Genomic DNA, 44,384 nt, shown 5'->3' on the forward strand with positions numbered 1-44,384 from the left:
GATGCCGTCATGCTGTCGGCCGAGAGCGCCTCGGGGCAGTATCCGGTGGAAACGGTGCAAGCCATGGCGCGCGTCTGCCTGGGAGCGGAAAAGCATCCCACCTCGACCAAGTCGCACCATCGCCTGGGCGAGACGTTCTCGCGCTGCGATGAAACCATCGCGCTGGCCGCCATGTACGCCGCCAACCATTTCCCCGGCGTGAAGGCCATCATCTCGCTGACGGAAAGCGGGCACACGCCGCTCATCATGTCGCGCATCCGCTCCGGCGTGCCGATCTATTGCTATAGCCCGCACAGCATCACGCAGAACCGCGTGGCGATGTTCCGGGGCGTGTACACCATCCCGTTCGCGCCCTCGGACTACGAGCCGGCCGACCTGAGCAATGCCGCCATCGACGAACTGCGCCGCCGCAACCTGGTGCAGGCCGGCGACTGGGTGATCCTCACCAAGGGCGATTTCTACCGCGACAGCGGCGGCACCAACGGCATGAAGATCCTGCTGGTGGATTGACGCGCGCCGGCCGGGAGGAGGCTCCCGGCCGCGCCGGCCTCAACCGAAGAACCAGTAGCACACGCCGATGGCCGCCAGCACGCCGGCCAGGTCGGCGATCAGCGCGCAGCCCACGGCGTGGCGGGCCCGCAGTATCCCCACCGATCCGAAGTACACCGCCAGCACGTAGAACGTGGTCTCGGTGCTGCCCTGGACGACCGCCGAGAGCAGCGCCGGGAAACTGTCCACGCCGAAGTGCGTCATCGTCTCCAGCATCATGGCGCGGGCCGCGCTGCCCGAAAACGGCTTGACCAGCGCGGTGGGCAGGGCGTCCACGAAACGCGTGTCCCAGCCCGCGTGCTCGGCCATCCAGCGGATGCCGTCGAGCAGGAAGTCCAGCGCGCCCGAGGCGCGCAGCACGCCGACCGCGCACAGCATGGCCACCAGATAGGGCAACAGGCTCTTGGCGATGTCGAAGCCTTCCTTGGCGCCTTCGATGAAGGCCTCGTAGACCGGCACCTTCTTCCAGGCGCCGGCGATCAGGAATGCGATCAGGATGCCGAAGAGGGTCAGGTTGCCCAGCAGCGACGACAGCGAGGCGATGGCGGCGGCAGACATGCTTGCCAGGAGCGCCATGAATCCGCCCATGATGAGCGCCGCGCCGCCCAGCCACAGCATGACGACGGGGTCCGCCAGGCGCAGGCGCTGGCAGGCCGCCACCGCCAGGAAACCCGCCAGGGTGGACGCGCTGGTGGCCAGCAGGATGGGCAGGAACACCAGGGTCGGATCCGGCGCGCCCTGCTGCGCCCGGAACATGAACAGCGTGACCGGCAGCAAGGTCAGCGATGAGGCGTTCAGCACCAGGAAGAGGATCTGCGCGTTGGTGGCGGTCTCGGGCGTGGGATTCAGGGATTGCAGCTCGCGCATGGCGCGCAGCCCGATCGGCGTGGCGGCGTTGTCCAGCCCGAGGCCGTTGGCCGCGAAGTTCAGCGTGATCAGGCCGATGGCGGGATGGTTGCGCGGCACCTCGGGCATCAGGCGCGCGAACAGGGGGCCCAGCACCCGCGCCAGCTTTTCCACCAGCCCGGCGCCTTCGGCGATGCGCAGGAAGCCCAGCCACAGGGTCAGCGTGCCGAACAGCAGCACCATCACTTCCACGGAGACGCGCGCCATGTCGAACAGGCTGGCCACCATCAGGCGGAAGACCTCGGGATCGCCGATGGCCAGCCAGCGGTACAGCGCGGCCGCCGCCGCGGTAAGGAAGAAGGCCAGCCAGAGTTTGTTCAGCATGCGGAAAGTGCCCGGATAGCGATTCGTCGCGCCGCCCATTGTCGCATCCCGGCAAGCCGCAGCTTGGCCCGCCGTCGCCAATTCTGGTACTTTGGCCCCAGGGGCGACAACACATAACAGTGAGAGACACTCATGGATTTCAATGCCTGGCGCCGGCGCCGCATCTCGGAACCCGCGTACCGCTGGGCGCGCAATGCGTTGCCGGCCATGTCGGCGACCGAGCGCGAAGCCATCGAGGCGGGCGACACCTGGTGGGACGCGGACCTCTTCACCGGCAACCCCGACTGGCGCAAGCTCCTGGACGTGCCCGCCGCCGCGCTGACCCCTGAAGAGCAGCGCTTCATCGACGGCCCGGTGGCCCGGCTGTGCGCCATGCTGGACGAATGGGACATCACCTGGAACCGGCGCGACCTGCCGCCGGAAGTCTGGGCCTTCCTGAAGGCGGAGCGCTTCTTCGGCATGATCATCCCGCGGCGCTACGGCGGCCTGGGGTTCTCGCCGTACGCGCACTCCGAAGTCGTGCGGCGCATCTCCGCCTATTCGATCACCGCGGGCGTCACGGTCATGGTGCCCAACTCGCTGGGCCCGGGCGAACTGCTGATGCAGTTCGGCACCCCCGCCCAGCGCGATTACTGGCTGCCGCGCCTGGCCGACGGCAGCGAAGTGCCGTGCTTCGGCCTCACCAGCCCCGAGGCGGGCTCCGACGCGGCCTCCATGGTGGATACGGGCGTCGTGTGCCGGCAAGTGGTGGACGGCCGCGAGCTGATCGGCATCCGGCTGAACTGGCACAAGCGCTACATCACGCTGGGCCCCGTGGCGACGGTGCTGGGGCTGGCGTTCAAGATGTCGGACCCCGACGGCATCCTGGGCGGCCCCAAGGACATCGGCATTTCCGTCGCGCTGGTGCCCACCGAGGCCCCGGGCGTCGAGATCGGCCGCCGCCACCTCCCGGCCATGCAGGTCTTCCAGAACGGCCCCAACCGCGGGCGCGACGTGTTCGTGCCGCTGGATGCGCTGATCGGCGGCGCCGAGCGCGCCGGGCATGGCTGGCAGATGCTGATGAGCGCGCTGGCGGCGGGCCGGGGCATTTCCCTGCCCTCGCTGTCGGCCGCCGCCGCCGTGATGTGCGCGCACACCACGGGCATGTACGCGCGCGTGCGCGAGCAGTTCGGCATTCCGGTGGGCAAGTTCGAAGGCGTCCAGGAACGGCTGGCCAGCCTGGCGGGCAATGCCTACCTGGTGGAAGCCGCCAGGCGCCTGACCTGCGCCGCGCTGAACCAGGGCGTGAAGCCGGCGGTGGTCTCGGGCATCATGAAGTACCACGCCACCGAACGCATGCGCGGCTCGGTCAACGACGCGATGGACATCCACGCGGGCCGCGCCGTCATCGACGGCCCCAGCAATTACCTGGGCGCGCTGTACCGCGCCGTGCCCATCGCCATCACGGTCGAAGGCGCCAATATCCTGACGCGCAACCTCATCATCTTCGGCCAGGGCGCGATCCGCGCCCACCCGTACCTGATGCCGGAAATGCTGGCGCTGGGCAACCCCGACGAAGAGCGCGGCATCGCCGTGTTCCACGACGTGTTCTGGCGCCACCTGCGGCACGCGGGGATCAACGCCCTGCGCGCCATCGGCCGGGCCTGGACCGGCGGGGTGCTGGCGCCCGCGCCGGCCTCCGGCCCCACCGCCGGGCACTACCGGCGGCTGAGCCGCTACGCCTCGGGCTTCGCCCTGCTGGCCGACGCGACGCTGGCCCAGCTGGGCGGCGGCCTGAAGCGCCGCGAAATGATTTCCGCGCGGCTCGGCGACATTCTGTCGGAGCTGTACCTGCAGTCCGCGGTGCTCAAGCGCTGGGAGGACGAGGGCCGCAAGCACGATGACCTGCCGCTGGTGCATTGGTGCCTGGAGCAGGGCTACGCCAGCATCGAGAAAAGCATGGACCAGGTGCTGCGCAACCTTCCCGGGCGCGTGCTGTCGTGGGGATTGCGCGCGGCCATCCTGCCCTTGCGCCTGGCCAAGGGCCCGAGCGACGCGCTGACGCGCGAATGCGCGGAATTGCTGCTGAAGCCGTCGCCCACCCATGTTCGGCTGGCCGCCGATCTGCACCGGGAACCGGCCGATCCCCAGGCCGGCGGCGACCCGGTGGGCCTGCTGACCCGCGCTTTCGCCCTGGCGGACGCGGTGCAGCCGCTGCGCGACCGGCTGCGCCAATCGGGCGTGCGCGATTGGCGCGAGGCGCACCGGCGCGGCGCCATCACGGATACGCAGGCCGCGCAGTTCGAGGAGGCCGAGGCGACGGTGTCGCGGGTCTTGCAGGTGGACGATTTCGCGCCCGAAGAGCTGTCGCCGTCCGCCGCGCAAGCGGGCGCGGCGCGTGCCGGAGAGAGGCCGGCCGAGGGCGCCTGAGGCGGCGCCCGGCCGGCCGCCGACGCTCAGTCGTCCTGGTTGGGATCCATGCCCGGAAACAGGATTTCGGTGAAGCCGAACTTCGAGAAATCCTGGATGCGGGACGGATAGAGGCGGCCGATCAGGTGGTCGCACTCATGCTGGACCACGCGCGCGTGGAATCCCTCGGCTTCCCGTTCGATGGGCTGGCCAAAGGGGTCGAATCCGCTATAGCGGATATGGCGGTAGCGCGGCACCAGGCCGCGCAGGCCCGGCACCGACAGACAGCCTTCCCAGCCGTCCTCCATCTCGTCGGACAGCGGCGTGATGACCGGATTGCACAGGACGGTCTGCGGCACGGCGGGCGCGTCGGGATAGCGCTCGTTGCGGTCGAAGCCGAAGATCACCAGCTGCAGGTCCATGCCGATCTGCGGCGCGGCCAGGCCCACCCCCTGGGCGGCGGCCATCGTTTCGAACATGTCCTCGATCAGCGCGTGCAGCTCGCGCGTGTCGTAGCGGTCCACGGGCGTGGCCACGCGCAGCAGCCGGGGGTCGCCCATTTTGAGGATGGGATGGATCATGGAGTCCCTTTTTCGGTTTCCGGGAGCCGGACGCCGGAAGCTCAGTCTTCCCGGCCCTTTTTCTCGATGAACTCGATCTTGTAGCCATCGGGGTCTTCGACGAAGGCGATGACGGTTTTGCCATGCTTCATCGGGCCGGCTTCGCGCGTGACCTTGCCGCCCTTGGCCTTGACCTTGTCACAGGCTTCGTAGGCGTTGTCTACTTCCAGGGCGATGTGGCCGTAGCCGGTGCCCAGGTCGTACTTGTCCGTATCCCAGTTGTGGGTGAGTTCGATGACGGCGCCCTCGGACTCGTCCTGGTAACCCACGAAGGCCAGCGTGAACTTGCCGTCGGGGTAGTCCTTGCGGCGCAGGACGCGCATGCCGAGCACGTTGGTGTAGAAGTCGATGGACTTGTCGAGGTTGCCGACTCGCAGCATGGTGTGGAGCATACGCATGGAGGTCTTCCTTAAGCGGTTAGGGGAAGCGGGAAGAACCCGCCGCTGGCGGCGGGTTCCCGGCGGGTGATTCCGATGTCGCCCAGCGCGGCGCCCATGGCGTCGACCGCCTGGCGCATCTGGTCCGGGCCGAAGGCGCCGATGCAGCCGACCCGGAATGTGGGTTGTTCGGTGTTGTAGAAGTTGCTGAGCACGTAGCCGCGGCGCTTGAGCGCATCGACGAACAGCTGCAGGTTCCAGGTCGGCGCGTCCGGGGCCCGGACGTTGACGACGATGGGGCCTTGCAGGGCGGGCGGCAGGTACGGCGTCAGCCCCAGCGCGCCGATGCCGTCGTACAGGGCGCGCATGTTGGCCGTGTAGCGCGCCAGGCGGGCGACGCGGCCTTCCTCATGATACAGGTCCAGCGCCACGGCCAGCGCGGCCAGCGTGGGCGCGGGCGGGGTGAAGCGCGGGCCGGCATTGGGCTGCAGCGTGTGCTGGTAGATGTCGGCCAGGTCCAGCGACCAGCTGCCCGCGTTGCCGCGGGCGGCCTCCAGGCGGTCGCGCCGGGCCACGACGAAGGCGGCGCCGGGCAGGCCTTCCAGGCACTTGTTGGCCGTCAGCACCACGGCGTCCACGGCGGGCAGGCTGCCCAGGTCCAGGGGCAGAGCGCCGAAGGCGGATACCGCGTCGACGATGACGCGGCGGCCCAGCGCGTGCGCGATGCGCGCCAGCTCCGGCACGTCGTGGCAGATGCCGCTGCCGGTTTCGCTGTAGACGAGCGCCAGGTGCGTCAGCGAGGGATCGCGTTCCAGCGCGGCGGCGACCGCTTGCGGATCCACGCGTTCGGTCGCGCCCACGGGCAGGGGCACGGCGATCCGGCCGGCATCGCCGGCCAGCCTTTGCAAGCGGGCGGCGTAGGCGCCGGTGGAAGGGGCCAGCAGCCTGCCGCCCGGGGGCACGAAGGTGCGGATCGCGGCTTCCACGGCGAAGTGGCCGCAGCCCGGCAAGGCCAGCGCGGCGTGCTCGTCGGGCGCGCCCTGCGCCGCGCGCAGCACGCCGTCGCAGACCTGCCGGTAGGTATGGCGGAAATCGTTGTCCCAGGGCGCGTAGTCCTGCGCCATGGCGGCCTTCACCCGCGCGTCGGTCGTGACCGGGCCCGGAATCAGCAGCAGCATTTCAAGGCTCCTTTAGTGGGAACAGGCACTCATCTTCAAGCCGCCTCAGAACTGGGGCAGGGAAGCGGGGTCGTGACGCCGCAGGATGTTCTTCGCGTCTTCGAAGTCGGGCAGTATCTGCCCCACCTCGCGCCAGAAGTCCTGACTGTGGTTCATTTCGCGCAGATGGGCAAGCTCGTGCGCGATCACGTAGTCGATGATGGCGGGCGCGAAATGGATCAGGCGCCAGTTCAGCATGATGTTGCCGTCGCTGGTGCAGGAGCCCCAGCGCGTGGCGGCCGACGACAGGCGCCAGCGGCGGATCTTCAGCCCGCTGATCTGCAGGAAATGGGCAAGGCGGGCGCCGAACCAGGCGCCGGCGCGCTGCTGCAGCCAGGCCTGGGCCGAATCGCGGATGCGGCCCTGGTCCGCCGAGGAAGGCAGCGCCAGCCACAGCGTGTCGCCGTCCTGGGGGGCTTCGGCGTCGCCGGACAGATAGGCCTGGCGGCTGTCTCCGCCCACGCCGATCACGATGCGCTTGCCGAGGTAGGGCAGCTCGCCGCCCGGCTGCCAGCGCGTGTGCGCCATGGCCAGCTGCTGCTTGCGGGCATGCCATTCGCGCAGCTTGGTGAGGATCCAGCGGGATTTTTCCCGCACGGCGTCGTCGATCTGCGTCAGGGTGACCCAGTTGGGGGCGGTGACGCGCAGGCCGTCGTCGGTGACCACGAAGCCGATGCTGCGGCGGCGCGAGCGCAGCAGGACGAAGCCGATGGGCTGGTGCTCGGTGGGCACCTCGCGCCAGCGCGCGCCGGGCGGCAGTGGGTCGGGGCAAGGCGTGGGAACGCGCGACGAGGCGTTGGGAGAGAGCGTCAGCAGCGGCTCGCCCGCGGCAGCGGGCGCCGGCGGCGCGTCGGGAAAGAGAGGCTTGGGAGGCGTGGGCTGAAGCGCGGCCGGCCCGGGCGCGGCAGTTCGCGGCGGCGCGCCCTCGGGCGCGCCGTGTGGCTGCATGTCGAACAGGAGTTCGAGCTGATCAGGGCTGGACATACCTTTCAGGATTGAGACGCCGCATTTCCCCTTCGATCCAGTCCTGAACCTTCTGGTTCAGTTCGTCGGGGGAGAGTCCCTTGGATTCTATCGCGGGACCGATGGACAGGGTGATCAGGCCCGGGTATTTCACGAAAGCGTTGCGCCGCCAGCATTCGCCGGCGTTATGCGCCACGGGAATGACGAGGGCGCCGGTGCGCGACGCCAGCAGCGCGCCGCCCATTTTGTAGCGCGCGACCTTGCCCGGCGCGACGCGGGTGCCTTCCGGAAACAGCAGGGGCCAGCGGCCTTCGTCCAGGCGGGTCTGGCCTTGCTTGACGACCTGCTCGAAGGCGTCGCGCCCCTTGGCGCGGTCGATCGCGATCATGCGCAGCAGCGCCAGGCCCCAGCCGAAGAACGGCACCATGTGCAGTTCCTTCTTGTAGACGAAGCAGACTTCGCGCGGCATGTGGGCCGGGAAGAACAGCGTTTCCCAGGCCGATTGGTGCTTGGACAGGATCACGGCGGGGCCGTCGGGCAGGTTTTCCCAGCCCTTGACCTGCCAGCGGATGCCGCAGAAGACCTTGGCGCCCCAGATGGCCAGGCGCGGCCAGCCCACAGTCAGCTTGTAGCGCCAGTGCAGCGGCAGCGGCGCCCACAGGATGCAGGCGAAGGCGTAGGGAATGACCGTGACGGCCAGGAACAGGAAATACAGCAGCGAGCGTAGCCGGGCCATCGGGTCAACTGTCCTGGAGCAGGGCGTCGGCGACGGCCGACAGGTCATCGCACACGCGCGTGTTCTCCGGCAGGCCGCCCTTGGCCAGCGTCTTGCCGCCGTTGCCGGTCAGCACCAGCCAGGGCGAGCAGCCGACCGACGACGAGGCCTGCAGGTCGCGCAGCGAATCGCCGACCGCCGGCACGCCGGCGAGGTCCACGTCGTAGCGGTGGCCGATCTGCTCGAACATGCCGGGCCGGGGCTTGCGGCAGGTGCAGTTGTCGTCCGGGCCGTGCGGGCACATGAAGACGGCGTCGATGCTGCCGCCGGCCGCGGCCAGCTCGCGCCGCATCTTGGCGTGGATGGCGGTCAGCGTATCCATGTCGAACAGGCCGCGCGCCAGGCCCGATTGGTTGGTGGCGACCACCACCCTCCAGCCGGCCTGGGTCAGCCGGGCGATGGCTTGCAGGCTGCCCGGCAGCGCGATCCATTCGTCGGGATTCTTGACGAAGGCATCGCTGTCCTGATTGATGACGCCGTCGCGGTCGAGGATGATCAGTTTCACTGTGCGAGCCTGGAAATGTCTGCCACCTGGTTCATCAGGCCGTGGAGCTGGCCGAGCAGGGCCAGCCGGTTGGCGCGCACGGCGGGGTCTTCGGCCATGACCATGACGTCGGCGAAGAAGGCGTCCACGGGTTCGCGGGCCTGGGCCAGCGTGGTGAGGCTGCCGGCGAAGTCGCCGGCGGCCAGCTGCGCCTCGGCCTTCGGGCGCAGGGCGGACACGGCGGCGGCCAGCGCCTTTTCGGCGGGCTCCACCAGCGCGGCGTCGTTCACCGCCCCGATTTCGCCTTCGGCCTTCTTGAGCAGGTTGCCGATGCGCTTGTTGGCGGCGGCCAGGCTGGCGGCTTCCGGCAGCTGCGCGAAGGCGGCGGCCGCGCGCACGCGCTCGGCCACCTGGTGCAGGGGCGGGGTCAGCGCAATGACGGCCTCGACCGCATTGCGGTCGGACTCGTTGATGAGCTGGTTGCGGTAGCGCTCGTAGATAAAGGCGCGGACCTCGGGCAATGTATCGGCCGGGATCTTGCCGGCGGGGAACGTGCTCGCCGCCAGGTCGAGCAGACCGTCCAGCGACAGCGGGCCGTCCTGGCTGATCTTCAGCCAGCCGCCCGCGGCGAGCTGCTCGAACGCGCTGATCAGGCCCAGCGCGGCGCGGCGCAGCCCGAAGGGGTCGCGTTCGCCGGTGGGCGCCAGGCCGATGGCCCAGATGCCGACCAGGGTTTCCGCGCGCTCGGCGATGAACAGCACGGCGGCGGTCAGCGATTCCCGGGTGACGGGCTCGTCGTAGCGGTTGCGGTACTGGTTGCGCAGCGCCTGCACGACGCTCTCGGGCTCGCCGTCGCCGGCCGCGTAGTAGGCGCCCATGACGCCTTGCAGCTCGGGGAATTCGCCGACCATGTTGGAACCCAGGTCGGCCTTGGCCAGCAGGGCGGCGCGGTCGGCGGCGGAGACGTCGCCGCCCAGCTGTCCGGCCACGCCGCGGGCGATAGCGCGCACGCGCTCCACGCGTTCCAGCTGCGTGCCCAGTTTGTTGTGATAGACGATGGCGCCGAGCTGCTCGACGCGCGCGGCCAGCGGCGTCTTGCGGTCGGTTTCAAAGAAGAACTGCGCGTCCGCCAGGCGCGGGCGCACCACGCGCTGGTTGCCTTCGACGATGTTCACCGGATTGTCCGTGCGCATATTGCTCACGATCAGGAAGCGGTGCGTCAGGCGGCCCGTGGCCGGATCGAACAGCGGGAAATATTTCTGGTTCAGCCGCATGGTCAGGATCAGGCATTCCTGCGGCACTTGCAGGAACTGCTCTTCGAACTGGCCTTCGTAGACGGTGGGCAGCTCGACCAGCGCGGTGACTTCGTCCAGCAGCGCGGCCACTTCCGGATCGTCGCCCAGGGTGGCTGACAGGCGGCCGGCATGATCGAGCAACTGGCGCTTGATCTCGTCGCGACGGCCTTCGAACGAGGCCACGACGCTGCCGCGCTCGGCCAGCGTGGCGGCGTAGGCGTCGGCATCGGCGAACGACACCGGGCCGGCGCTCATGAAGCGGTGGCCCAGGGTTTCGCGGCCGGCCGACAGGCCCAGCGCCGTAACGGGCACCACGTCGGCGCCGAACAGCGCGACCAGCCCGTGCGCCGGGCGCACGAATTTCACGGTGGTGACGCCGTCGGCCAATTGGTAGCGCATGACCTTGGGGATGGGCAGGCCGTCGATCGCGGCGGCTATGCCTTCCTGCAGGCCGGCGGCCAGCTGGGCGCCGGGGGCCGTGCCGCGCGCGACCAGGTAATCCTGCTTGCCGTCGGATTCGCGGTCCAGGGTGGAGACGTCGAGGTTCTCCAGGCCCTTGGCGGCCAACTTCTTTTGCAGCGCGGGGGTGGCGCGGCCGTCTTCGGTCAGGCCGATCTTCACCGGCATCAGTTTTTCGGCATAAGGCTGGTCAGGCGCCTGCGCCAGCACGGCGGACAGGTGCACGGCCAGGCGGCGCGGCGTGGAGTACGCGGTCGCGACGCAGCCGCCGGCCAGCAGGCCGTGACGGTCCAGCGTGGCGCGGACGCCTTCGGCAAAGGCCTGGCCCAGCTTCTGCAGGGCCTTGGGCGGGAGTTCTTCGGTCAGCAGTTCGACCAGCAGCGGGCGGATGTTCGTCGTCATTTATGCTGCCTCCCCGGCGGCCTTGTCGCGGCCCAGCATGGGAAAGCCCAGTCGTTCGCGGGAATCGTAGTAGGCCTGCGCGACGGCGCGCGACAGGTTGCGGATGCGGCCGATGTAGGCGGCGCGCTCGGTGACGCTGATCGCGCCGCGCGCGTCCAGCATGTTGAAGGTGTGCGCGGCCTTCAGCGCGGCCTCGTAGGCCGGCAATGCCAGCGGCACGTCCATCAGGCGCTTGGCCTCGGCTTCGTAGTCATTGAAGTGCGCGAACAGCATCTCGGCCGACGAATGCTCGAAGTTGTAGGTGGACTGCTCCACCTCGTTCTGGTGGAACACGTCGCGGTACAGCACGCGGTTGCCGTTGGCGCCTTCGGTCCAGACCAGGTCGTACACGCTTTGCACGTCCTGCAGGTACATGGCCAGGCGTTCCAGGCCGTAGGTGATCTCGCCGGTGGTCGGCGTGCAGTCCAGGCCGCCCACTTGCTGGAAGTAGGTGAACTGGGTGACTTCCATGCCGTTGAGCCAGACTTCCCAGCCCAGGCCCCAGGCGCCGAGCGTGGGGTTTTCCCAGTCGTCCTCGACGAAGCGGATGTCGTGCTGCGTGGGGTCGATGCCCAGCGCCTTCAGCGAACCGATATAGAGGTCCAGGATTTCCGGGGGCGCGGGCTTCAGCACCACCTGGTACTGGTAATAGTGTTGCAGGCGGTTGGGGTTTTCGCCGTAGCGGCCGTCCTTGGGGCGGCGCGAGGGCTGCACGTAGGCGGCGCGCCAGGGTTCCGGGCCGATGGCGCGCAGGAACGTGGCGGTATGCGAAGTACCGGCGCCGACTTCCATGTCGTAGGGCTGCAGCAGGGCGCAACCCTGCTTGTCCCAGTATTCCTGGAGCGTAAGGATGATTTGCTGAAAGGTGAGCATAGGATTCTTGGAATTCGGCCGCCGGGCAAGGCTTGCCCTGGGCGTGGGAAACCTGGCATTTTAACTGGCGCCGGGGCGGTCCGTCCCGGCAGGGCGCCCGCCCGGGCCGGTTCGGGCCAAAATCCGCCCCGCGCCGGCCGTCAGTAGGTAGGCGGCGTGACCGCGCTGACGATTTCGCTGGGGCCGTCGTGGACGTTGCGGAAGCGGTGCGGGACGCGGCTGTCGAAGTAGTAGGAGTCGCCGGCTTGCAGTACGCGGGTCTTGTCGCCCACCGTTACCTCCACCGCGCCCGAGAGCACCAGGCCGGCTTCCTGGGCCGGATGGCTGAACAGTTCCCCGGTGTCGGCCCCGGGCAGGTAGCGCTCCTGCATCATGAGCATGGCGCGATTGGCGTAGCGGCTTCCTATCATGCGGTAGGAAATCGCGTTCGGATTGCCGATTTCGGGCAGGTCCTCGGGGCCGTAGAACGGCGATTCGGCCACCAGCAGCCGGCTGTTCGAGAAAAAACCGACGATGGTCGTGCCCAAGGCATCCAGCACGGCCGCCAGCGTGTCGAGCGAGGGGCTGATCTTGTCGCGCTCGATCAGGGAGATCGAGGCGTGCGACACGCCCGAACGCTGTGCCACTTCGCGTATGCCCAAGCCGCGGCGGCGGCGTAATTCCCTGATGTCTGCCCCGATTCTCGGCATCGTGTCTCCTCCTGCGGGCCGGTCACGGGACCGGGTGTCGTTCGGGCTTGCAGGATACACGGACGGCGGTCACGGGGGCGATGCCCGCGGCGGGCGGAGATCGGTTATCCGGGGACGGTACGAGAATCGGTCCAGCGGGTAGAGCGGCCTGGCCCGCTCGAAGGGGAGCCGCTCGGGGTGGTAGCCCGTCAGGCCCGGGGTCTCGGCGCTGGCGCACTCGCCCATGTCGGCGAAGGCCAGCTTGAAGTGGTAGCCCGACTTCACGACGATGAGGTCCATGGCGTCCAGGTCGATGCCGGCGTCCAGGTAGCAGCCCGGATCCTGCGACATGACCGCCTCCTGGGTGATCAGCAGGTCATAGCGCGGGTTGCGAAGCACCGCATGGGGACCGAGCAGCAGGGTTGCCCCCCGCATGAAGGCGCCGCGGTTGCGGAAGGTGCCGTCGCCCAGGGCCGCCACCCGGCCCGATACCGTGACCGCCGCGCAGTCCGCGCTGTATCGGCCGCCAGCCGCCAGTTCCACTTGGGCGCCGAGGCCGGCCTGCTGGCACTGGCGCAGCGCTTCGGGATCCGTGACGATGGCGGCCACCCGCCGCCGGGTCAGCGCCAGGGCGCGGTCCAGCACGTGCAGACTGTCGCCAGGCCCGCCCGCCAGCACCCGGTCGCCGAAGTCGCCCACGATCAACCGCCGCGGCGAGCCGTCGTGTTGCCGCAGCAGCGTGTCGATGTCGGGCAGCGCGTGCACGTAGCGGTCGCGCCCGTCCCAGATCGATTGCGCGAGGTCGGCGGCGAGCGCGCGGGCGCGGGGCAACGCCGAGGCGTCGCGGGCGTAGACCAGCACGGTTTGCCCTACGCCGGCGCCGTCGATGAACGGGTTGACGTTGAAGATCGAGACGTCGAGGATGCCGTGGCCGGCGCGCGCGGCGGCCTGGGCCCGCGCGTGGAGTTCGGCCAGCGGGCCCTGCGCGGTTTCGTCGTTGCCCCGGGTCAGCATCGGCACCAGCGCGCTGACGCCCGCGGGCCTTTCGCCCGTCTCCAGCATGCGCAGCAGTTCCCCCGCCACCCGCGCGCCGGTTTCCGCCGCGTCGGCATGCGGGTTGGTCTTGTACGCCGAGGCGAAATCCAGATGGCCGAGCAGCTCGGGAACGGCATGGGCGTGCAGATCGAAACCCGCCACGATAGGCATGTCCGGGCCGACGATGGCGCGTAAGCCGGCCAGCAGATCGGCCTCGGCGCTGTCCAGGCTGGCGGTCTGCATACAGCCATGCAGACAGAGCGCGATAGCATCGAAGCCGCCGGCGCGCGCCGCATCCAGGATGCCGGCGCGCAGCGTTGCGTACGCGGCGTCCTCCACCCGTCCGCCGGGCCGGGCGCGGGCGGCGAGTGTGGACACGGCGGCGCAGCCCCGCGCCTCCAGCGTGCGCAGGATCCCGCCCAGCACCGAGTCGGCGTTGGCATTGGCGCCCAGCATGGTGGCTCCCCGCTCGATCTCGAAGGCGGACAAGGGCGTGCTTGCCGGGGTGAATCCGTGCGTCTCCTGGAACAACTGTCCCACCAGGATGCGGTAGCGGGCAGGCATGGGCTGGTCTCTCCGTAGGCAGGGCCTTCCAGGCCCTTGTGGCTATTTCAGGCTGATGTGGGCGCGCTGTGCCGTCGCCCGCTGCTTGTCGATCTCGGCCTTGAGCTGCGCGGCGAACTCCGCGGGCGGATTGCCCACCGGCACGGCCGAGAAACCGGCCAGTTTCTCGCGGACCTCGGGCATGGCCAGGACCTGCGCGACTGCCCGGTACAGCTGGTCCACGATCGCGGGCGGCGTGTCCTTGGGCGCGACCAGGCCGAACCACGACGCATCGTTGACCTCGGGGATGCCCACCTCCGCGAACGTGGGGACATCGGGGAGGGCCGGGATGCGCTGCGGGTAGGCGATGGCCAGCGCCTTCAGGTCGCCGCTGCGGATGAAGGGCAGGGACGACGGCAGATTATCGAACACCGCGGCGATCTGCCCGCCCAGGGCGTCCTGGAGCGCGGGGCTGGAGCCGCGGTAGGGAACGTGCATCATTTCCGTGCCGGTGCTGAGTTTGAAGAGTTCGCCCATCATATTGGCCTCGGAGCCCGTTCCGGCGGAACCGTAGGTATAGACGTTGGGCTTGTTCTTGAGCAATTGCACGAAGGACGCCATGTCCCGGGCCGGGATGGCGGGTCCGATGGTCAGCACGTTGGGCACGGATGCCAGCTTGGTGATCGGAGCCAGATCGCGCGTAACGTCGTACGAGATGTTGTCGTAGACCACCGGCGTCACCGCATGGGAACTGACCGTGGCGATGCCCAGGGTGTAGCCGTCCGGGTCCGAGCGGATCACGTATTCGCTGCCGATCCGGCCGGCCGCGCCGTTGCGGTTTTCCACGACCACGGTTTGCTTGAGCAGCTTGCCCAGCGGATCGGCGATGCTGCGGGCCAGCACGTCGGTGGTGCCGCCGGGCGGGAAAGGCACGACCAGCTTGATGGGCCGCGACGGATAGGTTTGTTGCGCCAGGACAGGCGCGGCGAGTCCTGCGCCCGCGAGCGCCAGGGCGCCGATGATGATGCCGAGTTTCATTGTTTTCCCCTTGTTTGACGGTAGGCGTTCGCGGCCGCGCCGGGCGTGGCTGCCCGGCGCGGCCGCGGCAATCAGGCCATGCGCAGCGCGGCCGCGCGGCGATGGCCCTCCATGCCTTCGGTGCGGCTCTGGCGCTCGGCCGGCGGCGCCACGGCGGCCACGCCGCGCGCGTCGAGCCATTGGTGGGTGCAGATCTTCAGGAACGATCCCACCCAGAGGCCGCCGGTGTACCGGCCCGCCCGCATTGTGGGCAGGGTGTGGTTGGTGCCGCAGCATTTGTCCGAATACACCACGCTGGCCAGGGTCCCGATGAACAGCGAGCCATAGTTGCGCAGCTTGGCCGCCGTGGCATGCGGGTCGCGGGTATGGACCTGCAGGTGTTCGGCGGCGACGTGGTCCGAGTAGGCCAGCATGGCGGCTTCGTCCTCGCACAGCACGATTTCGCCGTAATCGGCCCAGGCCCGCGCTGCGACGGGCGCGGTGGGCAGGTCCCGCAGCTGGCGTTCCACGGCCTCCAGCGTGGCGCGCGCCAGCTCCGCGCTGGTGGTGATCAGGCCGACGCGCGTGCGCACATCGTGCTCGGCCTGCGCCAGCAGGTCGGTGGCGATCATATCGGCGTCGCCGGTTTCGTCGGCCACCACGAAGATCTCGCTGGGGCCGGCCAGTTGGTCGATGCCGACTTCGCCGAACACCTGGCGCTTGGCTTCGTTGACGTAGGCGTTGCCGGGGCCGACGATCTTGTCCACGGCCGGAATGGACTCGGTGCCGCAGGCCATGGCCGCGATGGCCTGGGCGCCGCCCACCAGGAAGATGCGGTCGGCGCCGGACAGGTGGCACCCGGCGATCATCGCGGGGTGGGCGCCCGGCGGCAGGCAGGCGATCACTTCCTCGCAGCCCGCGACCTTGGCGGGAACGATGGTCATGACGGGCGCTGACAGGATCGGGTAGCGGCCGCCGGGCACGTAGGCGCCGATGCGCTGCACCGGGATGACGCGATGTCCCAGGTGCAGCCCGGGCAGCGTCTCGATTTCCAGGGGCAGCACGGTGGCCAACTGCGCCTGGGCGAACGCCCGGACGCGTTCGATGGCGAACTCGGTGTCTTCGCGGGTCTGCGCGTCCAGGTCGGCGACGGCCTGCAGCCGGACCTCCATGGACACCTCCAGCGCCGGCGTGTCCTTGCCGTCGAACTTCAGGGAGTATTCGCGCACGGCGGCGTCGCCGCGCGCTCGGACCTGGGCGATGATTTCGCGCACCGTATCCTCGATGGCGCTGGCGCTGTCTTCGGCGCGGGCGGCGGGCGATTTGACGTAATTCAGTTGGCTTGCTGCGGACATGGAAGGCTCTTCGTGACGGATGTGTTGCGGGTGGCGGTCACTATAAGAGCGGGGCCGCGCCTTGTTTCACGGCTGCGGCGGGGCGATCACTATATTGACCGGCCGCGCCCCGTTGCGCGGTGTTCCGTCCCCGTCCAGCCGCCCGCAGCGGCGGTTCCCGGGGCGCGGGGCAATGCGGGCAGCCCGGCGCGGGCTGGTGAATATACTGACCAGGGCGGGGCGCCAGCGTGCGCGGCGCATTGGTCGTATGATGCCGGTCTGAGCCAGTCTTATATAAAACCCGGAAGGAGCAACCCCATGTCCGACCTGATCAAGGTGGAAGTCACCGACGGCATCCAGATCATTACGATCAACCGTCCCGAAGCCAAGAACGCCATCAACCTGGAAGCCGCGCAGGCCATGGCCGCCGCGCTGGACCAGCTGGACAGCCGCGACGACGTGCGCATCGGCATCCTGACGGGCGGCGGGGGCACGTTCTCCTCGGGCATGGACCTGAAGGCCTTCGCGAAGTCCGGGCAGCGCCCCTACGTGGAAGGCCGCGGCTTCGCCGGCCTGAACGAACGGCCGCCCAAGAAGCCGCTGATCGCCGCCGTCGAAGGCTACGCGCTGGCCGGCGGCTGCGAAATGGCCCTGGCTTCCGACCTGATCGTGGCCGCCAGCAATGCCAAGTTCGGCCTGCCCGAAGTCAAGCGCGGCCTGGTGGCCGGCGCCGGCGGCATGCTGCGCCTGCCGCGCCGCCTGCCGTACCATATCGCCATGGAGGTCATCCTGACCGGCGAAATGCTGACGGCCGAGCGCGCCCATTCCTTCGGCCTGGTCAACCGCCTGACCGAGCCGGGCGGCGCGCTGGCCGGCGCGCTGGAACTGGCCCGCGGCATCGTCGAGAACGGCCCGCTGGCCGTGCAGACCGCCAAGAGCATCGTGTCGCAGTCGGGCGACTGGGACCAGGAAGGCATGTTCGACCGCCAGCGCCCGCTGATCGCCCATATTTTTTCGTCCGCCGACGCCAAGGAAGGCGCGACCGCTTTCGCCGAGAAGCGCAAGCCGGTCTGGCAGGGCAAGTAAACGACGTTCGCCGCCGCGCGGCCCGCTGCCCCCGGCGAGCCGTTTCCGCCTAGGGGCGGCCCGGCGGCGGCACGGTCATTTTTCCCTTGCGGCCGGCCTGGCCGGCCGTGTTTTCCGGTTTTCCATTCAGACAGTCAATCGCCATGTCAGTCATCATTAAAGAAGAAGACTTCGTCCAGTCGATCGCCGACGGGATCCAGTTCATCAGCTACTACCACCCCGTGGACTACATCCGCCACCTGGCGCGCGCCTACGAGCGCGAGGAAAGCCCGGCCGCGCGCGATGCGATGGCCCAGATCCTGACCAATTCGCGCATGTGCGCCGAAGGCAAGCGTCCGCTGTGCCAGGACACCGGCATCGTGAACGTCTTCCTCAAGGTGGGCATGAACGTGCGCTTCGACACCAAGCGCACGCTGCAGGAGCTCTGTGACGAGGGCGTGCGCCGCGGCTACCTGAATCCCGACAACCCGCTGCGCGCCTCCGTGCTGGACGACCCGCTGTTTGCGCGCAAGAACACCCGCGACAACACGCCCTGTATCCTGCACGTCGAACTTGTCCCGGGCGACAAGGTCGACGTGCAAGTCGCTTCCAAGGGCGGCGGTTCGGAAAACAAGTCCAAGTTCGCCATGCTGAACCCCAGCGATTCGCTGGTGGACTGGGTGCTCAAGACGGTTCCCACGATGGGCGCCGGCTGGTGCCCCCCGGGCATGCTGGGCATCGGCGTCGGCGGCACCGCCGAAAAAGCCATGCTGATGGCCAAGCAGTCGTTGATGGAAGACATCGACATGTACGAACTGCTGGCCCGCGGCCCGCAGAACAAGCTGGAAGAGCTGCGCATCGAACTGTATGAAAAGGTCAACGCGCTGGGCATCGGCGCGCAGGGCCTGGGCGGCCTGACCACGGTGCTCGACGTCAAGATCAACACGTTCCCGACGCACGCGGCTTCCAAGCCCGTCGCCATGATCCCGAACTGCGCCGCCACCCGCCACGCGCACTTCGAGCTGGACGGCTCGGGCCCCGCCCGCCTCGACCCGCCGTCGTTGTCCGAATGGCCGGAAGTGCACTGGGCGCCGGACTACAACAAGTCCAAGCAGGTCGACCTGAACACGCTGACCAAGGAAGAAGTCGCCAGCTGGAAGCCGGGCCAGACCCTGCTGCTGTCGGGCAAGATGCTGACCGGCCGCGACGCCGCGCACAAGCGCATCCAGGACATGCTGGCCAAGGGCGAGCCGCTGCCCGTGGACTTCACCAACCGCGTCATCTACTACGTCGGCCCGGTCGATCCGGTGCGCGACGAAGTGGTGGGCCCGGCCGGCCCCACCACCGCCACGCGCATGGACAAGTTCACCGACATGATGCTGGAGCAGACCGGCCTGATCGCCATGATCGGCAAGTCCGAGCGCGGTCCGGTCGCGATCGAGTCCATCAAGAAGCACGGCTCGGCCTACCTGATGGCCGTCGGCGGCGCTGCCTACCTGGTGTCCAAGGCCATCCGCGGCGCCAAGGTGCTCGGCTTCGCCGACCTGGGCATGGAAGCCATCTACGAGTTCGACGTGAAGGACATGCCGGTGACGGTGGCGGTCGACGCCCAGGGCACCTCGGTCCACACGACTGGACCCAAGGAATGGCAGGCCAAGATCGGCAAGATTCCCGTCGCCGTGGCGTAACGGGTTGACCTGACCTGACCTGAAAATGGCCGCTGGAATCAGCGGCCGTTTTCTTTTTGAGCGTATCCGGCTTGCAGGACCTGCAGGACGTTGCGGGCTGCGCCGTCCTAGTCCGCCCTCGCGGTGGCCGCCTTGAACGCGGCTATCGCTTCGGCCGATTTCCCCAACACGTCGCGCAGCACTTCCTCGGTGTGCTCGCCCAGCAGCGGCGGGGCGCGGCGGTACGCGACCGGCGAGGCCGAGAACCGCAAGGGGCTGGCGGTGACGGCGGCGATGCCGCCGGCCGGATGCGGCAGGTCGCGGCGCAACTGCCTGGCCTGCGCCTGCGGATGCGCGAACGCCTGCGCGATGTCGTTGATGGGGCCGCAAGGCACGCCCACGGCTTCCAGTTTGGCGATCCAGTCGTCGCGGCGGCCCTGCCGCATGATTGCCGCCAGCGTGTCGATCAGCGCTACGCGGTTCAGGACGCGCAGGCGGTTGGTGGCGTAGCGCGGGTCGTCGCCCAGGTCGGGCCTGCCGATGGCGGCGCAGTAGGCGCGGTACTGCGATTCGTTGCCCGTGGCCACGATCAAGTGGCCGTCGCTGGCGGCGAATACCTGGTAGGGCACGACGTTCTGGTGCGCGTTGCCGGCGCGGGAGGGCGCCATGCCGGAGTTGAAGTAGTTGGAGTTCTGGTTGGCCAGCAAGGCCACGTGGCTGTCGAGGAGCGCGATGTCCAGATGCTGGCCCAGGCCGCTGCGGTGCCGTTCCTGCAAGGCCGCCAGCACCGCCACCGTGGCATACATGCCGGTGACGATGTCGGTGACGGCCACGCCCGCTTTCTGCGGGCCGCCGCCGGGCAGGTCGTCGCGTTCGCCGGTGATGCTCATCAGGCCGCCCATGCCCTGGATCATGAAGTCGTAGCCGGGCCGCTGGGCGTAGGGGCCGTCTTGTCCAAACCCCGTGACCGAGCAATAGATCAGGCGCGGATTGATCGCCTTCAGGCTCTCGTAGTCCAGGCCGTACCGGGCCAGGCCGCCCACCTTGAAATTCTCGACCAGGATGTCGGACACGGCCGCCAGCTCGCGGATCAGGGCCGCGCCTTCCGGCGTGGCCATGTCGGCCTCGATCGAGCGCTTGTTGCGGTTGGTGCTGAGGTAGTAGGCGGATTCGTTGGTGTCCTGGCCGTTGCCGTCCTTGAGGAAGGGCGGGCCCCAGGCGCGCGTGTCGTCGCCTACGCGTGGGCGTTCGACCTTGATGACGTCGGCGCCCAGGTCGGCCAGGTTTTGCGTGCACCAGGGGCCGGCCAGGATGCGCGATAGGTCCAGCACGCGGATGCCGTCGAGAGCGGGCGGCCGCATCATGGCCGCAGCTCCGCGGTGCCGTTGCTCAGCACGACCACGTTGCGTTCGAGGGCGCGCGCAAGAAAGCGGATCTGCCCGTCCGGCATTCGCCAGAGGTCGCATTGCAGGGTTTCGCCGGGATACACGGGCGCCGAGAAGCGCGTGTTCAGGCTGGCCAGGCGGGATGCGTCGTAGCCGCAGCAGGTTTTCACGATCGCGTGCGCCGCCAGGCCGTAGGAGCACAGGCCGTGCAGGATGGGCCGGGGATAGCCGGCCTGGCGCGCCACTTCCGGATCGGCATGCAGCGGATTGCGGTCCGCGTTCAGCCGGTACAGCAAGGCGGCGTTCGGCGGGATGCGCAGTTCGCAGCGCAGGTCAGGCTCGCGGTCGGGCGCGACGGGCAGGGGCGGGGGGCTGGCATCGCCTTGGCCGAAGCCGCCGTCGCCGCGGCAGAAAGTGCTTTGCTGCAGGGTCGCCAGGCAGGCGCCGTCCTCGCCATGCAGCGTGCGTTCGGTGACGACGATGGCGCCCTTGTCCGCGCCCTTGTCGATCACGTGCGTGTTGCGGCTTTTGCCCGTGACCACGCCCGCGGCCGGCAGCGGCGCGTGCAGGGTCAGTCGCTGTTCGCCATGCACGACCTTGACCCAGTCGATGCCGGCGCGCGGATCCCGGACCCAGAAGCCCGGGTAGCCCAGCACCACGCTCAGGGTGGGAAACGCCTGCAAGTCTTTTTCGTAGACGTAGCGCAGTTGGCCGGTGTCTTCGGGATCCTGCCCGAGGCCGATGCCGAGCGCGTACAGCATGGTGTCTTTTTCGTCGTAGCGCTGGCGCACTTCGTCGAAGCGCCAGTTCTTCACGGTTGCATAGTCCAGGGGCATGGCGGCCTCAGATCGGATCCCAGTCGATCACGTCGGGCGAACGCTCCAACGCGTAGAAGTGCTTGCGCATGGCGGGCACCGCGATTTCCGCGATGCGCTCGGGCGTCCAGCCTTCGCCGTGGTGCACGGTGCGCAGCGGCCGCGGCTGGCTCATCAGCATGATCTCGTTGGCGCGCACGGCGAAGATCTGCGCAGTGATCTCGCTGGCCGCGTCGCTGGCGAGATAAACGGCCATGGGCGCGACTTTGCCGGCCTCCATTTTCTTCAGCTTTTCGACGCGCGCCTTCTCTTCGTCGGTTTCCGCCGGAATGGAGCTGGTCATGCGGCTCCAGGCGAACGGCGCGATGCAGTTGGAGCGCACGTTGTAGCGCGCCATGTCCAGCGCGATGGATTTCGACAGCGCGACGATGCCCAGCTTGGCGGCCGCGTAGTTCGCCTGGCCGAAGTTGCCGATGAGGCCGGAGGTGGACGTCATGTGCACGAACGCGCCGGATTCCTGTTCGCGGAAGTAGGGCGCGGCGGCGCGGCTCATGAAGAACGAGCCGTTGAGGTGCACGTCGAGCACCTGGCGCCATTCCTCTTCGCTCATCTTGTGGAACACGCGGTCGCGCAGATTGCCGGCGTTGTTGACCACGGCGTCGATGCGTCCGTATGCGTCGATGGCGGCCTGCACGCAGCGACTGGCGCTGTCGTACGCGGCCACGCTGTCGGTGTTGGCCACCGCCTGCCCGCCGGCCGCGACGATTTCCTTGACCACGGCCTGCGCCGGGCCTTCCGCGCCGCCTTCGCCCGTGAGCGATACGCCGATGTCGTTCACCACCACCTTGGCGCCGGCCTGCGCCATGGCCAGCGCGACGGCGCGGCCGATGCCGCCGCCCGCGCCGGTAACGATCACTACCTTGCCGGAAACGATACCGCTCATTGTGGGTGACTCCTTTGCTGCGGCGCGCGCGCCGCGTGGAAAACAGTTCCGCATCAACCCGTCTGGTTTATGCGAATGCCCCATGGTAGATTCGGCAAGGCTTTCGCAGAATTCAAAATTAGAAATGACCCCCTTCTGCGTGGTGGAACATGAGACATGACCTGACCGACCTGCGTTTGTTTTTGAACGTGGGAGAAACACTCAACCTGACCCGAGCGGCGGAGCGGACCTTTCTGTCGCTGCCGGCGGCCAGCGCCCGTGTGAAGAACATGGAAGAGGCGTTCAAGGCGCGGCTGCTGGTGCGCATGGCCACGGGCGTGGCGCTGACCCCGGCGGGAGAAGTGCTGCTCAAGCACGCCAACGCCGTTTTTCGGCAGCTCGAATGCCTGAATGCCGATCTCCAGCCTTACGCGAACGGCCTGAAGGGGCGCTTGCGCCTGCTGGCCAACACCACGGCCACCAATTCCTTCCTGGCCGACGCGCTCTCCACTTTCCTGGCGGAAAACCCGGACGTGGACGTGGAGCTGGAAGAGAAGATCTCGGGCGACATCGTCATCGCGATCCGCGGGGGCGCGGGCGACCTGGGCCTGGTGGCCGGCAATATCGACGTGGAAGGATTGGACGTCACGCCATTGTTTCGCGATGAGCTCACGGTGGTGACGTCGCTGGACCATCCGCTGGCCTCGCAGGCGTCCGCGCATTTCGTGGATCTGGTGGACGCCTATCAGTTCGTGGGCATCCATCCCGACAGCGCCATCCAGACCTTCCTCGAAGACATCGCCAGCGGCCTGGGCAAACGCATCTGCCAGCGCGTGCACGTGGGCAGCTTCGAGGCGGTATGCCGAATGGTGGAGGCCGGCGCCGGCATCGCCGTGGTGCCGCGCGCCTGCGCGGCGCGCTACAGCCGGCCCGATTCGCTGCACGTGCTGAAACTGAACGACGCCTGGGCCCTGCGCGACCGGCTGCTGTGCCGCCAACGCGGGCGCGACCTGCCCAGCTTCGCAGAGTGCTTCATCGGGCATTTGCAGCGCGCCGCGCGCGGTCAGTAGCCTGCCGGGCCATACGCGCTACGCCATCCGGACGAGATAGTGTCCGGTGACCGAACGCGAACGCCGTGCGAAAGAGGGGCTTCCGGAAATGTGTAGCGGCGCGCGCGCGCATTCGGAAAATAATAGGCGGCGCGGCAGGCCCGGGTTCCCCTGGCCGGACCGCGGCATAAAAAGACCCAGGAGACCGCCGTGATCGATACTCAACGCCGCCGCGCCATCGCGGGGCTGGGCGCCGCATGCGCCGCCGCCATCATTCCTTCCTGGGCCCGGGCCGCCGCCTGGCCGGGCCATGCCGTGACCTTCATCGTGCCCTTCCCCGCGGGCGGGCCGGTGGACACCACGGCCCGCTTCACCACGCAGCCGCTGGGCCAGTTGTGGTCCGTTCCCACCGTGGTGGACAACCGCTCCGGCGCGGGCGGCATCGTGGGCGCGCAGTTCGCCGCCAAGGCGGAGCCCGACGGTTACAGCTTCTTCTTCGCCTCCATCCACCACGCGGTGCTGCCCAGCCTGCGCGATAACCTCAGCTACGACATCCGTCGCGATTTCGAGCCGGTGGGCATGGCCGCGGTCTTTCCGATCGTGCTGGTGGTCAATCCCTCGCTGCCGGTCAATTCCGTCAGCGAATTGATCGCCTACGCCAAGGCCAATCCGGGCAAGCTGTCCTTCAGTTCCTCCGGAACCGGCGGCGGCACCCACCTCGCGGGGGAACTCTTCAATGCGATGGCCGGCGTGAAGATCCAGCATGTGCCCTACCGGGGCAGCGCGCCCGCCATGCAGGACCTGCTGGGCGGCCAGGTGCAGCTGATGTTCGCCGACGGGCCGTCCGCCGTTCCGCACCTGAAGGCCGGCAAGGTGCGGGCCCTGGGCGTGGGCAATCCGTCGCGTTCGGACATGCTGCCGGAGCTGCCGACGATAGCGGAGTCGGGCCTGCCGGGCTACGAGGCCTATTCGTGGAGCGGCGTGATGGCGCCCAAGGGCACGCCGGCCGCCATCGTCAGCCGCCTGAACGCCGACATGGTGAAGGTGTTGTCGGACCCCGCCACCGCGCAGAGCATGATCGCCGCGGGCGCGGAGCCCCGGCCCGGCACGCCGGCGCAATTCGGCGAGTTCGTCCAGGCCGAGATCGTGAAGTGGCGCGACGTGATCAAGGCGGCGAACATCAAGCTGGAATGAAGAGCGGCGCCGCGCCGCCCGCGCAACGGCCCGGGCGCGGCAACGGCCTGGGCCGGCGCGTCTAGCGCGCCAGCGCCGCCCGCGCGCTCAGGTATTCGGCTTCCAGTTGCGCCACCAGCGTCTCCACCGGCAGGATCTCCTGCGCCGCGCCCACGCCCTGGCCGGCGCTCCAGACATCCTTCCAGGCCTTGGGACGCGAGCTTTTGTCCAGGTTCGGAGGCGGGGCCTCGCCCTGGTTCGCGAGCTCGGCGGGATCGAGCCCCGCGGCCAGGATGCTGGCCGACAGATAGTTCGCCGGCACGCCCGAGAAATAAGGGGTGTAGACCACGTCGGCGGCCTGCGCCCGCAGCACCATCTCGCGGTATGCGTCGCCCGCCAGCGATTCCTGCGTGGCGATGAAGCGCGTGCCCATGTAGGCGAAATCGCAGCCCAGCACCTGAGCGGCCAGGATATCCTTGCCGTGGCTGATGCAACCCGACAGCGCCAGCGGGCCGTCGTAGAAGGCGCGTATTTCGTTGACCAGCGCGATGGGATTCACCCGGCCGGCATGCCCGCCCGCGCCGGAAGCGACCAGGATCAGGCCGTCCACGCCGGCGTCGAGCGCGCGCTTGGCGTGGCGCACGGTGGTGACGTCGTGGAAGACCAGGCCGCCTTGCGGATGCATCGCGCGCACCGCGGCTTCGGGCGCCTGCAACGAGGTGATGAGCAGGGGCACGCGGCGCTCGGCGCAGATGGCCAGGTCGCCCTCCCAGCGCGCGTTGCTGGGATGGACGATGAGGTTCACGCCGTAAGGCGCCACCTTGGCGTCCGGGTCGGCGCGGCGGCGCGCCGCCAGGCCCTCTTCGATGCGGGAGATCCAGGCGTGCAGCTGATCCTGCGGCCTGGCGTTGAGGGAGGGAAACGTTCCGATGATGCCCGCGCCACACTGCGCGACCACCAGTTCGGGGCCCGAGACCAGGAACATGGGGGCGCCGATGACCGGCAGGCGGGTGTGGTCGCGCAGGGCGGGCGGCGGGTTCATCATGGCGCTCCGTGGGGGTCAGTTGGCCTGGATGTTGGCGTTCTGGATGACGTCGGCCCACAAGGCGTATTCGCGGTCGATGCGCGCCTGCAGGGCTTTCGAGTCTCCGTTGTTGATGGCGTAGCCGCCGTCGGTCATGGCCTGGCGGAACGCGGGGTCCTTGGATACGTCAGCCAGCGCCCGCACCAGGCGCGCGGACACGGCCTCGGGCAGCTGCTTAGGCCCCACCAGCGCGTACCAACCGACGACTTCGTAGTCCTTCATGCCGGCCTCGATCATCGTGGGCACGTCGGGCAGCTCGGGATTGCGGGTGCGCGACGTCACCGCGAGCGCGCGCGCCTTGCCGCTCTTGATGAAGGGGATGGCGGTGCTGGTGATGTCGAACATGAACGTCACCTTGCCGCTCACGACGTCCATCATGGCGGGGGAGTTGCCGCGGTAGGGCACGTGCAGCATGGGGGCGTCGGCCTGCTTTTTCAGGAGCTCGGCCGACAGGTGGTTGGACGCGCCGATGCCGGCCGATCCGAAGGAGATGGCGTCGGGATGCGCCCGCGCGTAGCTGACGAGTTCGCCCACGTTCTTGGCGGGGATCTGCGGGCCGATCAGCAGCACGTTGGCGTAGTCCACGACCAGCCCGATGAGCGAGAAGTCCTTGCGAGGATCGAACAGCGTGCTGCGCTGGACCAGCGGCGACATGGTGAGCGTGGGGCTGGCGGCGAAACCCAGCAGGTAGCCGTCGGGCGTCGCCTTGGCGGTGGCGTCCGAGGCGATCATGCCGCTGGCTCCGGCGCGGTTCTCCACGACCACGGCCTGGCCGAGCTTGTCGCCCAGGTATTTGGCGAACACGCGGGCGGTGGTGTCCACGGGGCCGCCGGGGGCGTAGCCCACCAGCAGGCGGATGGGGCGCTCGGGGTAGGCGGCCTGGGCCCAGGCCGATTGGCCGACGGTGATCATCGCCGTGGCGGCTGCCGCGGCGAACAGGGTCTTGATGCGCATGCTCATGTCTCCTTGTGTGCTTGGGCCGGTCGTGGAGCGGAGCTGCCAGTCCGCGTTACGCCAGCCTTTCTTTCAGCGGCTGCTTCAGGATCTTGCCGCTGACCGTGGTGGGAATCGTGTCGATGGGAATGATCATGGCGGGCCGCTTGTACGGCGCCAGCTGCGCCCGCAGGTGCAGGGTCAGCAGCTGGACGTCGAGCGAGGCGCCGGGCAGGGTTTCAACGAAGGCGATGACTTCCTCGTTCTGGTCGGCCGTCGCGCGGCCCACCACGGCGGACAGGCGCACGCCGGGAAAGGCATTGATGACGGACTCGACCTCGATCGGGTAGACGTTGAAGCCCGAGCGGATGATCAGGTCCTTGGAGCGACCGGCGATGAAGAGCGCGCCGTCGGCGTCGACGTAGCCGATGTCGCCGGTATGCAGCCAGCCGCCGGGCAGCAGGGCCTGCGCCGTCTGCGCCGGGTCGCGGTAGTAGCCGAGCATGACGCCCGGGCCGCGGATCAGGATGTCGCCGCGTTCGCCGGGCGCGGGCGTGCCGCCATCCGGCGACCCGATGCGCAGCTCGACGCCTTCGACCGCGAATCCCGCGGAACAATCGGCGCGGGGCGTATCGAGGTCGGTGACGAACATGGAGCCGGCGTATTCGGTAATGCCGTAGCCATGGTGCATCGGCAGGCCGAAATAGCGTTCGACGTCGCGCTTCTGCGTCGGGTCCAGGGCCGCGCCGCCGGTGTACACGTAGCGCAGCGCGGGCGCGCGCAGCCTGGCCTTGGGCGGCGCCGCGGCCAGCATGCGGCTGAACATGGTGGGCACGCCCTGCAGGATGGTGACGCCGGGGCAGGCCAGCGCCTTGAAGGCATCGTCGGGATCGAAGCGGCTGCGCAGCACCAGGCTGGCGCCGGCGTGCACCGTGGCCATCAGCACGGTGGCGATGCCGAAGATATGCGACATGGGCAGCGCCGCGTAGCCGATGTCCTGCGGACCCAGGCGGCGCGTCGCGGCCGACACCCGGGCGAAATGCAGCAGGCCGCCGTGCGGCACCATGACGCCCTTGGGCGCGCCGGTCGTCCCCGAGGTATAGATGACGGTGGCCACGTCGTCCGCCCGGGAATCCGTTTCAGGCGCGGTGGGCGCCTCAGCCCGGACGGCCTGCAAGCCCGCGCCCCAGACCGCGGGCTCGGCCTCGTCCGCGCCGGCGGCGCTGGCGTGGGCGCGGGCGTCGGCGGAGACGCCTGTGGTGTAGAGGGTCAGTTCCGGCTGCGCGTGGCGGCGGATGGTGTCGATCTCACGGGCGGACAGGCGCGCGTTCACGCCCACCGGCCAGGCCCCCGCCACGCTGCAGGCGAACAGGGCTGCGATCATGGCGCCGCAGTTCTCGCCCACCGTCATGACGCGGTGGCCGGGCCGCACGCCCTGATCTTCCAGCCATCGGGCCGCCTCCTGCACACGCTGCCAGAATTGCGCATAGCTCACGATGCCGCCGCCTTCCTCGTACAGGAAGACGGCGTCCGGCCGCTGGCTGGCCTGGCGGGCCAGCACGTGATGGATGCGGGTAGGGTTGGCGGTTTGTGGCATGGGGGGAACCCTGTCGTTCAAAGCGCGGCCCGGGTGCCCAGGATCGCCGTGGACTGGCTGGACAGCGTGCCGCCATTGCCATGCACCATCGCCAGCTGCGCCCCGGAAACCTGGCGCGCGCCGCATTCGCCGCGCAGTTGCCGCACCGCTTCGATCATGATGAAGACGCCGTACATGCCGGGATGCACGCAGCACAGCCCGCCGCCGTTGGTGTTGACGGGCAGCCTGCCGCCCGGTGCGATGGCGCCGTCCGCGATGAAGTCCTTGCTCTCGCCCTTGGCGCAGAAGCCCAGGTCTTCGAGGAAGAGCAGGGTGTTGATGGTGAAGGCGTCGTAGAGTTCCACCACGTCGATGTCGCCGGGCGTCACGCGCGCCATGTCGAACGCGCGCCGGCCCGATTCGGCGGCGGCCGTCACGGTGAGGTCTTCCATGGACGATATCTGCCGGTTCCAGACGGCGGTGGCGCTGCCCAGCACGTAGACGGGCGGGCGGAGCAGGTCGCGCGCGCGGTCGGCGCGCACCAGCACGTAGGCGCCCGCGCCGTCGGTCACCAGGCAGCAATCGCGCACGCTCAGGGGATCGGACACCATCCGCGCGGCCAGGATCTGCTCCAGCGTCGCGGGTTCGCGCAGTTGCGCCTCGGGATTCAGCTGGGCCCATTGGTTGGCGGCCAGCGCCACCTGCGCCAGGTGCTCGCGGCGCGTGCCGTACTGATGCATGTGGCGCGAGGCCGCCAGCGCGTACGAAGACAAGGGGCTCAGCGGATCGTAGGGCGTTTCATAGGGCTGGGGATCGAACTGCTTGCGCACGCGGCCGATCTCGGCGCGGCTGAGCGTGGAGGTGCGCTGGGTGCTGCCGTAGCACACCAGGACCGCGTTGCACTGGCCCGATGCCAGCGCATGCAGCGCGGGCATCAGGTGCGCGACGAAGCTGGAGCCGCCCAGCATGGTGCTGTCGATGAAGGTGGGGCGGATGCCCAGGTGTTCGATGACCGGCATCGCCCACATCGGCGCGGCCACGCTGGCCGTGCAGATGCCGTCGATGTCGCGCATGGACAGGCCGGCGTCGGCCACCGCGCGCTGCGCGGCCTGCACCAGGATTTCCATCTCCGTGTAGCCCGCGGCCTGTCCCAGGCCGGCGTGGCCCACGCCGGCCACCGCCACGGCGCCGCGCAAATCGTCGAGCTTCATTGCGCCTCCTTGCCGGGAACGAACACCACCAGGCCGCGCCCGTCCTGCCGCGCCACTCGGGCGCGCACCGCCATGCCGATATGCACGGACTCCGGCGCCACGCCTTCCACCCGGCTCATCAGCCTCACGCCTTCGCGCAGATCCACCAGCGCCACGTTGTAGTCGCCGCCGGCTTCGGGCTTGCGGCGCACGACGGTGGTGGCGTAGACGGTGCCGCCGCCGTCGGGCTCGACCCAGGCCAGCGCGTCCGCGCCGCAATGCGGGCAGATCATGCGGGGGTAGAACACGGCGCGGTCGCAGCCGGCGCAGCGCTGGATGAGGAAGCGGCCCTGATCCAGGGCCTCTCGGTACTGTGCTTCGACGCCTTGCGGCGCGTCGGGGTGGTCGGGAAGGGTCATGATGCGAGGGGACCTTTCGTTCAGTGGCAACAGCGGCTAGTGTCGGCACTGGCGGCGCGTTGGGCCATTCTTCATTGCTGAAGCAGGCCTTCCGCCGAGCGGTAGTGGCCGGGTGCCCTACATCCTGTCCGAAGCCGGTCTTCGGGAGAGGCAGATTGCCGGGCGGGGCGGTCCATGGCTAGATATCGGCAAAAGGAGGTAGACCATGAACCTGACCTGGACGCCGCAGGAACGCCGATTCCGCGAAGAGGTGCGCGCGTTCGCCGAGGCCGAGCTGCCCGGGGACATCCGCGACAAGGTGCTGCGGCATCAGCGGCTGGAGCGCGACGACTACGTGCGTTGGCACAACATCCTGGCCGAGCGCGGCTGGGGCGCGCCGAGCTGGCCCGTCGAACACGGCGGCACCGGCTGGAACGCGCTGCAGCGTCTGATCTTCGAGGTGGAGTGCTTCAAGGCGGGCGCGCCGCGGCTGCTGCCTTTCGGCCTGTCCATGATCGGTCCGGTGCTGATGAAGTACGGCAGCGCCGAACAGCAGGCCCGCTTCCTCCCGCGGATCCCGCGGGTCGAGGACTGGTGGTGCCAGGGCTATTCCGAGCCGGGCTCCGGATCCGACCTGGCCTCGCTGAAGACGCGCGCCGAGCGAGACGGCGACGACTACGTGGTCAACGGCCAGAAAACCTGGACCACGCTGGCGCAATACGCCGACTGGATGTTCTGCCTCGCGCGCACCGACTCCGCCGCGCGGGCGCAGCGCGGCATTTCGATGCTGCTGCTGGACATGCGCGCCCCTGGCGTCACCGTGCGTCCCATCCGCACGCTGGATGGCGGGCACGACGTGAACGAGGTGTGGCTGGAAAACGTGCGCGTGCCCGCGGCCAACCTCGTCGGCGAGGAGAACCAGGGCTGGACCTACGCCAAGTACCTGCTTGGCCATGAGCGCACCGGCATCGCCGGACTGGGCCATTGCCACCGCGAACTGGGGATCCTGAAGAGCATGGCCGGGAACGCGCGCTCGCGCGGACGGCCCTTGCTGTCGGACAGCCGCATGCGCGACCGGATCTCGCGCATCGAGGTGGACATCATGGCGCTGGAGATGCTGTTGCTGCGGGTGGCTTCCAGCAACGACGGCTCGCCGGGCCCCGAAGCGTCGGTGCTGAAGATACGCGGCTCCGAGATACAGCAGGACCTGGCCATGCTGCAGATGGAAGTGGCGGGTCCCGACGCCTGGCCCTACGACCCCGACTGGATGTTCGCCGACGCCGCCTGGCACGGGCCGGGGCCTGAAATGGCCGCGGCGGCGGGCGCGGGCTATGCCGACATGCGCAAGACCTCCATCTACGGCGGCACCACCGAAGTGCAGAAGGGCATCATCGCCCGCCAGGTGCTGGGCCTGTAGGCCGGCCGGGCGCAATCCGACAGGAACACGACGCATGGATTTCATCTATACCGAAGAACAGCGCATGCTGGCGGACAGCCTGCGCCGCCTGGTGGAACAGGCATGGACCTTCCCGCAGCGCCGCGCCCGGCAGGCCGCCGCCACGCTGGACGGGCAGGCCTGGGGCGCGCTGGCGGAACTGGGCGTGCTGGGGCTGAACATCGCGCAGGATTTCGGCGGGTTCGGCGAAGTGCCGGCCAGTCTGTTGCCGGTGCACCTGGAGCTGGGGCGCGGGCTGGTGTCCGAACCCGTCATCCCCAGCGCCGTCATGGGCGCGGCAATGGTCGATGCCTGCGGCGACGAGGCGCGGGCCCGCTGGCTGCCGCCGATCGCGACGGGCGAGGCCATCGTCAGCGTGGCCTACCAGGAGCCGGGGCGCCGCTACGACGCGGATCCGCAGGATTGCCGGGCCATTGAGACCGCCGAGGGCTGGCGGCTGGATGGCGCCAAGCACCTGGTCTGGCATGGCGGCGCGGCCTCGGCCTGGCTGGTGAGCGCGCGGGGCGCCGATGGCGACGCGCTGCTGCTGGCCGTGCCCGCGGGCACGGCAGGCGCGCGGCTGACGGACACGCCCACCCTGGATGGCGCCCGCTGCGCCCGCCTGGACCTGGACGGCGCCGTGGTGCCGCCCGACGCCCTGCTGGCGCGGGGCGAGGTGGCCGAGTTCGCCCTGGCCCAGGCCCTGCAATGGGGGACGGCGGCCTTGTGCGCGCACGCCGCCGGCGCCATGGAGCGCTTGCTGGAAATCACGGTGGAGTACCTGAAGACGCGCCGGCAGTTCGGGCAGCCGCTGGCTTCGTTCCAGGCGCTGCAGCACCGCCTGGCCGAGATGCTGGTGGCCAGGGAGCTGGCCTTGTCCATGGCCTACGTCGCGGTGGCGGCCCTGACCGAAACCGATCCCGGCCAGCGCCGGCGCATGATTGCCTCCGCCAAGCTGGAGGCCGCGCGCGCGGGCCGGCTGGTGGCGCAGATGGCGGTGCAGCTGCATGGCGGCATGGGCATGACGGACGAACTGGAAGTGGGCGACTATTTCAAGCGCCTGACGGCGGTGGACCTGCTGCTGGGCGATACCGCCGAGCAGCTGGCGGTCCTGGAGGTGCTGGCATGACGGCCCCGGCCGCTGGCGGCGGCTATACGCAGATCCGCTACTCGTTGGAGGACGGAGTGGGCCGCATCACGCTCGACCGCCCCGACCGCCTCAACAGCTTCACGGAGACCATGCACGCCGAGCTGGCGCGGGCGCTGGACGCGCTGGAGGCCGAACCGGGCCTGCGGGGCCTGGTCATCACTGGCGCCGGCCGCGGCTTCTGCGCCGGCCAGGACCTGGGGGAGCGCAAGCCGGCGCAGGACGGCTCGCGCCGCGATCTCGGCGAAGGGCTGCAGAAGCGCTACCGGCCGCTCATCGAGCGCCTGCGCGCCTTGCCCGTGCCGGTGGTGTGCGTCATGAACGGCGTGGCCGCGGGGGCGGGCGCCAGCCTGGTGCTGGCTTGCGACGTGGTATTCGCGGTCGAGTCCGCGCGCTTCATCCAGGCCTTCAGCAAGATTGGGCTGCTGCCCGACGCCGGCGGCACCTGGTTCCTGCCGCGCCTGGTCGGCTCGGCCCGGGCCATGGGCGCGGCGCTGTTCGGCGAGGCGGTGAGCGCCGCGCAGGCGGAATCCTGGGGACTGATCTGGCGCGTGGTGCCGGACGCGGCGCTGGCCGACACGCTGGCCGAGGTGACCGCCACCCTGGCGGCAGGCCCCACCCGGGCCTACGCGGCCACCAAGGCGGCCTTGCATGCCTCCAGCGGCCATACGCTGGCCCAGCAGTTCGACCTGGAATGCCGCTTGCAGCGCGAGCTCGGGCATACCGACGACTACCTGGAAGGAATGCGGGCCTTCGCCGAGAAGCGAGCGCCGGCCTTCACCGGACGCTGACGCGGCGCCTTCGCCGGCCGCCGCAATGGCGGGCGGTCAGGGCGCCCGCGGGGCCTGGATCTGTTCGATCAGTTCCCGGGCGCAACCGGGCAGGGCGTCTACGTCGCGCACCAGCAGCTTGCGTTCGCGCACGACCCAGGGTTCGTCCAGCTCCACCACGCGCAGCTTCATGTCGGCGCCGTAGCGGCGCGCGGCCGAGTCGGGGATGACGCCGATGCCCACGCCCGCCTGCACCATCCGGCAGATCGAGTCGAAGCTGTAGAGCTGGATGCGCTGCGGCAGGCGCTGGCCGACGCGCTCCAGCTGATCGCGCAGGAACGCCACCAGGGTGGAGCCTTCGTGCATGGTGATGAACGGGTAGCGCACGGCATCGGCCAGCTTGATTTTTTCCTGGTCTTGCAGCGGATGGCCGTTGGGCACCACCAGCACGAGCTTGTCGGTGCTGAAGTGGATGGCCTGCAATTCGGGGGCGTCCACGGGCCCGGCCACGATGCCCAGGTCGGTGGTGCCGTCCAGCACGCCGCGCACGATGTCGCGCGTGAGCCGCTCCTGGAGGTCCACGGTGACGCCGGGGTGCCCGGAGAGGAACTGCGCCAGGATGCCCGGCATGAACTCGGTGACCGCCGTGGTGTTGGCGAAAATCCGGATGTGGCCGGCATCGCCATCGGCCTGTTCCTGGAAATCGTGTTTCAGGTGGTCCACCTGGCGCATGATGACCCGGGCGTGCTGCAGCAGCTTCTGGCCCGCCGGCGTGATTTCGACGCCGCGGCTGTCGCGGTACAGCAGGCGGGAATTCAGCTGGTTTTCCAGTGCCTTGATCCGCACGCTGACGGCCGCCAGGGACAGGTGCGCCCGCTTGGCCGCCTGGGTCAGGCTGGGGGATTCGGCAATGTGGATGAACAGGCGGAGGTCGGCGAGGTCGAAGTGCATAGGCCATATATTACGGCGCGGGCGCGCCGCGGCGGGAGTCCGTCCCGATTCAGGCGCCGCAAACCCCGCCTTGAGGAAAAACGAATTCACAATGGGGACGCGTTGCGGGCATGCTTCAGGCTGCGAAACCCCACCTAAGGATATCGGCATGACGACTACAGATCCGGCCGCATGGATCGGCAGCGGCGAACGCAAAGCGGACGCCATGGACCCCGGCCATGCCGCGTGCATCGCGGCCACCCTGGGCGGTCCCGCGCCGGCCCAGGGCGAGGCCTTGCCGCCGCTGTGGCAATGGGCGTTCTTCATCAGCACGGTAGGCATGGACGGGTTGGGGACGGATGGCCATCCCTCGCGCGGCGGGTTCCTGCCGCCGGCCCAGGACCGCAACCGCATGTGGGCGGGCGGGCGCGTGGAATTCCGCCAGCCGCTGAAGGTCGGCGTGCCGGCCGAGCGCGTGTCCAGCGTCATCGACGTCAAGGAAAAGGCCGGCCGCACCGGCGCGCTGCTGTTCGTGACGGTGCGCCACGATTACCACCAGGCGGGTGAAATCGTCATCCAGGAAGAGCAGGACATCGTCTACCGCCAGCCCACGCCGCCCAAGCTCGCGGGCAGCGAGCCGGCGCCCGAGTCGCAATGGCGCGACACGGTCGAGCCGTCGCCCGTGCTGCTGTTCCGCTATTCGGCGGTGACCTTCAACGGCCATCGCATCCACTACGACCATCCCTACGTGACCGGCACCGAAGGCTATCCCGGCCTGGTGGTGCACGGCCCGCTGATCGCCACGGAGATGGTCGCCGCGTTCCAGCGCGCGCACCCCAAGGCGCGTCCCACCCATCTGTCGTACCGGGGCCTGCGTCCGCTGATCGCGCCCGCGCCCTTCCAGGTCGCCGGCCGCTTGACCGAGCCGGGCTTGGCCCAGCTCTGGGCCGAGCAGGACGGCACCCTGGCCCACCAAGCCGAATTGAGGTTCTCCGAATGAGCAAGCAGGCCCCTCGTCCGCTGGACGGCATTACCGTCGTCAGCCTGGAACACGCCATCGCCGCGCCTTTCTGCACCCGCCAGCTGGCGGACATGGGCGCGCGCGTCATCAAGATCGAACGGCCGGGCAGCGGCGACTTCGCGCGCGGCTACGATGAGCGCGTGCGCGGCCTGTCGTCGCACTTCGTCTGGACCAACCGCTCCAAGGAAAGCCTGACGCTGGACCTCAAGCGCGAAGAGGCCGGCGGCATCATGGATCGCCTGCTGGAATCGGCCGACGTGCTGGTGCAGAACCTGGCCCCCGGCGCCGCCGCGCGGCTGGGCCTGTCCTTCGAGGCGCTGCACCAGAAGTATCCGCGCCTGATCGTCTGCGACATCTCCGGCTACGGCGAAGGCGGCCCCTACCAGGACAAGAAGGCCTACGACCTGCTGATCCAGAGCGAAAGCGGCTTCCTGTCGGTGACCGGCACGAAGGACGATCCGGTCAAGGCGGGCTGTTCCATCGCGGATATCGCCGCCGGCATGTATGCCTACTCGGCCATCCTCAACGCGCTGCTGCTGCGCCAGAAGACCGGCCAGGGCAGCCGCCTGGACGTCTCCATGCTGGAGAGCATGGTCGAATGGATGGGCTTCCCGATGTACTACGCGTTCGACGGCGGCGCGCCGCCCGTGCGCGCCGGCGCGGCGCACGCGTCGATCTACCCCTACGGGCCATTCCCGGTGGGCGGCGGTTCCACCATCATGCTGGGTCTGCAGAACGAGCGCGAATGGCGGGTGTTCTGCGCGCAGGTGCTGCGCCAGGCCGAACTGGCGGAGGATCCGCGCTTCCTGTCGAATTCGCTGCGCACCGCGAACCGCGACGACCTGCGGGCACTGATCGTGGCGGCCTTCGCCGACCTTTCCATCGAACAGGTGACGCAACGGCTGGAAGACGCCCAGATCGCGAACGCGCGCGTCAACGACATGGCGGGCGTGTGGGCGCACCCCCAATTGCAGGCCCGCGCCCGCTGGAGCAAGGTGGACAGCCCCGCCGGTGAACTGCCCGCGCTGCTGCCGCCGGCCAGCAGCAATGCCTTCTCGCCGCGCATGGAAGCCGTGCCCGCGGTGGGCCAAAACACGGATGCGGTGCTAGCATCATTGGGATACGCGCCTGATCAGGTGGCGAAATTCCATGCCTCGGAGGTCGTGTGACCCATCCTGTCGTCCGTAGCGCTTTGTTCGTCCCCGCCTCGCGGGCCGAGCGCATCCCCAAGGCGCTCGCCGCCGGCGCGGATGCCGTCATCGTGGACCTCGAAGACGCGGTCGAGCACCTGGCCAAGGCGTCCGCCCGCGAGTCCCTCTGCGACTTCCTGGGGACGAATCCCCGGGCGCGGTTGTGGGTGCGCATCAACGACGCCTCCACGCCCTGGCATGACGACGACCTGAAGGCCTGCCGCGGCAAGCCCGGCATGGCCGGCATCCTGCTGCCCAAGGCCGAAAGCCTGGCGCAGGTGCGGCACGTGGCTCAGACGGGCCTGCCCGTGATCCCCATCCTGGAAACCGCCCAGGGCGTCCTCAACGCCGCCGAGGTCGCGTCGACGCCCGGCGTGGCGCGGCTGGCGTTCGGCAGCCTGGATTACGGCCTGGACTTGGGGCTGGCGCCCGACACCCCCGGCGCCGCCACCGTGCTGGACCAGGCGCGCGTGCAGGTGCTGCTGCACAGCCGCGCGGCGGGCCTGGCGCCCGCGCTGGACGGCGTGTTCCCCGGCGTGCAGGACCAGGCCGGGCTGGCGCAGGCCGCGGCCCGGGCGCAGCAGATGGGGTTCGGCGGCATGCTGTGCATCCACCCCACGCAGGTCGCCGTGATCCACGCGGCCTTCGTGCCCGCGCAGCAAGAGCTGGAATGGGCGCGCCGCGTCATCGCGGCCCATCGCGACACCGCCGCCGGCACCTTCATGCTGGACGGCAAGATGGTCGACGCGCCGGTCATCGCGCGCGCGCGCCTGGTGCTGGCGCAAGCGGGGGAATCCGCCGGCGCGTAGGGCCGCGCGATTCCGATCAACTTCTTCCTGGCAGGCCTATGCGCGAAGCGCTCTTCATCGGACACACCTATATCGACGTCACCGTGCTGGCCGACCACTGGCCCTCGGGAGACGACAAGAGCGTGGCGCAGGACTATGCCGTGTCCTTCGGCGGCAACGCGGTCACCGCCGCCTTCGCATGCGCCCGCTTGGGCACGCCGCCCGACCTGATCTGCTCGCTCGCGCCCGACTGGCTGGGCCACATGTACACGGACATGGCGGCCGCGCATGGCGTGTCGCTGCATGCGCGCCAGGTGCGCCGCTCTTCCTTGTCCTTCATCATGCCCAACGGCGGCAAGCGCGCGATCGTCCGCGCGCGCGACGTGGACTACCTGAACGACTTCCCGCGCCTGGACATCGGCGGCTATCGCGCGCTGCACCTGGACGGGCACCAGCCCGACGCGGCCCTGCATTACGCCCGCGCCTGCCGCGAGGCGGGCGTGCTGACCTCGCTGGACGGCGGAGGGCTGCGCGAGAACACCGACGAATTGCTGCGTTATATCGACGTGGCGGTCTGCGCCGAGCGCATGTGCGAACAGCTCGGCCTCTCGCCCCAGGGGCTGCTGGACCTGCTCAAGGCCCGCGGCTGCCGCATCGGCGCGGTGACGATGGGCGAGCGCGGCATGCTCTGGTACGACGAAACGGGCGCCGTCGATACGCTGCCCTCGCTGGACGTGCCCGCTTCGAGCATCGTCGATACCTCGGGGGCGGGCGACGTCTTCCACGGCGCCTACGTCTGGTCCTACCTGAATCGGCCGGAGCAACCCTGGGTGGAGCACTTCACGTTCGCGCGGGCGGCGTCCGCCCACAAGATCCAGCGCCTGGGCAACGAGGCGGGCCTGCCGCAGGTCGCGGACGTGGAGCGGGCGATGATGGCCTACGGGCCGAAGGCCTGAGGCCGAGGGGCGCGCCCTACATGCGTTCGATGGGCTGGTCGCAGATCTCGCCGATCCAGTCGTCGATGCGCCTGCCTTGCAGCGCCAGGTCGGGCGCGAGGTCGCGCAGGGGCCGCAGCACGAAGGCGCGCAGCTGCATGCGGGGGTGGGGCAGCGTCAACCGTTCGTGCTCCATCCGCGTGTCGCCGTAGAGCAGCAGGTCCAGGTCCAGCGTGCGCGGCGCGTTCTTGTAGGGGCGCTGGCGACCATGGCGGTTTTCCAGCGCCTGCAGCGCATCCAGCAGGGCCAGCGGCGCCAGAATGGTGTCCACCGCGGCGACCGCGTTGACGAAATCCGGGCCGGTGGCTTCCACCGGCGCGCTGCGGTAGAACGGCGACGCCGTCACCGCCTCGATGCCGGGAGTATCGCGCAGTTCCGCGAGGACTTGGCGCAAGGTCCCGGCGCCGTCGCCGAGATTGGCGCCCAGGCCGACGTAGGCGCGGGCGGTCTGGGCAACCATGTCAGCCGGCGCCGGGGGCGCTGCGCGGGGACGCGCGGCGCGGGCGGCGGCGCTTGCGCGGAGCGGCCGGCGCATCGCCGGCATCGCGCGGCTGGCGCGCGATTTCCTCGATCATGTCGGCGCGGGTGACGTCGTCGGCGTTGGCCAGGTCCATCCACCATTGCGCCAGGACACTGTCGAACTCGCCGGCGGCGGCGCGCAATTGCAGGAAATCGCAGGCGGCGCGGAAGCGCGGCTGCTCGATCATGCGGAAAATGCTCTTGCCCATGCGGCGCTCGAAACGCGGCTGCATGAACCAGATTTCGCGCATGTCGGAGGAAAAGCGGCGCTGGATGGCCAGCTTCTCGGTCTGTTCGTCCAGCACCGAGTCGGCAGCCTGCGACAGCGCGGGAATGGTGTGCTCGCCCTGGGCGCGCAGCTGCTTCCAGCGCACGTCCACCTGCTGCCAGAGCAGCGCGGCGAAGAGGAAGCTGGGGCTGATGGTCTTGCCCGAGCGCACGCGGGCGTCGGTGCGCTCCAGCGCCAGTTCCACGAAATGCTCGCCGCCGGGCTGTTCCAGCACGACGTCCAGCAGCGGCAGCAGGCCCTTGTGCAGACCGTCCGCGCGCAGCTGGCGCAGGCAGTCCATGGCGTGGCCGCAGGTCAGCAGCTTGAGCATTTCGTCGAACAGGCGCGAGGCCGGCACGTTCTCGATCAGGTCGGCCATCGTGCCGATGGGCTGGCGCGTGGCCGGGTCGATCGTGCCGTTGAGCTTGGCGGCGAAGCGCACGGCGCGCAGCATGCGCACCGGATCTTCGCGGTAGCGCTTGGCCGGGTCGCCGATGATGCGGATCTGGCGCTTCTTCAGGTCGGCCACGCCGTGGTGGTAGTCGATGACTTCCTCGGTGTGCGGATCGTAGTACAGCGCGTTCATGGTGAAGTCGCGCCGCTTGGCGTCTTCTTCCTGCGAGCCGAATACGTTGTCGCGCAGGATGCGGCCGTGCTCGTCGGTCTCCTGGTCTTCCGAGGCGGGCGCGCGGAAGGTGGAGGTTTCGATGATCTCCTGGCCGAACACCACGTGCACCAGCTGGAAGCGGCGGCCGATGATGCGGGCGCGGCGGAACAGCGGGCGGATCTGCTCGGGCGTGGCATTGGTGGCCACGTCGAAGTCCTTGGGCTCCAGGCCCACGATCAGGTCGCGCACCGCGCCGCCGACGATATAGGCTTCGTAGCCGTGCTGGCGCAGCACTTCGCAGACTTTGATCGCATGGCGCGACACGTTGCGGCGGTCGATGCCATGCTTGTCGCGCTCGATGCGCAACGGCCCCCGGGGTGCCGGCGCGAACAGTCGGCCGACGAATTTTCTTATGGTTTCAGTGATCATTTAGGACTTCGCATCTTCCATGTGGTCGAACAAGTCGATCACTTGCCAGCCGCGGTCCTGGGCGATCTTGCGCAGGGTCGGGCTGGGGTTGGCGGCGATCGGACGGGTCACTTTCTCTAGCAGCGGGACATCATTGACCGAATCGCTATAGAAAAACGATTCGGAAAAATCCGCAAGCCCCAGATCCATGCCGGCCAGCCAATCGTTGACGCGCACCACCTTGCCTTCCTTGAAACTGGGCGTGCCCAGGATGCGGCCGGTGTAGCGCCCGCGCAGGTATTCCGCGTCGGTGGCCACGAGGTGGGGCACGCCGAAGGCGCGGGCGATGGGGGCGGTGACGAAGCTGTTGGTGGCGGTGACCACGGCGCACAGGTCGCCGGCTTCCAGGTGCGATTGCACCAGTTCGCGCGCGGCCGGCGTCATGGACGGGCGGATCACCTCGTCCATGAAGGCTTCGTGCCAGGCGGCCAGGTCGTAGGGCGTGTGCGCCGCCAGCAGGCCGAGCATGAACTCGGCGGCCTGCTCGGCGGTCAGTTCGCCGCGGTTGTAGCGGTCCATCAGGTCGTCGTTCCGGCGACGGGCTTCGTCGGGATCGCCCGCGCGGCCCGTGCGTGCCAGATAGTCGGCCCATTGGTAGTCGCTGTCGAGCGGCAACAGGGTGTGATCCAGGTCGAACAGGGCAAGACGTCGGGTGGTCATGTGCGTTGCGAGTCAGGGTCTGCGAGCATGGCGCGCAGCAGGGGCAGGGTGATGGGACGGCCGGTGGCCAGTGAGTAGCGGTCGAGCGCGTCGAGCAGCGCCGCCAGTTTCCGGATGTCGCGCTCGTGGTGCGTGAGCATCCAGTTGATGATTTCAGGGGCCAGGTGCATCCCGCGCTCGGCGGCCTGGGCGGACAGCGCCGCCAGCTTGTCGGCGTCGGACAGCGGATCCAGGCGGAACACCAGGTCCCAGCCCAGGCGCGTGCGCAGGTCTTCGCGCAGCGGCATCGACAGCGGGGCGCGGTCGCCCGCGAGCGCCAGCGCGAAGGCGCGGCCGGTCGCGGCGGATTCGCGCCAGCGGTTGTACAGCGCGAACAGGGCGGCCTGGCGGCTGTCGTCCATGCGGTGCACGTCGTCGACCGCCACGAACTTGGGCATGGGCGACTTGGAATCGGCCTCGGCCAGGCGGCGCAGCATGTTCTCGCCGTTCGGGGCATCGATGTAGACGGCGTCGCGGCGCGCGGTCAGCGCGCGCAACAGGTGGCTGCGGCCGCAACCCGCGGCGCCCCAGATATACAGGGCGCGGCCGGGCGCGAGCGCGCGCACGGCGGCGAGCGCTTCTCCGTTGGGGCCGGCGATGTAGTTGTTCAGCGATGGCGCTGGCGCGGGAAGAACGTCGAGCAGCAGCTGGCGGTTCATGAGAGCTTATCAATCAGGCTTTTTCGGATCACCCGAAAACCAACGCCGCGAGTCCGCATAGCGGGTTCCCGTGAGCGGCATGCCGGGCGGCGCCACCGGGTGCCGAAAAGCCAAAAAGGGTAATACAGGGGCGGAACTGGGCGCGATGCGAGCCGAAAGCGGGCCGCGGTCGGGCTTCAGCCGCCAGAAACTGGCAAAATCAATACCGGCGAACCCTACACTTTAAACCACCTGGGGGGCGGTGTCGCGTCCGGCCCCTTAGGCCGCCATGGGTTCGCGCGGTTCCTGCCGTCTACGCCCGCGCCGCTTTCGCGCCGCCCGGGCGGGGCAATCCCTGCTTGAGCCCGCAACATCGTAAAATGCAGGGCGTTCCACCAAAATCCCAGCAATTGTTACATACCCCACGGCATTTCTCATGACGAATCAACCTACCGCCCCTCTGACCTACCGCGATGCCGGTGTCGACATCGACGCAGGCGACGCCCTGGTCGACCGTATCAAACCGCTTGCGGCCCGCACCATGCGTGCCGGAGTGCTGGCCGGTATCGGCGGCTTCGGCGGCTTGTTCGAAGTGCCGAAGACGTTCAAGGAACCCGTGCTCGTCTCGGGCACCGACGGCGTGGGCACCAAGCTGCGCCTGGCGTTCGACTGGAACCGCCACGACACCGTGGGGATCGACCTGGTCGCCATGAGCGTGAACGACATCCTGGTGCAGGGCGCGGAGCCGCTGTTCTTCCTGGATTACTTCGGCTGCGGCAAGCTTTCGGTGGATACGGCGGCGTCGGTGGTGGGCGGCATCGCCAAGGGCTGCGAGCTGTCGGGCTGCGCGCTGATCGGCGGCGAAACCGCTGAAATGCCGGGCATGTACCCCGACGGCGAGTACGACCTGGCCGGTTTCGCGGTGGGCGCGGTCGAAAAGTCGGCCATCATCACCGGCAAGACGATCAAGACCGGCGACGTGGTGCTGGGCCTGGCGTCCAGCGGCGCGCATTCCAACGGCTATTCGCTGCTGCGCAAGATCCTGGAGCGCGCCAACGCCAAGCCCGACGACGACTTCCACGGCCAGCCGCTGGTCGACGTGGTCATGGCGCCCACGCGCATCTACGTGAAGCAGGTGCTGGCGGCGCTGGCCAAGCACGGCACCAGCATCAAGGGCCTGGCCCACATCACGGGCGGCGGCCTGCTGGACAACGTGCCGCGCATCCTGCAGCCGGGCCTGGCGGCCCAGCTGCATCGCGCCAACTGGGAAATGCCCAAGCTGTTCCAGTGGCTGCAACAGCAGGGCGGCGTCGAAGACACCGAGATGTACCGCGTGTTCAACTGCGGCATCGGCATGGTGCTGGTGGTGGATCCGGCCGAAGCCGAAGCCATCGCGGCCACGCTGCGCGAGCAGGGCGAGACCGTCAGCACGCTGGGCGAAATCGTCGAGCAGAAGGAAGGCATGGCCCAGACCTTCGTGGTCTGACGACCGAGCCGCGATGAACGAACCGCCCCACGGGGCGGTTTTTTTTTCGCCCGGACCGAGCTCGGGCCCTAGCCCTTCAGGACGGCCGCCACCGCGTCGATGGTCCGCGCCACCGCGTCGCCGGCCAGGCAATCCACGATGACGCGCTCGGGCTGCGCGCGCAGCCAGGTGATCTGGCGCTTGGCCAGCTGGCGCGTCGCGGCGATGCCCTGTTCGCGCGCCGTTTCCAGGTCGCACTCGCCGTCCAGGTGCGCCCACATCTGGCGGTAGCCCACGCAGCGCACCGACGGCAGGCCTGGGTGCAGGTCGGCGCGGGCGTGCAGGCCGCGCACCTCGTCGAGCAGGCCGTTGGCCAGCATGGCGTCGAAACGCTGCTCGATGCGGGCATGCAGGGCGGCGCGGTCCGAGGGCTCCAGGCTGATGGTGAGGTATCGGTTGCCGCTGTCGTCGCGCTGGCGCTGGCCGCGCAGCAGCAGGGCGGACATGGGCTGGCCCGAGAGGTGGCAGATTTCGAGGGCGCGTTGGATGCGCTGGCTGTCGTTGGGCGCCAGCCGGGCCGCGGTCGCCGGGTCGAGGCGGGCCAGTTCGGCATGCAGCGCGGGCCAGCCCTGGACGGCCGCGCGCGCTTCCAGTTCGGCGCGCAGCGCCGGATCGGCCTGGGGCAGGTCGTCCAGCCCGTCGCGCAACGCCTTGTAGTACATCATGGTGCCGCCGGCCAGCAGTGGAATCCGCCCGCGCGCGCGGATCTCGTCGATCAGGCGCAGCGCGTCGGCGACGAACTCGGCGGCGGAGTACGACTGGACGGGATCCAGGATGTCCAGCAGGTGCTGGGGCACGCGCGCCTGCTCCTCGGGCGAGGGCTTGGCCGTGCCGATGTCCATGCCGCGGTAGATCGTGGCGGAATCCACGTTGACGATCTCCAGCGGCCAGCGCTCGGCCAGCGCCAGCGTGGACGCGCTCTTGCCGGCAGCGGTCGGGCCGGCCAGGCAGACGACCGGGCGCGCGGCGGCGGAGGAAACGGGGAATGGCGACAAGTTTATTGCCCGCGCAGGAAAAGCTTGTCCAGGTCGGACACCGACCACTGCACCCAGGTGGGCCGGCCGTGGTTGCACTGATCGGCGCGCTCGGTGGCCTCCATCTGGCGCAGCAGCGCATTCATCTCTTCGAGCGTGAGCTTGCGGTTGGCGCGCACGGAGCCGTGGCAGGCCATGGTGGCCAGCAGCTCGTTGCGCTGTTCGGTCAGCAGGCGCGAAACGCCCACGGCGCCCAGGTCGCGCAAGACGGCGCGGGCCAGGGTTTCGATGTCGCCGCGCGCCAGTAGGGCCGGCACCGAGCGGACGGCGATCGAGGTGGGGCCGGACGGGCGCATCTCGAAACCGAGATCGCTGAGTTGCTCGTCGAACTCCTCGACCAGGGCCACGTCCTTTTCCTGCGCGTGGAACACCACCGGCACCAGCAGGTCCTGGCGCGGCAGGCTGCGCGCGTCCAGCGCCTGCTTGAGCTGTTCGTACACCACGCGCTCGTGGGCGGCATGCATGTCCACCAGCACCATGCCGCGGCGGTTCTGCGCCAGGATGTAGATGCCGTGCAGCTGGCCCACGGCCATGCCCAGCGGATGCTCGTCGTCCGTCGGCAATGCCGCCGCGGGCGCCGCGGGGACCGGAACGGGCTCGCGCAGGGGCTCGGCCTTGGCGGCCGTGTCGTCGTTGAGCGGGCGGTAGAGCGATTGCCAGTCCGCCGCGGGGATGCCGGCGGGTTCCGCGTGAAGCCGGAACGGCACCTGCGTGTGCGGGCGCTGCGGCGCCGGCGAGGGGCGCAGCCCGTAGGACGCGCCGCTGGCGCCGCTGTAGCCGGGCCGCGGCGAATCCGCGGGCCGGGGGGCGGCGGGCGCTGCGGCC

The 44,384-nt window shown here is 69.3% G+C and carries 42 protein-coding genes (1 of these 42 cut by a window edge); 14 read left to right on the forward strand and 28 right to left on the reverse strand.

Annotated features, from left to right (window positions below; genetic code table 11):
- A protein-coding gene (gene pyk, locus ADE01S_RS19765) for a pyruvate kinase (RefSeq protein ID WP_062683432.1) crosses the window boundary here: on the forward strand, positions 1-510 show its 3' end. It extends 933 nt beyond the left edge of the window; only the last 510 of its 1,443 coding nucleotides appear in the window; the start codon falls outside the window, past its left edge; its stop codon occupies positions 508-510.
- A 39-nt stretch (positions 511-549) separates the two neighbouring features.
- Here pyk and ADE01S_RS19770 read toward each other — a convergent pair whose 3' ends face one another.
- Positions 550-1,779, reverse strand: coding sequence for a spore maturation protein (locus ADE01S_RS19770; protein ID WP_062683474.1), 1,230 nt, complete (start codon positions 1,777-1,779; stop codon positions 550-552).
- A gap of 132 nt (positions 1,780-1,911) precedes the next feature.
- On the opposite strand from ADE01S_RS19770, the gene ADE01S_RS19775 reads away from it, so the two are divergent.
- Positions 1,912-4,188: an acyl-CoA dehydrogenase gene (locus tag ADE01S_RS19775; RefSeq protein ID WP_062683433.1), complete on the forward strand. Its 2,277-nt coding sequence runs from the start codon at positions 1,912-1,914 to the stop codon at positions 4,186-4,188.
- Between the two features lie 26 nt (positions 4,189-4,214).
- Here the strand turns inward: ADE01S_RS19775 and def are convergent, their stop codons facing one another.
- The 12 genes from def to hisD form a co-directional block, all read right to left on the reverse strand.
- Positions 4,215-4,748: a peptide deformylase gene (gene def / locus ADE01S_RS19780; RefSeq protein WP_062683434.1), complete on the reverse strand. Its 534-nt coding sequence runs from the start codon at positions 4,746-4,748 to the stop codon at positions 4,215-4,217.
- 41 nt (positions 4,749-4,789) lie between these two features.
- On the reverse strand, positions 4,790-5,185 hold the full coding sequence (gloA, locus tag ADE01S_RS19785) for a lactoylglutathione lyase (protein WP_062683435.1): 396 nt from the start codon (positions 5,183-5,185) through the stop codon (positions 4,790-4,792).
- An 11-nt stretch (positions 5,186-5,196) separates the two neighbouring features.
- On the reverse strand, positions 5,197-6,342 hold the full coding sequence (locus tag ADE01S_RS19790) for a 2-aminoethylphosphonate--pyruvate transaminase (RefSeq protein ID WP_062683436.1): 1,146 nt from the start codon (positions 6,340-6,342) through the stop codon (positions 5,197-5,199).
- A 45-nt stretch (positions 6,343-6,387) separates the two neighbouring features.
- Complete coding sequence (locus ADE01S_RS19795; protein WP_082775854.1) at positions 6,388-7,365, reverse strand: M48 family metallopeptidase; 978 nt, start codon at positions 7,363-7,365, stop codon at positions 6,388-6,390.
- On the reverse strand, positions 7,352-8,080 hold the full coding sequence (locus ADE01S_RS19800; RefSeq protein ID WP_062683437.1) for a lysophospholipid acyltransferase family protein: 729 nt from the start codon (positions 8,078-8,080) through the stop codon (positions 7,352-7,354). Before ADE01S_RS19800 ends, ADE01S_RS19795 begins: the two co-directional genes overlap by 14 nt.
- Positions 8,081-8,084: 4 nt before the next feature.
- The gene (gene gmhB / locus ADE01S_RS19805; protein WP_062683438.1) at positions 8,085-8,624 is read right to left on the reverse strand and encodes a D-glycero-beta-D-manno-heptose 1,7-bisphosphate 7-phosphatase; all 540 of its coding nucleotides are present in this window, start codon (positions 8,622-8,624) and stop codon (positions 8,085-8,087) included.
- The gene (gene glyS, locus ADE01S_RS19810; RefSeq protein ID WP_062683439.1) at positions 8,621-10,759 is read right to left on the reverse strand and encodes a glycine--tRNA ligase subunit beta; all 2,139 of its coding nucleotides are present in this window, start codon (positions 10,757-10,759) and stop codon (positions 8,621-8,623) included. The genes gmhB and glyS overlap by 4 nt, the downstream gene beginning before the upstream one ends.
- A complete protein-coding gene (glyQ, locus tag ADE01S_RS19815) occupies positions 10,760-11,671 on the reverse strand; it encodes a glycine--tRNA ligase subunit alpha (protein ID WP_062683440.1) in 912 nt (303 codons plus the stop codon).
- Positions 11,672-11,811: 140 nt separating this feature from the next.
- Entirely contained in the window at positions 11,812-12,360 is a 549-nt protein-coding gene (locus tag ADE01S_RS19820) for a cupin domain-containing protein (protein ID WP_062683441.1), read from the reverse strand.
- A 69-nt stretch (positions 12,361-12,429) separates the two neighbouring features.
- Positions 12,430-13,938 carry a M81 family metallopeptidase gene (locus ADE01S_RS19825; RefSeq protein WP_062683442.1) on the reverse strand — a complete coding sequence of 503 codons (1,509 nt, stop codon included), beginning with the start codon at positions 13,936-13,938 and terminating at the stop codon, positions 12,430-12,432.
- 42 nt (positions 13,939-13,980) lie between these two features.
- Positions 13,981-14,955, reverse strand: a complete 975-nt coding sequence (locus ADE01S_RS19830) for a Bug family tripartite tricarboxylate transporter substrate binding protein (protein WP_062683443.1) — start codon at positions 14,953-14,955, stop codon at positions 13,981-13,983.
- A gap of 71 nt (positions 14,956-15,026) precedes the next feature.
- Complete coding sequence (gene hisD / locus ADE01S_RS19835) at positions 15,027-16,289, reverse strand: histidinol dehydrogenase (RefSeq protein WP_062683444.1); 1,263 nt, start codon at positions 16,287-16,289, stop codon at positions 15,027-15,029.
- Between the two features lie 297 nt (positions 16,290-16,586).
- Between hisD and ADE01S_RS19840 the strand changes: the two genes are divergently transcribed.
- Both ADE01S_RS19840 and ADE01S_RS19845 read left to right on the forward strand, forming a co-directional pair.
- Complete coding sequence (locus ADE01S_RS19840) at positions 16,587-17,354, forward strand: crotonase/enoyl-CoA hydratase family protein (RefSeq protein ID WP_062683445.1); 768 nt, start codon at positions 16,587-16,589, stop codon at positions 17,352-17,354.
- A 143-nt stretch (positions 17,355-17,497) separates the two neighbouring features.
- Complete coding sequence (locus ADE01S_RS19845) at positions 17,498-19,021, forward strand: fumarate hydratase (RefSeq protein ID WP_062683446.1); 1,524 nt, start codon at positions 17,498-17,500, stop codon at positions 19,019-19,021.
- A gap of 107 nt (positions 19,022-19,128) precedes the next feature.
- On the opposite strand, the gene ADE01S_RS19850 is transcribed toward ADE01S_RS19845, so the two are convergent.
- From ADE01S_RS19850 to ADE01S_RS19860, 3 genes are read right to left on the reverse strand one after another with little or no spacing between them, the layout of a single operon-like run.
- The gene (locus ADE01S_RS19850) at positions 19,129-20,364 is read right to left on the reverse strand and encodes a CaiB/BaiF CoA transferase family protein (RefSeq protein WP_062683447.1); all 1,236 of its coding nucleotides are present in this window, start codon (positions 20,362-20,364) and stop codon (positions 19,129-19,131) included.
- A complete protein-coding gene (locus tag ADE01S_RS19855; protein ID WP_062683448.1) occupies positions 20,361-21,221 on the reverse strand; it encodes a MaoC/PaaZ C-terminal domain-containing protein in 861 nt (286 codons plus the stop codon). The genes ADE01S_RS19850 and ADE01S_RS19855 overlap by 4 nt, the downstream gene beginning before the upstream one ends.
- 7 nt (positions 21,222-21,228) lie before the next feature.
- Complete coding sequence (locus tag ADE01S_RS19860; RefSeq protein WP_062683449.1) at positions 21,229-22,143, reverse strand: SDR family NAD(P)-dependent oxidoreductase; 915 nt, start codon at positions 22,141-22,143, stop codon at positions 21,229-21,231.
- Positions 22,144-22,292: 149 nt separating this feature from the next.
- Between ADE01S_RS19860 and ADE01S_RS19865 the strand changes: the two genes are divergently transcribed.
- Together ADE01S_RS19865 and ADE01S_RS19870 are read left to right on the forward strand one after the other, a co-directional pair.
- A complete protein-coding gene (locus tag ADE01S_RS19865) occupies positions 22,293-23,192 on the forward strand; it encodes a LysR family transcriptional regulator (RefSeq protein ID WP_062683450.1) in 900 nt (299 codons plus the stop codon).
- Positions 23,193-23,381: 189 nt separating this feature from the next.
- Positions 23,382-24,365: a tripartite tricarboxylate transporter substrate binding protein gene (locus ADE01S_RS19870; protein ID WP_062683451.1), complete on the forward strand. Its 984-nt coding sequence runs from the start codon at positions 23,382-23,384 to the stop codon at positions 24,363-24,365.
- 61 nt (positions 24,366-24,426) lie between these two features.
- Here the strand turns inward: ADE01S_RS19870 and ADE01S_RS19875 are convergent, their stop codons facing one another.
- From ADE01S_RS19875 to ADE01S_RS19895, 5 genes are read right to left on the reverse strand one after another with little or no spacing between them, the layout of a single operon-like run.
- A complete protein-coding gene (locus tag ADE01S_RS19875) occupies positions 24,427-25,386 on the reverse strand; it encodes an NAD(P)H-dependent flavin oxidoreductase (RefSeq protein ID WP_062683452.1) in 960 nt (319 codons plus the stop codon).
- Positions 25,387-25,404: 18 nt separating this feature from the next.
- The gene (locus ADE01S_RS19880) at positions 25,405-26,382 is read right to left on the reverse strand and encodes a Bug family tripartite tricarboxylate transporter substrate binding protein (RefSeq protein WP_062683453.1); all 978 of its coding nucleotides are present in this window, start codon (positions 26,380-26,382) and stop codon (positions 25,405-25,407) included.
- A gap of 55 nt (positions 26,383-26,437) precedes the next feature.
- Entirely contained in the window at positions 26,438-27,958 is a 1,521-nt protein-coding gene (locus ADE01S_RS19885; protein WP_062683454.1) for a class I adenylate-forming enzyme family protein, read from the reverse strand.
- Positions 27,959-27,975: 17 nt separating this feature from the next.
- Positions 27,976-29,148, reverse strand: a complete 1,173-nt coding sequence (locus ADE01S_RS19890; protein ID WP_062683455.1) for a thiolase family protein — start codon at positions 29,146-29,148, stop codon at positions 27,976-27,978.
- A complete protein-coding gene (locus ADE01S_RS19895) occupies positions 29,145-29,546 on the reverse strand; it encodes a Zn-ribbon domain-containing OB-fold protein (protein WP_062683456.1) in 402 nt (133 codons plus the stop codon). Before ADE01S_RS19895 ends, ADE01S_RS19890 begins: the two co-directional genes overlap by 4 nt.
- Before the next feature lie 205 nt (positions 29,547-29,751).
- Between ADE01S_RS19895 and ADE01S_RS19900 the strand changes: the two genes are divergently transcribed.
- From ADE01S_RS19900 to paaG, 3 genes are read left to right on the forward strand one after another with little or no spacing between them, the layout of a single operon-like run.
- Entirely contained in the window at positions 29,752-30,942 is a 1,191-nt protein-coding gene (locus ADE01S_RS19900; RefSeq protein WP_062683457.1) for an acyl-CoA dehydrogenase family protein, read from the forward strand.
- Positions 30,943-30,976: 34 nt separating this feature from the next.
- Complete coding sequence (locus ADE01S_RS19905) at positions 30,977-32,089, forward strand: acyl-CoA dehydrogenase family protein (RefSeq protein WP_062683458.1); 1,113 nt, start codon at positions 30,977-30,979, stop codon at positions 32,087-32,089.
- Complete coding sequence (paaG, locus tag ADE01S_RS19910; protein WP_062683459.1) at positions 32,086-32,898, forward strand: 2-(1,2-epoxy-1,2-dihydrophenyl)acetyl-CoA isomerase PaaG; 813 nt, start codon at positions 32,086-32,088, stop codon at positions 32,896-32,898. Before ADE01S_RS19905 ends, paaG begins: the two co-directional genes overlap by 4 nt.
- A gap of 36 nt (positions 32,899-32,934) precedes the next feature.
- Here the strand turns inward: paaG and ADE01S_RS19915 are convergent, their stop codons facing one another.
- A complete protein-coding gene (locus ADE01S_RS19915; RefSeq protein WP_062683460.1) occupies positions 32,935-33,828 on the reverse strand; it encodes a LysR family transcriptional regulator in 894 nt (297 codons plus the stop codon).
- A 148-nt stretch (positions 33,829-33,976) separates the two neighbouring features.
- Between ADE01S_RS19915 and ADE01S_RS19920 the strand changes: the two genes are divergently transcribed.
- The 4 genes from ADE01S_RS19920 to ADE01S_RS19935 are packed head-to-tail and all read left to right on the forward strand — an operon-like array spanning position 33,977 to position 37,762.
- The gene (locus ADE01S_RS19920) at positions 33,977-34,807 is read left to right on the forward strand and encodes an HTD2 family dehydratase (RefSeq protein ID WP_062683461.1); all 831 of its coding nucleotides are present in this window, start codon (positions 33,977-33,979) and stop codon (positions 34,805-34,807) included.
- A complete protein-coding gene (locus ADE01S_RS19925; protein ID WP_062683462.1) occupies positions 34,804-35,997 on the forward strand; it encodes a CaiB/BaiF CoA transferase family protein in 1,194 nt (397 codons plus the stop codon). Before ADE01S_RS19920 ends, ADE01S_RS19925 begins: the two co-directional genes overlap by 4 nt.
- The gene (locus tag ADE01S_RS19930; RefSeq protein WP_062683463.1) at positions 35,994-36,827 is read left to right on the forward strand and encodes an HpcH/HpaI aldolase/citrate lyase family protein; all 834 of its coding nucleotides are present in this window, start codon (positions 35,994-35,996) and stop codon (positions 36,825-36,827) included. Before ADE01S_RS19925 ends, ADE01S_RS19930 begins: the two co-directional genes overlap by 4 nt.
- A gap of 38 nt (positions 36,828-36,865) precedes the next feature.
- On the forward strand, positions 36,866-37,762 hold the full coding sequence (locus ADE01S_RS19935; RefSeq protein ID WP_062683464.1) for a sugar kinase: 897 nt from the start codon (positions 36,866-36,868) through the stop codon (positions 37,760-37,762).
- A gap of 16 nt (positions 37,763-37,778) precedes the next feature.
- Here the strand turns inward: ADE01S_RS19935 and ADE01S_RS19940 are convergent, their stop codons facing one another.
- The 4 genes from ADE01S_RS19940 to hda are packed head-to-tail and all read right to left on the reverse strand — an operon-like array spanning position 37,779 to position 41,021.
- The gene (locus ADE01S_RS19940; protein ID WP_062683476.1) at positions 37,779-38,261 is read right to left on the reverse strand and encodes a 2-amino-4-hydroxy-6-hydroxymethyldihydropteridine diphosphokinase; all 483 of its coding nucleotides are present in this window, start codon (positions 38,259-38,261) and stop codon (positions 37,779-37,781) included.
- A 1-nt stretch (position 38,262) separates the two neighbouring features.
- Positions 38,263-39,624 (reverse strand): polynucleotide adenylyltransferase PcnB, encoded by a 1,362-nt coding sequence (pcnB, locus tag ADE01S_RS19945; protein WP_062683465.1) that lies wholly within the window; start codon positions 39,622-39,624, stop codon positions 38,263-38,265.
- On the reverse strand, positions 39,625-40,323 hold the full coding sequence (locus ADE01S_RS19950) for an HAD family hydrolase (RefSeq protein WP_062683466.1): 699 nt from the start codon (positions 40,321-40,323) through the stop codon (positions 39,625-39,627).
- Positions 40,320-41,021 carry a DnaA regulatory inactivator Hda gene (hda, locus tag ADE01S_RS19955; RefSeq protein WP_062683467.1) on the reverse strand — a complete coding sequence of 234 codons (702 nt, stop codon included), beginning with the start codon at positions 41,019-41,021 and terminating at the stop codon, positions 40,320-40,322. The genes ADE01S_RS19950 and hda overlap by 4 nt, the downstream gene beginning before the upstream one ends.
- A 415-nt stretch (positions 41,022-41,436) precedes the next feature.
- Between hda and purM the strand changes: the two genes are divergently transcribed.
- Entirely contained in the window at positions 41,437-42,486 is a 1,050-nt protein-coding gene (gene purM / locus ADE01S_RS19960) for a phosphoribosylformylglycinamidine cyclo-ligase (protein WP_062683468.1), read from the forward strand.
- A 68-nt stretch (positions 42,487-42,554) separates the two neighbouring features.
- Here the strand turns inward: purM and miaA are convergent, their stop codons facing one another.
- Positions 42,555-43,520, reverse strand: coding sequence for a tRNA (adenosine(37)-N6)-dimethylallyltransferase MiaA (gene miaA, locus ADE01S_RS19965; protein WP_062683469.1), 966 nt, complete (start codon positions 43,518-43,520; stop codon positions 42,555-42,557).
- Between the two features lie 2 nt (positions 43,521-43,522).
- The coding region (locus ADE01S_RS19970; protein ID WP_506256326.1) for a DNA mismatch repair MutL family protein at positions 43,523-44,384 on the reverse strand (862 nt) is incomplete at its 5' end.

Origin of the sequence: Achromobacter denitrificans NBRC 15125 (assembly GCF_001571365.1) — a bacterium.
Classification (GTDB): Bacteria; Pseudomonadota; Gammaproteobacteria; order Burkholderiales; family Burkholderiaceae_B; genus Achromobacter; species Achromobacter denitrificans.

Coding starts and splice junctions, on each gene's coding strand:
- ADE01S_RS19770 (WP_062683474.1), bottom strand. CDS start 1,779: ATGCTGAACAAACTCTGGCTGGCCTTCTTCCTTACCGCGGCGGCGGCC.
- ADE01S_RS19775 (WP_062683433.1), top strand. CDS start 1,912: ATGGATTTCAATGCCTGGCGCCGGCGCCGCATCTCGGAACCCGCGTAC.
- def (WP_062683434.1), bottom strand. CDS start 4,748: ATGATCCATCCCATCCTCAAAATGGGCGACCCCCGGCTGCTGCGCGTG.
- gloA (WP_062683435.1), bottom strand. CDS start 5,185: ATGCGTATGCTCCACACCATGCTGCGAGTCGGCAACCTCGACAAGTCC.
- ADE01S_RS19790 (WP_062683436.1), bottom strand. CDS start 6,342: ATGCTGCTGCTGATTCCGGGCCCGGTCACGACCGACGCGCGGGTGAAG.
- ADE01S_RS19795 (WP_082775854.1), bottom strand. CDS start 7,365: ATGTCCAGCCCTGATCAGCTCGAACTCCTGTTCGACATGCAGCCACAC.
- ADE01S_RS19800 (WP_062683437.1), bottom strand. CDS start 8,080: ATGGCCCGGCTACGCTCGCTGCTGTATTTCCTGTTCCTGGCCGTCACG.
- glyS (WP_062683439.1), bottom strand. CDS start 10,759: ATGACGACGAACATCCGCCCGCTGCTGGTCGAACTGCTGACCGAAGAA.
- glyQ (WP_062683440.1), bottom strand. CDS start 11,671: ATGCTCACCTTTCAGCAAATCATCCTTACGCTCCAGGAATACTGGGAC.
- ADE01S_RS19820 (WP_062683441.1), bottom strand. CDS start 12,360: ATGCCGAGAATCGGGGCAGACATCAGGGAATTACGCCGCCGCCGCGGC.
- ADE01S_RS19825 (WP_062683442.1), bottom strand. CDS start 13,938: ATGCCTGCCCGCTACCGCATCCTGGTGGGACAGTTGTTCCAGGAGACG.
- ADE01S_RS19830 (WP_062683443.1), bottom strand. CDS start 14,955: ATGAAACTCGGCATCATCATCGGCGCCCTGGCGCTCGCGGGCGCAGGA.
- hisD (WP_062683444.1), bottom strand. CDS start 16,289: ATGTCCGCAGCAAGCCAACTGAATTACGTCAAATCGCCCGCCGCCCGC.
- ADE01S_RS19840 (WP_062683445.1), top strand. CDS start 16,587: ATGTCCGACCTGATCAAGGTGGAAGTCACCGACGGCATCCAGATCATT.
- ADE01S_RS19845 (WP_062683446.1), top strand. CDS start 17,498: ATGTCAGTCATCATTAAAGAAGAAGACTTCGTCCAGTCGATCGCCGAC.
- ADE01S_RS19850 (WP_062683447.1), bottom strand. CDS start 20,364: ATGATGCGGCCGCCCGCTCTCGACGGCATCCGCGTGCTGGACCTATCG.
- ADE01S_RS19855 (WP_062683448.1), bottom strand. CDS start 21,221: ATGCCCCTGGACTATGCAACCGTGAAGAACTGGCGCTTCGACGAAGTG.
- ADE01S_RS19860 (WP_062683449.1), bottom strand. CDS start 22,143: ATGAGCGGTATCGTTTCCGGCAAGGTAGTGATCGTTACCGGCGCGGGC.
- ADE01S_RS19865 (WP_062683450.1), top strand. CDS start 22,293: ATGAGACATGACCTGACCGACCTGCGTTTGTTTTTGAACGTGGGAGAA.
- ADE01S_RS19875 (WP_062683452.1), bottom strand. CDS start 25,386: ATGAACCCGCCGCCCGCCCTGCGCGACCACACCCGCCTGCCGGTCATC.
- ADE01S_RS19880 (WP_062683453.1), bottom strand. CDS start 26,382: ATGCGCATCAAGACCCTGTTCGCCGCGGCAGCCGCCACGGCGATGATC.
- ADE01S_RS19885 (WP_062683454.1), bottom strand. CDS start 27,958: ATGCCACAAACCGCCAACCCTACCCGCATCCATCACGTGCTGGCCCGC.
- ADE01S_RS19890 (WP_062683455.1), bottom strand. CDS start 29,148: ATGAAGCTCGACGATTTGCGCGGCGCCGTGGCGGTGGCCGGCGTGGGC.
- ADE01S_RS19895 (WP_062683456.1), bottom strand. CDS start 29,546: ATGACCCTTCCCGACCACCCCGACGCGCCGCAAGGCGTCGAAGCACAG.
- ADE01S_RS19900 (WP_062683457.1), top strand. CDS start 29,752: ATGAACCTGACCTGGACGCCGCAGGAACGCCGATTCCGCGAAGAGGTG.
- ADE01S_RS19905 (WP_062683458.1), top strand. CDS start 30,977: ATGGATTTCATCTATACCGAAGAACAGCGCATGCTGGCGGACAGCCTG.
- paaG (WP_062683459.1), top strand. CDS start 32,086: ATGACGGCCCCGGCCGCTGGCGGCGGCTATACGCAGATCCGCTACTCG.
- ADE01S_RS19915 (WP_062683460.1), bottom strand. CDS start 33,828: ATGCACTTCGACCTCGCCGACCTCCGCCTGTTCATCCACATTGCCGAA.
- ADE01S_RS19920 (WP_062683461.1), top strand. CDS start 33,977: ATGACGACTACAGATCCGGCCGCATGGATCGGCAGCGGCGAACGCAAA.
- ADE01S_RS19925 (WP_062683462.1), top strand. CDS start 34,804: ATGAGCAAGCAGGCCCCTCGTCCGCTGGACGGCATTACCGTCGTCAGC.
- ADE01S_RS19935 (WP_062683464.1), top strand. CDS start 36,866: ATGCGCGAAGCGCTCTTCATCGGACACACCTATATCGACGTCACCGTG.
- ADE01S_RS19940 (WP_062683476.1), bottom strand. CDS start 38,261: ATGGTTGCCCAGACCGCCCGCGCCTACGTCGGCCTGGGCGCCAATCTC.
- pcnB (WP_062683465.1), bottom strand. CDS start 39,624: ATGATCACTGAAACCATAAGAAAATTCGTCGGCCGACTGTTCGCGCCG.
- ADE01S_RS19950 (WP_062683466.1), bottom strand. CDS start 40,323: ATGACCACCCGACGTCTTGCCCTGTTCGACCTGGATCACACCCTGTTG.
- hda (WP_062683467.1), bottom strand. CDS start 41,021: ATGAACCGCCAGCTGCTGCTCGACGTTCTTCCCGCGCCAGCGCCATCG.
- purM (WP_062683468.1), top strand. CDS start 41,437: ATGACGAATCAACCTACCGCCCCTCTGACCTACCGCGATGCCGGTGTC.